The organism is Dietzia cercidiphylli (assembly GCF_039531545.1).
Classification (GTDB): Bacteria; Actinomycetota; Actinomycetes; order Mycobacteriales; family Mycobacteriaceae; genus Dietzia; species Dietzia natronolimnaea.
Map to the genome: position 1 here is coordinate 65,606 of NZ_BAAAQG010000015.1, position 55,452 is coordinate 121,057.

General features: G+C 70.8%; 55 protein-coding genes (2 of these 55 only partly in view). 17 read left to right on the plus strand and 38 right to left on the minus strand.

What is annotated here, in order from left to right; genetic code table 11:
* A protein-coding gene (locus tag ABD250_RS14345; protein WP_182658647.1) for a serine/threonine protein kinase crosses the window boundary here: on the plus strand, positions 1-522 show its 3' portion. Its footprint begins 2,070 nt before the window's first position; the window shows 522 of its 2,592 coding nt (coding positions 2,071-2,592); its start codon lies off the left edge, out of view; its stop codon occupies positions 520-522.
* Positions 523-543: 21 nt separating this feature from the next.
* On the opposite strand, the gene ABD250_RS14350 is transcribed toward ABD250_RS14345, so the two are convergent.
* From ABD250_RS14350 to fgd, 9 genes are all read right to left on the minus strand, one after another.
* The gene (locus tag ABD250_RS14350; RefSeq protein WP_344392919.1) at positions 544-1,992 is read right to left on the minus strand and encodes a thrombospondin type 3 repeat-containing protein; all 1,449 of its coding nucleotides are present in this window, start codon (positions 1,990-1,992) and stop codon (positions 544-546) included.
* A 167-nt stretch (positions 1,993-2,159) separates the two neighbouring features.
* On the minus strand, positions 2,160-3,371 hold the full coding sequence (locus tag ABD250_RS14355; protein ID WP_182659219.1) for an acetate/propionate family kinase: 1,212 nt from the start codon (positions 3,369-3,371) through the stop codon (positions 2,160-2,162).
* A complete protein-coding gene (gene pta / locus ABD250_RS14360; protein WP_194307038.1) occupies positions 3,368-5,620 on the minus strand; it encodes a phosphate acetyltransferase in 2,253 nt (750 codons plus the stop codon). The genes ABD250_RS14355 and pta overlap by 4 nt, the downstream gene beginning before the upstream one ends.
* Positions 5,621-5,825: 205 nt before the next feature.
* Entirely contained in the window at positions 5,826-7,106 is a 1,281-nt protein-coding gene (locus ABD250_RS14365) for an HNH endonuclease signature motif containing protein (RefSeq protein WP_344392923.1), read from the minus strand.
* Between the two features lie 113 nt (positions 7,107-7,219).
* Positions 7,220-8,233: an L-histidine N(alpha)-methyltransferase gene (gene egtD, locus ABD250_RS14370; RefSeq protein ID WP_182658608.1), complete on the minus strand. Its 1,014-nt coding sequence runs from the start codon at positions 8,231-8,233 to the stop codon at positions 7,220-7,222.
* Positions 8,230-9,552 (minus strand): ergothioneine biosynthesis protein EgtB, encoded by a 1,323-nt coding sequence (gene egtB / locus ABD250_RS14375; RefSeq protein ID WP_182658607.1) that lies wholly within the window; start codon positions 9,550-9,552, stop codon positions 8,230-8,232. Before egtB ends, egtD begins: the two co-directional genes overlap by 4 nt.
* A 95-nt stretch (positions 9,553-9,647) precedes the next feature.
* Entirely contained in the window at positions 9,648-10,244 is a 597-nt protein-coding gene (locus tag ABD250_RS14380; RefSeq protein ID WP_344392926.1) for a methylated-DNA--[protein]-cysteine S-methyltransferase, read from the minus strand.
* Between the two features lie 3 nt (positions 10,245-10,247).
* The gene (locus tag ABD250_RS14385) at positions 10,248-10,886 is read right to left on the minus strand and encodes a suppressor of fused domain protein (protein WP_344392928.1); all 639 of its coding nucleotides are present in this window, start codon (positions 10,884-10,886) and stop codon (positions 10,248-10,250) included.
* Entirely contained in the window at positions 10,883-11,902 is a 1,020-nt protein-coding gene (gene fgd / locus ABD250_RS14390; RefSeq protein ID WP_182639161.1) for a glucose-6-phosphate dehydrogenase (coenzyme-F420), read from the minus strand. The genes ABD250_RS14385 and fgd overlap by 4 nt, the downstream gene beginning before the upstream one ends.
* A gap of 388 nt (positions 11,903-12,290) precedes the next feature.
* On the opposite strand from fgd, the gene ABD250_RS14395 reads away from it, so the two are divergent.
* The 6 genes from ABD250_RS14395 (at position 12,291) to ABD250_RS14420 (ending at position 17,575) form a co-directional block, all read left to right on the plus strand.
* Positions 12,291-12,962: a SipW-dependent-type signal peptide-containing protein gene (locus tag ABD250_RS14395; protein ID WP_182659051.1), complete on the plus strand. Its 672-nt coding sequence runs from the start codon at positions 12,291-12,293 to the stop codon at positions 12,960-12,962.
* 156 nt (positions 12,963-13,118) lie between these two features.
* Positions 13,119-13,808 (plus strand): SipW-dependent-type signal peptide-containing protein, encoded by a 690-nt coding sequence (locus ABD250_RS14400; protein WP_338404217.1) that lies wholly within the window; start codon positions 13,119-13,121, stop codon positions 13,806-13,808.
* A 39-nt stretch (positions 13,809-13,847) separates the two neighbouring features.
* The gene (locus ABD250_RS14405; protein ID WP_182659053.1) at positions 13,848-14,513 is read left to right on the plus strand and encodes a SipW-dependent-type signal peptide-containing protein; all 666 of its coding nucleotides are present in this window, start codon (positions 13,848-13,850) and stop codon (positions 14,511-14,513) included.
* 5 nt (positions 14,514-14,518) lie between these two features.
* Positions 14,519-15,061: a signal peptidase I gene (locus ABD250_RS14410; protein WP_182659059.1), complete on the plus strand. Its 543-nt coding sequence runs from the start codon at positions 14,519-14,521 to the stop codon at positions 15,059-15,061.
* A complete protein-coding gene (locus tag ABD250_RS14415) occupies positions 15,061-16,773 on the plus strand; it encodes a hypothetical protein (RefSeq protein ID WP_182659054.1) in 1,713 nt (570 codons plus the stop codon). Before ABD250_RS14410 ends, ABD250_RS14415 begins: the two co-directional genes overlap by 1 nt.
* A gap of 172 nt (positions 16,774-16,945) precedes the next feature.
* Positions 16,946-17,575 carry a hypothetical protein gene (locus tag ABD250_RS14420; RefSeq protein ID WP_182659055.1) on the plus strand — a complete coding sequence of 210 codons (630 nt, stop codon included), beginning with the start codon at positions 16,946-16,948 and terminating at the stop codon, positions 17,573-17,575.
* A gap of 15 nt (positions 17,576-17,590) precedes the next feature.
* On the opposite strand, the gene ABD250_RS14425 is transcribed toward ABD250_RS14420, so the two are convergent.
* From ABD250_RS14425 to ABD250_RS14435, 3 genes are read right to left on the minus strand one after another with little or no spacing between them, the layout of a single operon-like run.
* The gene (locus ABD250_RS14425; protein ID WP_194307013.1) at positions 17,591-18,730 is read right to left on the minus strand and encodes a glycosyltransferase family protein; all 1,140 of its coding nucleotides are present in this window, start codon (positions 18,728-18,730) and stop codon (positions 17,591-17,593) included.
* Positions 18,731-18,735: 5 nt separating this feature from the next.
* A complete protein-coding gene (locus ABD250_RS14430; protein WP_182659056.1) occupies positions 18,736-19,944 on the minus strand; it encodes an O-succinylhomoserine sulfhydrylase in 1,209 nt (402 codons plus the stop codon).
* 49 nt (positions 19,945-19,993) lie between these two features.
* On the minus strand, positions 19,994-20,410 hold the full coding sequence (locus ABD250_RS14435; protein WP_182659057.1) for a rhodanese-like domain-containing protein: 417 nt from the start codon (positions 20,408-20,410) through the stop codon (positions 19,994-19,996).
* 79 nt (positions 20,411-20,489) lie between these two features.
* Between ABD250_RS14435 and ABD250_RS14440 the strand changes: the two genes are divergently transcribed.
* Positions 20,490-21,944: an FAD-dependent oxidoreductase gene (locus ABD250_RS14440; RefSeq protein ID WP_344392938.1), complete on the plus strand. Its 1,455-nt coding sequence runs from the start codon at positions 20,490-20,492 to the stop codon at positions 21,942-21,944.
* A gap of 25 nt (positions 21,945-21,969) precedes the next feature.
* On the opposite strand, the gene ABD250_RS14445 is transcribed toward ABD250_RS14440, so the two are convergent.
* From ABD250_RS14445 to purT, 4 genes are all read right to left on the minus strand, one after another.
* Entirely contained in the window at positions 21,970-23,355 is a 1,386-nt protein-coding gene (locus tag ABD250_RS14445; protein WP_344392940.1) for an alpha/beta hydrolase, read from the minus strand.
* Positions 23,333-23,692 carry a hypothetical protein gene (locus tag ABD250_RS14450; protein WP_344392941.1) on the minus strand — a complete coding sequence of 120 codons (360 nt, stop codon included), beginning with the start codon at positions 23,690-23,692 and terminating at the stop codon, positions 23,333-23,335. Before ABD250_RS14450 ends, ABD250_RS14445 begins: the two co-directional genes overlap by 23 nt.
* Positions 23,693-23,814: 122 nt before the next feature.
* Positions 23,815-24,381: a DUF1648 domain-containing protein gene (locus tag ABD250_RS14455; RefSeq protein ID WP_182658528.1), complete on the minus strand. Its 567-nt coding sequence runs from the start codon at positions 24,379-24,381 to the stop codon at positions 23,815-23,817.
* Positions 24,382-24,423: 42 nt separating this feature from the next.
* Positions 24,424-25,698 (minus strand): formate-dependent phosphoribosylglycinamide formyltransferase, encoded by a 1,275-nt coding sequence (gene purT, locus ABD250_RS14460; protein WP_182658529.1) that lies wholly within the window; start codon positions 25,696-25,698, stop codon positions 24,424-24,426.
* Between the two features lie 109 nt (positions 25,699-25,807).
* On the opposite strand from purT, the gene ABD250_RS14465 reads away from it, so the two are divergent.
* Positions 25,808-26,905, plus strand: a complete 1,098-nt coding sequence (locus ABD250_RS14465) for a CoA transferase (protein WP_182658530.1) — start codon at positions 25,808-25,810, stop codon at positions 26,903-26,905.
* 2 nt (positions 26,906-26,907) lie between these two features.
* Positions 26,908-27,372, plus strand: a complete 465-nt coding sequence (locus ABD250_RS14470) for a GntR family transcriptional regulator (RefSeq protein ID WP_344392944.1) — start codon at positions 26,908-26,910, stop codon at positions 27,370-27,372.
* Positions 27,373-27,538: 166 nt separating this feature from the next.
* On the opposite strand, the gene ABD250_RS14475 is transcribed toward ABD250_RS14470, so the two are convergent.
* Positions 27,539-28,492, minus strand: coding sequence for a hypothetical protein (locus ABD250_RS14475; protein WP_182610590.1), 954 nt, complete (start codon positions 28,490-28,492; stop codon positions 27,539-27,541).
* Between the two features lie 363 nt (positions 28,493-28,855).
* Here ABD250_RS14475 and ABD250_RS14480 point away from each other — a divergent pair, with 363 nt between their 5' ends.
* Positions 28,856-29,143, plus strand: a complete 288-nt coding sequence (locus ABD250_RS14480; RefSeq protein WP_179523494.1) for a hypothetical protein — start codon at positions 28,856-28,858, stop codon at positions 29,141-29,143.
* Between the two features lie 56 nt (positions 29,144-29,199).
* On the opposite strand, the gene ABD250_RS14485 is transcribed toward ABD250_RS14480, so the two are convergent.
* The 5 genes from ABD250_RS14485 to ABD250_RS14505 form a co-directional block, all read right to left on the minus strand.
* Positions 29,200-29,763: a hypothetical protein gene (locus ABD250_RS14485; RefSeq protein ID WP_182658635.1), complete on the minus strand. Its 564-nt coding sequence runs from the start codon at positions 29,761-29,763 to the stop codon at positions 29,200-29,202.
* 232 nt (positions 29,764-29,995) lie between these two features.
* A complete protein-coding gene (locus ABD250_RS14490) occupies positions 29,996-31,282 on the minus strand; it encodes an adenylosuccinate synthase (RefSeq protein ID WP_182658634.1) in 1,287 nt (428 codons plus the stop codon).
* A gap of 123 nt (positions 31,283-31,405) precedes the next feature.
* A complete protein-coding gene (locus ABD250_RS14495; protein WP_179523497.1) occupies positions 31,406-32,353 on the minus strand; it encodes a 5-oxoprolinase subunit C family protein in 948 nt (315 codons plus the stop codon).
* Positions 32,350-33,135: a 5-oxoprolinase subunit B family protein gene (locus ABD250_RS14500; RefSeq protein ID WP_344392949.1), complete on the minus strand. Its 786-nt coding sequence runs from the start codon at positions 33,133-33,135 to the stop codon at positions 32,350-32,352. The genes ABD250_RS14495 and ABD250_RS14500 overlap by 4 nt, the downstream gene beginning before the upstream one ends.
* Positions 33,136-33,151: 16 nt before the next feature.
* A complete protein-coding gene (locus ABD250_RS14505; protein ID WP_344392952.1) occupies positions 33,152-34,009 on the minus strand; it encodes a LamB/YcsF family protein in 858 nt (285 codons plus the stop codon).
* A 58-nt stretch (positions 34,010-34,067) separates the two neighbouring features.
* On the opposite strand from ABD250_RS14505, the gene ABD250_RS14510 reads away from it, so the two are divergent.
* Positions 34,068-34,724 carry a hypothetical protein gene (locus ABD250_RS14510; RefSeq protein ID WP_017837894.1) on the plus strand — a complete coding sequence of 219 codons (657 nt, stop codon included), beginning with the start codon at positions 34,068-34,070 and terminating at the stop codon, positions 34,722-34,724.
* Here the strand turns inward: ABD250_RS14510 and ABD250_RS14515 are convergent.
* Entirely contained in the window at positions 34,669-35,958 is a 1,290-nt protein-coding gene (locus ABD250_RS14515; RefSeq protein ID WP_179523499.1) for an FUSC family protein, read from the minus strand. The genes ABD250_RS14510 and ABD250_RS14515 overlap by 56 nt on opposite strands.
* A complete protein-coding gene (locus tag ABD250_RS14520; RefSeq protein ID WP_095717384.1) occupies positions 35,915-36,331 on the minus strand; it encodes a DUF3151 domain-containing protein in 417 nt (138 codons plus the stop codon). The genes ABD250_RS14515 and ABD250_RS14520 overlap by 44 nt, the downstream gene beginning before the upstream one ends.
* A gap of 230 nt (positions 36,332-36,561) precedes the next feature.
* Between ABD250_RS14520 and ABD250_RS14525 the strand changes: the two genes are divergently transcribed.
* Positions 36,562-38,241, plus strand: a complete 1,680-nt coding sequence (locus ABD250_RS14525; RefSeq protein WP_344392957.1) for an alkaline phosphatase D family protein — start codon at positions 36,562-36,564, stop codon at positions 38,239-38,241.
* Positions 38,242-38,396: 155 nt separating this feature from the next.
* Positions 38,397-38,984 carry an Rv0361 family membrane protein gene (locus ABD250_RS14530; RefSeq protein WP_179523501.1) on the plus strand — a complete coding sequence of 196 codons (588 nt, stop codon included), beginning with the start codon at positions 38,397-38,399 and terminating at the stop codon, positions 38,982-38,984.
* An 84-nt stretch (positions 38,985-39,068) separates the two neighbouring features.
* Here the strand turns inward: ABD250_RS14530 and ABD250_RS14535 are convergent, their stop codons facing one another.
* A complete protein-coding gene (locus ABD250_RS14535; RefSeq protein WP_344392960.1) occupies positions 39,069-40,637 on the minus strand; it encodes an HNH endonuclease signature motif containing protein in 1,569 nt (522 codons plus the stop codon).
* A 237-nt stretch (positions 40,638-40,874) separates the two neighbouring features.
* Positions 40,875-41,918: a class II fructose-bisphosphate aldolase gene (fbaA, locus tag ABD250_RS14540; RefSeq protein ID WP_182658776.1), complete on the minus strand. Its 1,044-nt coding sequence runs from the start codon at positions 41,916-41,918 to the stop codon at positions 40,875-40,877.
* A 191-nt stretch (positions 41,919-42,109) separates the two neighbouring features.
* Here fbaA and ABD250_RS14545 point away from each other — a divergent pair, with 191 nt between their 5' ends.
* Positions 42,110-42,745 (plus strand): DedA family protein, encoded by a 636-nt coding sequence (locus ABD250_RS14545; protein ID WP_182658779.1) that lies wholly within the window; start codon positions 42,110-42,112, stop codon positions 42,743-42,745.
* Positions 42,746-42,754: 9 nt separating this feature from the next.
* Here ABD250_RS14545 and ABD250_RS14550 read toward each other — a convergent pair whose 3' ends face one another.
* From ABD250_RS14550 to ABD250_RS14585, 8 genes are all read right to left on the minus strand, one after another.
* Positions 42,755-42,937, minus strand: a complete 183-nt coding sequence (locus tag ABD250_RS14550; RefSeq protein WP_179523504.1) for a hypothetical protein — start codon at positions 42,935-42,937, stop codon at positions 42,755-42,757.
* Positions 42,934-43,140, minus strand: coding sequence for a helix-turn-helix domain-containing protein (locus tag ABD250_RS14555; protein WP_179523505.1), 207 nt, complete (start codon positions 43,138-43,140; stop codon positions 42,934-42,936). The genes ABD250_RS14550 and ABD250_RS14555 overlap by 4 nt, the downstream gene beginning before the upstream one ends.
* Positions 43,140-43,619: a DUF2975 domain-containing protein gene (locus ABD250_RS14560; RefSeq protein ID WP_182658777.1), complete on the minus strand. Its 480-nt coding sequence runs from the start codon at positions 43,617-43,619 to the stop codon at positions 43,140-43,142. The genes ABD250_RS14555 and ABD250_RS14560 overlap by 1 nt, the downstream gene beginning before the upstream one ends.
* A 31-nt stretch (positions 43,620-43,650) precedes the next feature.
* Positions 43,651-44,355 carry a TrmH family RNA methyltransferase gene (locus tag ABD250_RS14565; protein ID WP_344392964.1) on the minus strand — a complete coding sequence of 235 codons (705 nt, stop codon included), beginning with the start codon at positions 44,353-44,355 and terminating at the stop codon, positions 43,651-43,653.
* Positions 44,352-45,185, minus strand: coding sequence for an SDR family oxidoreductase (locus tag ABD250_RS14570; protein WP_344392965.1), 834 nt, complete (start codon positions 45,183-45,185; stop codon positions 44,352-44,354). Before ABD250_RS14570 ends, ABD250_RS14565 begins: the two co-directional genes overlap by 4 nt.
* The gene (locus ABD250_RS14575) at positions 45,182-45,994 is read right to left on the minus strand and encodes a lysoplasmalogenase family protein (protein ID WP_344392967.1); all 813 of its coding nucleotides are present in this window, start codon (positions 45,992-45,994) and stop codon (positions 45,182-45,184) included. Before ABD250_RS14575 ends, ABD250_RS14570 begins: the two co-directional genes overlap by 4 nt.
* 31 nt (positions 45,995-46,025) lie before the next feature.
* Complete coding sequence (pyrE, locus tag ABD250_RS14580) at positions 46,026-46,583, minus strand: orotate phosphoribosyltransferase (RefSeq protein ID WP_182659504.1); 558 nt, start codon at positions 46,581-46,583, stop codon at positions 46,026-46,028.
* 167 nt (positions 46,584-46,750) lie between these two features.
* Positions 46,751-47,302: a hypothetical protein gene (locus ABD250_RS14585; RefSeq protein WP_182659505.1), complete on the minus strand. Its 552-nt coding sequence runs from the start codon at positions 47,300-47,302 to the stop codon at positions 46,751-46,753.
* A 159-nt stretch (positions 47,303-47,461) separates the two neighbouring features.
* Between ABD250_RS14585 and ABD250_RS14590 the strand changes: the two genes are divergently transcribed.
* Entirely contained in the window at positions 47,462-48,181 is a 720-nt protein-coding gene (locus tag ABD250_RS14590; RefSeq protein WP_182659506.1) for a hypothetical protein, read from the plus strand.
* A 68-nt stretch (positions 48,182-48,249) separates the two neighbouring features.
* On the opposite strand, the gene ABD250_RS14595 is transcribed toward ABD250_RS14590, so the two are convergent.
* From ABD250_RS14595 to clpB, 3 genes are all read right to left on the minus strand, one after another.
* Positions 48,250-50,430, minus strand: a complete 2,181-nt coding sequence (locus ABD250_RS14595) for a hypothetical protein (protein ID WP_344392970.1) — start codon at positions 50,428-50,430, stop codon at positions 48,250-48,252.
* A gap of 94 nt (positions 50,431-50,524) precedes the next feature.
* A complete protein-coding gene (locus ABD250_RS14600) occupies positions 50,525-51,409 on the minus strand; it encodes a rhodanese-like domain-containing protein (RefSeq protein ID WP_182640138.1) in 885 nt (294 codons plus the stop codon).
* A gap of 227 nt (positions 51,410-51,636) precedes the next feature.
* Positions 51,637-54,189, minus strand: a complete 2,553-nt coding sequence (clpB, locus tag ABD250_RS14605) for an ATP-dependent chaperone ClpB (RefSeq protein WP_182659068.1) — start codon at positions 54,187-54,189, stop codon at positions 51,637-51,639.
* Between the two features lie 231 nt (positions 54,190-54,420).
* On the opposite strand from clpB, the gene ABD250_RS14610 reads away from it, so the two are divergent.
* Positions 54,421-55,254 carry a hypothetical protein gene (locus ABD250_RS14610; RefSeq protein WP_182659069.1) on the plus strand — a complete coding sequence of 278 codons (834 nt, stop codon included), beginning with the start codon at positions 54,421-54,423 and terminating at the stop codon, positions 55,252-55,254.
* A 27-nt stretch (positions 55,255-55,281) separates the two neighbouring features.
* On the opposite strand, the gene ABD250_RS14615 is transcribed toward ABD250_RS14610, so the two are convergent.
* Positions 55,282-55,452 carry the 3' end of a malonic semialdehyde reductase gene (locus tag ABD250_RS14615; RefSeq protein WP_182659072.1) on the minus strand. 444 nt of this gene lie beyond the right edge of the window, so the window shows 171 of its 615 coding nt (coding positions 445-615); its start codon lies beyond the right edge, outside the window; its stop codon occupies positions 55,282-55,284.

The window sequence follows — 55,452 nt, forward strand, 5'->3', positions numbered from 1 at the left end:
CGGACCCGCTGGGCGCGCTCGAGCGAGCACTTCTACCGCACGGTGTGGTCGGTGGACCGGGCGGCGGTCAGCTCCGCGTTCGGGCTGGCGCGTCAGCTGCAGCGGCGCGGAGAGGTGTCGGCCGCGATCGAGGAACTGGACCGGGTGCCGCCCAATTCGCGCTATTCGGCGCTGGCCAACCTCACGGCGATCCTGCTGCTGTGCCAGGGGCGGCCCCTGCAGGAGACCGAAGAATCCCACCTGCGGGAGGCCGCGCGCCGGGTCACCAACCTGTCCGCCGGCGAGCACCGGGCGTTCCAGATCCGGCTGACAGTGCTCACCACCGCGCTCGCCTGGATCCAGCTTCCCGGCAACGAGCCCTCGCCCTCACCGTTGATGCGCGGGGTGCCCTTCACCGAGTTCGGACTGAGGACGGGTGCCGAAACCGTGCTGCGGACCCTCGCGCGGTCCACCGAGACGCGTCAGCAGCGCTTCCGCCTGGTGGACCAGGCCAACAGCATCCGGCCGAGGACGATGTTCTGACCCGTCCCGGGGACCGGATGCTCAGTCCTCGGGGGCGCTACGCCGCCGGGAGGCCCACAGGATCAGGGTCACCCCGGCCGCGGCGGCGGTGAGCGCCCACAACAGCAGGTCGGTCGCGCCCACACCCGTCTCCGCCAGGGATCCGCGGACCTGCGAGTTGGCGCGTGCCCACTCCGACGACGGCGCGCCCTCGCGCGGCGTCACCGAGTTCACCGGGATCTGCCCGGGGCCGTCGGCGCCGTCGGGTCCGGCGGGCGAGGGCGTGGACCGCGGCGGCGAGGGGGGCGCAGAGCTGGGGGCAGAGGTCGCAGGAGTTGACGTGACGGGAGCGGCCGGGACGGAACCGGATCCGGCCGACCCGCCGCTGGAACCGCCGGCGGACCCGTTCCAGGGCCAGCCGGGCAACCCGCCCTGCGACCCGCCCAGTGACCCGCCGATCGAGCCCCCCAGGGACCCGAGCCCCGGCCCCAGGATGAGCCCGATCACCCCGACGATCACCACCGGCCAGATGACGTCCGGTAGGTCCGCGGACCCGCCGCCCGACGCGGGCCGGATCATCAGGCGACGGACGGAGGTGTACGTCGCACCGTCGGGCAGGGTGACGGTGAACTCGACGTCATAGGTCCCGGCCCTCGACGGGGTGCCCACCAGGACGCCGTCCTCGAGCCGCAGGCCCGGCGGCAGAGTCGAGGCGTCCACCGCGAGCACGGCCCCCTCGGGCGTGCGCGGCAGGAACGGTTCGGGCCCGAAGGATCGCCCGACCGTGCCGTCGGGAAGTCGGTTGACCGGGTCGGTCGGGTCGGTGCCGAGCTGGTCCTCGACGAGATCCGGCAGGCCGTCACCGTCGGTGTCCACGACCCCGATGTCGGTGAACGACACCCAGATCATCGGACTGACGCTCTGGCGTTGCGCGTAGTTCTCCACGTCGCGGGGCACCGATACCTCGTCGACGACCCTCGCCGTCTGGCCGGGTGCGAGATCGAGTGCCGCGACCGTGGTGCCGCGGGCCGGGGAATCGGCTGACCGGGGGGTGTCGGCGCCGTAGAGGGTCACGGTCCGCGAATCGGAGCCGACGGCGCCGGTGATGGTGCTGCTGACGTCGAATTCGGCCGCGCCCGAGACCAGATAGTCGCCGACCCCCACGGCGTACCGCCCGGTTCGGCCCGTGTCGGTGGCATTGCGGACGTGGTAGGTCCGGTCGATCGACTCTCCCGGCGACATCGAGCACGGGTCCACCTCGGGGGTCCCGCCGATCGCGCCCTCCGGGTCGGAGAGCGCGGGCCCGCCGGCGAGGTCGCACCCCCACGATCCCAGGACGAGGTCAGGTGCATCCGTCCAGGTGGAGCCGTCGAGCGAGAATTCCAGGTCGGTGTGCGCGTCCAGTGGCGCGGCGGTGATGGCGCGGGCGACGGATGCCCCGCCGAGCACCAGGGTGACCGCCGTCGCGAGAGCCACCGGGATCAACCCCACCGTCCGACGACCTCGCGACCGGCCGGGCCGCGTATCGCGGGCGGGCTCGGTGACACGCGGAGATCGTGGGTGCTTCGGCATCGACCAGCTTCGTCAGGACCGGGCTGAGGCCCGGGGGGTGGCCCCCACTGTAAGCGTAAGGACGTTCTTAGGTAAAGGTGTCCCTGTCACTCCCCCAGCCCCAGGACCCTGTCGCACGCCCGGGCGATCGCCAGCTCCTCGTCGGTCGGCACCACCAGAACCGTGACCCGGCTGCCAGGCGTCGAGATGACGCGTTCCCCTGAACCGTTCTCGTTGGCCTCCGGGTCGATCTCCACCCCCCAGCCACCGAGAGTGGACAGGGCGTCCGCACGCAGGCGGGCGACGTTCTCGCCCACTCCCGCGGTGAACGTGATGGCCCCGACGTCGCCGAGAACCGCCCAGTAGCCGCCGATGTAGCGACGCAGTCGATGGATCACCACCTCGTAGGCGAGCACGGCGTCGTCGTCGCCGGCATCGACCCGTGCGAGCAGTTCCCGGAAGTCGCGGGCGCCCGCCAACCCCTCCAGCCCCGACCTGCGGTTGAGCAGGGTGGAGACGTCCTCGGGCGACATGCCCCGGTCGCGGATGAGGTGGATGATCAGACCGGGGTCGAGGTCGCCGGGACGCGTGCCCATGACCAGGCCCTCGAGCGGAGTCAGGCCCATGGAGGTGTCGACCGCCCGCCCGCCGGCGATCGCCGAGGCCGACGCCCCGTTGCCGAGGTGCAGCACGATCTGATCGAGCTCGTCGTACGGCCGACCCAGGATCTCGGCGGTGCGGCGAGAGACGAACTCGTGGCTGGTGCCGTGGAAGCCGTATCGGCGCAGGTCCCATCTGCTCGCCACCGCGCGGTCGATCGCGTAGGTGTGAGCCGCGGCGGGCAGGGTGTGGAAGAACCCGGTGTCGAACACCGCCACGTGCGGCAGGCCGGGCAGCAGCTCGCGGGCCACGCGGATCCCGCGCAGGTTGGCGGGGTTGTGCAGCGGCGCCAGCAGATCGAGCTTCTCGATACCCGCCTCCACCTCGGGTGTGACCTTGACCGGATCGTGGAAGTCCGGCCCGCCGTGGACCACCCGGTGACCGATCGCCTCGACCCCCAGGTCGGTGGGGTGGGCGCCGAGCTCGCCCGCGAGCTCCAGCACCCGGCTGAGCGCCACGGTGTGGTCTGGGACCGCCGCCTCCACGCTGCGCTCCCCACCCGGCGAACCGGCCAGGTCACCGCGCCGCACGGTCAGCGTTCCGACGGGCTCGCCGATGCGCTCGACCAACGCCCACGCCAGCTCGGAGTCAAGCGCGGTGTCGAGGATCTGCAGCTTGAGCGAGGAGGAGCCGGAGTTGATGACGAGGACGCGGGTCACGACTCGCCCTCGCGGGCGCCGGCGGTCCCCTGAGCCTCAACTGCTGAACCCTGCGCCCGAACGCCTGAACCCTGCGCCCGAACGCCTGCACCCTGCGCCTGAACGCCTGCACCCTGCGCCTGAACGGCGGTGATGGCGACCGTGTTGACGATGTCCTCCACCAGCGCGCCGCGGGAGAGGTCGTTGATGGGCTTGCGGAGCCCCTGCAGTACCGGCCCGATCGCGACGGCGCCGGCGGTGCGCTGCACGGCCTTGTAGGTGTTGTTGCCGGTGTTGAGGTCGGGGAACACCAGGACGGTGGCCCGGCCGGCCAGCGGTGAGTCCGGCATCTTCTTGCGGGCCACCGTCGGGTCGACGGCGGCGTCGAACTGCAGCGGTCCGTCCACCACGAGGTCCGCCATCGGGTCCCCCTCCGCGGCCGCGGCGATCCGTGCGCACACGATCTCGGTGGCCTCACGCACCTTGTCGACGTCCGCTCCGCTGCCCGAGTCGCCCGTGGAGTAAGACAGCATCGCGACTCGCGGGTCCACACCGAACCGGGACGCGGTCTCGGCGGAGGACAACGCGATGTCGGCGAGCTGCTCGGCGGTCGGGGCGGGGACGACCGCGCAGTCGCCGAACGCCAGGACGTGGTCTGAGAGGCACATGAGGAACACGCTGGACACGGTCTTCACGCCCGGCCTCGTCCGGATGATCTCCAGCGCGGGTCGGATGGTGTGCGCGGTGGTGTGCGCGGCACCCGAGACCATGCCGTCGGCGAGGCCGGTGTGCACCATCATCGTGGCGAAGTAGGAGATGTCGAGCATCCGGTCGCGGGCCACGTCCAGCGTCATGCCCTTGTGCTCGCGCAGCTCCGCGTACTGCCGGGCGAACGGTTCGGCGTGCTCGCTGCTGCGTGGGTCGAGGACCTGCGCCCCGGACAGGTCGATGCCCAGTTCATCCGCGCGTCGCTGCACGGCCTCGGGGTCGCCGAGGATCGTCAGGTCGGCGACATCCCGGCGCAGCAGCCGGCCGGCGGCGTGGAGGATCCGGTCGTCGTCGCCCTCCGGCAGCACGATGTGCCGCTTGTCCGCGCGGGCGCGCTCGAGGAGCTGGTGCTCGAACATCTGCGGCGTCATGACGTCGGGGGTGTCCACACGCAGGCGGGCGAGCAGTTCCTCGGTGTCGACGTGCTTCTCCATGAGGCTCAGTGCCGTCTCGACCTTGCGCCCGGAGCCGGAGTACACGCGTCCCCGGGTCTCGGCCGCCAGGCGGGCGGTGTCGTAGGTGCCGTGGTCGGTGCACACGATCGGCAACGTCGAGCGCATGCCACGGACCAGTCGATCCATCGCCGCGTTCGGCATCAGGCTCCCGTTCCAGATCATCCCCGCCAACGAGGGGAAGCCCTCCGCGCCGTGCGCGGTGAGCACAGCGAGAACGGCGTCGGTCCGGTCAGCGGGAACGATGACGACCATGCCGTCCACCAGCCGCTCCAGGATCCGCTCACCGGTCATCCCGCCCACCATCAGTGCCATGACCTCTCGGTCCAGCAGGGCCGGGTCACCGGAGTAGAGGGTGCCGTCCACGGCCTCCACCAGCTCCCCCATCGTGGGCGCGGTGAGCAGGGCCTGGCTCGGCAGCGTCCAGGCGGGCAGGTCCAGGGGCGCGAGCTCGGCCTGGATTGCCTCCAGCGCGCTGGGGTCGCACCGGTTGACCACGATCCCCACCGGGTGGGCGTGCTCGACCCTGAGCTCCTCGAGCGTCAGCCGGGCGTTCGTGCCGATCTCCCCTGGTGTCCGGTCGGCGCCGCGGATCACCAGGAGCACGGGCGCGCCGAGGTTCACGGCGAGTGTGGCGTTGAAGTCGAACTCGGTGGGACTGGGCACGCCCGTGTAGTCGGTGCCGAGGATCACCACCACATCGCACTGCCCGGCCACCACGTGGTACCTGTCCACGATCTCCGCCAGCGCCGAGTCGCGGTCCTCGTGAACGCGGTCGTTGGTCACGCCGATGCAGTCCTCGTAGTCGAGGTCCACGGTGGTGTGCTGGAGCAGCATCTCCACGATGCGGTCGCGCGGGGGTTCGGTGTCCGTGCCGGTGCCGGCATCGGCATCGGCATCGACGACGCGCGGCGCGACGGTGACCGGGCGGAACACCCCCACCCTCTGTACGGTCCCGGCGAGAATGCGCAGGAGGCCGAGGGCGACGGTCGACTTCCCGGTGTCGCCCTCGGGGGCCGCCACGTACACAGCGGACGACGACAGGGGCATGTCGGTCACCGGGGACGGAATCGTGGGCGCGTCGGTCTCGGGCGGGAGAGTCTCGGATACGGCGGAATCGGGCACGAGGGCATTGTGACAGCGCGAGCCCGCCGGCACACCTCGTACACGCCATGCAGACCCGTCGCGCGCCCCGACGCGCGGCCGCGCCGGCGAGATGCCGGGAGGGGCTGACGCGCTGCTGCCAGGGGCCGGGTCAGACATCGGTGAGCCTGTCGACGCCGGGCGGCAGCCACCTGCAGCGACCAGGCGAGCCCTGGTCCGCGACGGTCGTCCACGCCGACGGGCCGTCGCCGACGAACGCGTGATGCACGGGACAGCCCAACGCGCCGTTGGCGACAGTCGTGGGTCCGCCTCGCGACCACTCCCTCACGTGGTGGAACTGGCTCCCCCTGGCCGGTGCGGCGCAACCCGGGAACGTGCAGCCTCCGTGCGCGGCGTGGAGGACCAGGCGCTGGATGGCGGAGGCCAGGCGCCGGTCGGGGTGGGCGTCGACGTCGATCCGGTGCAGTTCCTCGCGGCCGTCGCGCAGTAGCGAGACGAACCACGGCAGCGACCCGGCCATCGAGACGGCCTGGCGGACGCTGAGCTGGGTGCCGGAGTCGGTCTCCACGAGTGCGGCGGGTTCCTCGAGTTGCTCAGGCGTCACGCGCACCACGATGGTGGCGATTCCCTTGGGCCGGGCGGGGTCGACGGTCGACCCGAGCGCCCACTGGTGCACGAGCGCGTCGTGCGCCCGCTGCTCCGGGGTGCGCTCGTCCGACCCGGGCTCACATGCCACGGCCCCGCCGGGTCCGCCGAAGTCGCACAGCGCACGCTCGACGAGCGCCCGGGCGCGAGGAGTCAGAGTCATGGTCAGCGTGCTGGTGCCGTCGGTGCGGACCGCGCCGAGCCGGGCGGAGCGCCGCCGCTCCTGGTGTTCCTCGCGGTCCTTACCGCGGTCGGGACACAGGGCGGCCACCCGGCGGGCGGCTTCCGCCCGCAACTCCGCCGGGGCGACCATGCGCGCGAGCTCTGTGAGTCCCTCGGCGAATCGGGTCTTTGCCGCCCCGCCCATCGTGCCGGGTAGTCCGGAGACAGCCCTGGAGATGATCCGCTCGTGCTCGGCGGTGATCTCTCCGACCGCCGCCGCCCGCCCGGCCGGGGTGGCCTGCCTCCCGCCCGCCTCGATCCGCCCGTGTACGACGCCTCTGGCCAGGCCAAGCTTCTCCGCCAGCATCGCGGCGACTCCCCCGGCGGAACGACCCTTCTGTCTGTGCAGGCCCGCCAGTTCGGCAGTGGCGCGCGCTCCGGCGGCCTCCAGCCGGCGGGCCACGATCTCGGCGCGTCCCACGGCGTCGACCAGCACGTCCGCGTCTTGATCCGACCAGTCGACCTGGCAGAGGCTTTCCACGGAGGCCTCGAGGAACGCGAGAACGTCGGCCAGCGTGGCCGTCTCCGACCCCTGCTCCGGCGCGTCCCACACTCCCTGTTCCATGGCTCAAAGTATAGAACACACGTACGACACCGAACGGGAGTCGACGAGGGACCGCCGGTCCAGGATTCGCGAGAGATGGTCGGTGCCGGCGAGGAACCGCCGGGTCGGAACTCCTAGTCGACGACGACGAGGGCCAGCCCGAAATCGCCCGCCGCATCGGTCCACACCGCCTGACCGCCGAAGCCGTGTCCCGCGAGTTCGTCGACGAGTGCGTGGGGCTCGAACTTCCGGGCGATCTCGGTGCGGATCCCCTCACCGGCGGCCAGCGTGCGCTCCCGCCCGAGGGTCGGGAAGTCGATCCGCACGTCGCGCACCGCGCGCAGCCACATCTCGATCCGGCTCTCCCGGGCGTTCCACACGGCCTCGTGCCGGAAGTCGCGGCAGTCGAGGCCCGTGCACTCGACGGTCCGCGCGATCACGTCGAGCATGTTGAGGTTGAACTCGGCGGTGACCCCGGCGGCGTCGTCGTAGGCCGCGACCAGCCGGTCCGGACTCTTGACCAGGTCGAATCCCACGGCCAGCCGGTCACCCGGGGCCATGATCCCGCGCATCATGCGGAAGAACCCGGCGCGCTGCGACTCGCTGAAGTTGCCGACGGTGCCGCCGAGGAACAGCACCAGCCGTCCGCCCGGCTCACCCGGCAGCGGGCCGTCGAGAGCGGTGATGTCGCCGATGACCGGGTCGATCCGCAGACCCGGATACTCCTGCTCGAGCGCGCGGGCGGTCTCGAAGAGCATCTCGGTGCTGATGTCCAGGGGCACGAATCCCGCATCCGCGCTCCCGGCCGCCAAGACGTCGAGCAGCACCCGGGTCTTCTCGCAGGTCCCGGCCCCGAGCTCGACCACCGTCGAGGCCTCGCCCACGATGTCGCCGGCCCGGGCCCGCAGGATCTCGGCCTCGGCCCGGGTGGGGTAGTACTCCGCCACGCGGGTGATCTGGTCGAACAGCAGGCTGCCCTTCTCGTCGTAGAACCAGCGCGGGGGCAGGGTGGGCGGGTCGGAGAAGAAGCCTTCGAGCAGGTCCGACTCCAGCGCGGCGGTGTCGGGGTCGGTGGACTCCGTCGTCGTCGTCGTCGTGGTGGTCGTCGTCGTGGTCGTCGTCGTGGTCGGGTTCTCGGTGTCGGTCATCGGGCGAGCCTCAGTCCCGTCGCCGCCCACCGGGATGAGGCGGGGAAGAAGTTCCGGTAGGTGGGTCGCGTGTGGCCCGCCGGGGTGAGGGCGCTGCCACCACGTAGGACGTGCTGGTCGGACATGAACTTGCCGTTGTACTCGCCGGCGGCGCCCTCCTCGGTGACGAACCCCGGGTAGGGCAGGTAGGCGCTGGCGGTCCATTCCCAGACGCCGCCGATCGTCCGATCCGTGGCGGGTTGCGGGTGGCAGCGGTCGGGGTCGAGCTCGTCGCGGATCTCCCAGCCGGCGGTGGCGACCTCCCACTCGAACTCGGTGGGCAGGCGGGCCCCGGCCCACCGGGCGTACGCGTCGGCCTCGTAGAAGGACACGTGGCACACGGGTTCGGCGTCCACGACCGGACGGCGACCCGAGAGGGTGAAGGTGGTCCACTCGCCGTCGGCGGCGGGAGCCCCTGCGGTGCCCGCGGACGCGCTCACGCCGACACCGTCCTCGCGCCTCCAGTACCCGGGTGCGTCCCAGCCCTCGTCCTGCACGGCGGCCCACCCGTCGGAGAGCCACAGCTCGGGGCGGGCGTACCCTCCGTCGGCCATGAACTCCTTCCAGTCGGCCACCGTGACCTGGCGGGTCGCCACCTGTCCGTCGGGGATCCACACCCGGTGACGCGGGCGCTCGTTGTCGTAGGAGAAGCCGTCGGCGGGATCCAGCGCGCCGACCTGCGCGACCCCCTCGACGACGACGAGCCAGTCCGTCTCCCCCGGCGCCGCGGCGACCGGGTCCGCGGACCTGTGCACGTAGACGGGGTCGGTCGGATTGTGCGAGAACAGGTGTTTGGCATCCATGAGCATCAGTTCCTGATGCTGCTGCTCGTGGTGGCGGCCCAACTCGAGCAGCTCCAGCCCACGGTCGTCGACCCGGCCCGCCTCGAGCGCGGCCACCACCGCGTCGTCGACGCGTGCCCGGAAGTCGCCGATCTCCGCCACCGACGGGCGGGTGATGAGCCCGCGCTGGGGTCGGGGCTGCCGCGGGCCGACGGCCTCGTAGTAGGAGTTGAACAGGAACCGGAAGACCGGCTCGGGTGAGGAATAGCCCGGCAGCCGACCCAGCACGAACTCCTCGAAGAACCACGTGGTGTGCGCCCGGTGCCAGGCCGCGGGGCTGGCGGCGGTCATCGACTGCGGGACCTGGTCCTCGGCGCTGAGACGGGAGGCCAGCAGGTCGGTGAGCCGGCGGACGTGCAGGTACTTCTCGACCGCGGCCCCGGCGCTGCGCCCCGGAACCGTCTGTGGCCCTTCGGTGGTGACATCTCCGACAGTCATGGGATCTCCCCCGGGTTCGTGGTCGGCGGTCGGACTGCCGCCAGACTAACCACGGGGTGGTTCGGTGCCCACCGCTGTTCGGATGACCCGGCCTGCTAGATCGCACCGCCGGGGAACGGCACCGGGGCCGCGGCCGTGAGGTTGCGCCGCTCGTGCTCGAGGAGCCGGAGGCGGCACTCGGGGCAGTTGCCCATCCCGCCGTCGGCGCGGATCACCCGGTGCACCGGGATGACGAACGGCACCGGCACGAGGGTGCACAACCGCCCCACCCGGCGGGCGTTGCGGGGCCGGCCCGCGTCCACGCTGACCTGCCCGTAGGTCGAGGTCTCCCCGTACGGGATGTGCTGGATCTCGCGGTAGGCCTCGCGGGAGAACGCGTCGTGCACTCCGGCGGCGGCCCAGTCCACCGGAACGGTGAACTCACGCAACCGGCCCGCACAGTAGGCCTCGAGCTGCTCCGCCACCCGGTCGAGGTGCTCAGCGGCCGCGCCGGGCTCGGACCTGTTCACCTCGTCGTCGTCGGACGGTTCCACGGCCAGCCACGACGCGACGTCCCCGTCCACGCCACTCGGGTCCGGCCCCACCTGGTCCAGGCGCGCCAGGCCTCGCGGGGTGGCCTCGACGATCATCCGGCCGGCGGCCGTGTCGAGTACCCGGACGGACCTACCGGCGGTCCCGCGGGGCGACGTCACGCCTCACACCACGCTCGGCCGGTCCGGGTTGGTCACATCGGCGCCGGCGGAGTCGAGGAGCTCGAACAGCGCGTCGGCGCCGTCGCGGGCGACCGCCGACATCTCGGCGGAGGTGATGGGCACGGCCTGGAGCCGGGTGAGCAGTGGCCCGGTGCCGTCCGGGCCGCCGGTCTCGTCGACCACCTGCAGGTCGGGCCACAGGAACGGCGGGGTGAGGACCAGGTGTTCGCAGCGTCGGCCGGAGTCGACGAGCCCCACCGCGCCCGGGATCACCGCGCCCGGCGCCACATGGATGGACCCGGTCGCCACGGCCAGCGCGCACGCGTCCAGGACGTCGGCCATGGCGCGGTGTCCGGTGCGGCCGACGGTGACGAACTCACTGCGGATCTGCCGCCCGTCGGGCGTGGTGACGTTGGTGGGGAGCTCCCGGGCGCCGACGGTGGCGTAGGTGGTGAACCCGGGCGCGGGGACGTTGTCGACGACGACGATGTCGCAGTGCCACTCCGTGGTCTGACCCTCCTCATCGGCTTCCGTCTCGTGCGGGTAGCGCAGGACTCGTACCGAGTCGACCACGTCGAGGAGGCCCTCGAGGCCGGAGAGATCAGCCTTGTCCGGGCCCGGGACGGTGCTCGCGCCGCTCACGCCAGGTCACGCAACCGCGGCTCGAGGTCGGTCTTGAACAGGTCCAGGAACCGCTTCTGGTCGTGGCCCGGCGCGTGGAACACCAGGTGGTTCAAACCGGCGTCGACGTACTGCTTGACCTGCGCCACCGCGTCGTCGGGGTCCGAGGCGACGATCCAGCGCTTCGCGACCTGCTCGATGGGCAGCTCGTCGGCCAGGCGCTCCATCTCCCGCGGCGAGTCCACCGAGTGCTTCTGCTCGGGGGTCAACGACAGCGGCGCCCAGAAGCGGCAGTTCTCCAGTGCCGCGGCCGGGTCGGGGTCGTAGCTGATCTTGATCTCGATCATCCGGTCGATCCGGGAGGAGTCACGGTCGTTGATCCCGGCACCCTCCTCCACCGCCGGCAGGAGCTTGTCGGTGTAGAGCTCCATGCCCTTGCCCGAGGTGCAGATGAAGCCGTCGCCCACCCGGCCGGCGTACTTGGCCACCACGGGTCCACCGGCGGCGATGTAGACCGGCACGCCACCCTCGGGCACGTCGTAGAGGAACGCGTCCTTGGTGGTGTAGAAATCGCCGTCGAAGTTGGTGGTCTCGCCGGTCCACAGCTCGCGCATGAGCCGGACCGACTCGCGCAGGCGGGCGAACCGCTCCTTGAACTCGGGCCACTGCCCCTGGTGGCCCGTGGCGATCTCGTTGAGCGCCTCGCCGGTGCCCACGCCGAGGAAGATGCGGTCCGGGTAGAGGCACGCCATGGTGGCGAAGGCCTGCGCGAGCACCGCCGGGTTGTAGCGGAACGTGGGAGTGAGCACGGAGGTGCCCAGCTGCAGCCGCTCGGTGCGCTCCCCCACGGCCGTCATCCACGCCAGGGAGAACGGGGCGTGGCCGCCGTCGTGGCGCCACGGCTGGAAGTGGTCCGAGACCGTGGCCGAGTCCATACCCGCCTGCTCCGCCAGGACCGCGTACTCGACCAGGTCGCGCGGGCCGAACTGCTCGGCCGAGGCCTTGTAACCGAGCTTCAGGGCGGAGGTGGGGGGCATCGACGACTCCTCGTGGGTTGTGTGAGTGACTTCACCGACGCGGTGGTCGGGGCACTGCAGCCGAGTATGCCAGCGCCGTCGCGCCGGAGGTCCGGACTTGACAGCCGTGGGGTCTCAGCCTAGCGACCTCGCAATATGCTGACAGAAAACTGAGAAAACTTAGGCTTGCTCATTAAAACCGACCCGCGGCGGCGCCGCTGCGAACCGCTCGGTCTACCACACTGCTGAGATAAGAATCCGTCAACGGCATTCCATTGTGAATAAATATGTGCAATCCTCATGCGGGACCTTCGCGGTCCGAAGTCGATCAGCGTTCGAATCCGTACGGGGCCGACACTCCACATCAGTTCTGGGCCCATCCGGTGGCCCCCATGGAAAGGCGCGTCTCTTGAACGCCAACGAACCCCTCACCCCCGACGCCCAGCTCAAGCAGCAGGAGCGCAGCCGCAAGCGCAAGGCGATCCTCGCCGGCGGCGTGGTCCTCGGCCTCGGTGCCGCTGTCACCCTGGCCGCGTGGTCGGATGATGTGTTCGCGAACGGTACGTTCGGCACCGGCACGTTCGAACTCCAGGGCAATGTCTACGGCGCCCCTGAGTCGACGTACGAGAACTACGACACGTCCCCCGGTGACGCACTCACCTTCGTGCTTACGCCGAACAACATGGCGCCCGGCGACACCGTCTACGCCCCGATTTCCATCGCCACGTCGGACCAAACCTCGACCGAGGCTCTCGTCTCCTTGACTGGCGCTACCGCCCCCGCAGATCCGAATGCTGCTCGCCTGTTCAACAATCTCACCTTTGAGATCAATACGATCGCGGAGGGCGGCATCTGCAACCCGGCCGTCTTCGGCGCCGGCACAGAATTACTCGGACCGGGCGCGCTCACACGAGACCTAGCAGACGCATTCACCGTGGCCGCCAATCAGGACACCGAGCAGCACCTCTGCTTTGCGGTAACGCTGCCGGACAACGAAACGACCGGCGCGGTCGACATGCAGGGCTTGTCGACCGGCCCGGTCGTCTGGCAGTTCACCGGCGAGTCCGTCACAACCAACTGATCGGCTTGGAGTCCCGTCACAGTCTTGAACCATGGAGTGTCGAGCCGTCTGTCAGCCACTCCCGGTTCAGGTAGCACGTGACTTTCCAACGCTGCTCTGAGTGGGGCGACTCTTACCGCCCCACTCAGTTCGTTTCACACCTTGGAAGGCCCCTCTGTGACCGATCCCGATTCCACTTCCCGCGCGGCTGACCACCGTCGTCGCCTTAGGGCACTTCTAGCGGGCGGTCTCGTGTGCGGGCTCGGCGCCGCCATGACGCTCGCTGCTTGGTCCGACGACATCTGGGTCAACGGTCAGTTCCGGGCCGGCCAGTTTAACGTCCAGGGAAGCGCGAGCACCACCTCGACTCACACGTGGGGCGAGTACTCGACGCAGGGGAATAGTGCGCCGCTCGCTTTCTCGTCAGTGGTACCCACGATTGTCTCGCCGGGGACCAGCTACTACGCACCGTTCAGCCTGGCAATAGACTCGACCAAGGCCGACTTCAACGGACAGGTCCGAGTCTCTGAGTACCTCGGGACGGGCGATCCGGCGCTTCGCTCCAAGCTCACGTGGAGCGCCACTGTCGTCCCCGGTCCCGGCAACTGCACTGAGGCCGGGTACCTCGCCGGCACCGCGCTCGTGCCCAGTGCTCAGGGCCCGGCCACGGACACGCTTCAGCCGGTCTCCCCTGCTTCCGGCACTGTGACTTTGGACAAGACGCTGAACACCACTGCCACCACTCCCAAGACAGTGTGCTTCAAAGTCACAGTGGCGTCCCAGGGTTCGGGCGACGATCCATCGACCAACCCGTACGGCACCGGGTCCGCGGGTCTCGTCTGGCACTTCACCGCGACTTCCGTATAAGTACTTGTCGCCAATTCGCAGTTCGGAGGGAGGAGCGGGATGAGCACACATCATCGTTGGTGGCGCCAGACCCGTGTCCTCGCCGCAGCGGGCCTCGTGCTGGGCTTAGGCTCGCTGGCTACCGTCGCTACTTTCCAGGACAGCACGTGGGCGAACGGCCAGTTCGCCTCGATTCGCGGCGGGATCGAAGGATCGACGACCTCGACTAACGGGGTTAACGGGACGTGGAGCAACCATTTCACCTCCGGCAGTGCCGCGGTGATGGAGATGAACCCATCCACCGGCCTGGTTCCCGGCGCGACGGTGTACTCCAAGTTCGCCCTGCGGACGAGTTCTGGCGTGACGAATCCGGCCACGGTCACCATGGGGACCGGCATTGTGACTCTGAACGGCAGTTCGACCCCGACAATGGTCGACGCGGTTCGAGTCCGTGCGTACATGTCGCCCAACCACACCTGCAACTCCACCACAGTGACCCAAACCGGGGGAGTCTCCTATCTGCGGGGCACCGCCATGACCTACACCACCGCAGGAGCGGTGATCACCGGGCCCACGATCACTCTCCTGGCAGGGACGGACACCACCGCCGGCCCGGGCCGCACCGTCTGCTTTGAATTCAGCCTCGCCAACAACGCGACCGCCGACGCGGCGAACGGCGCCGACTTCTCGGTCACGTGGCCCTTCACCACGATCATCGGAACGTGACCACGATGACCCACACCACACTCGGCCCTCGACACGCGGCACCGACGACCCCACGCAGCCCCCGCATCGGGAAGTGGATAGGCGAGCGAATTCTCGATCTGCTCGCCCTCGGTGGGGTCATCTGCATCATCGCTGTGGTCGCCGCGTTCGCGTTCAACATCTCGCTCATCATGTTCAAAACCGGCTCGATGAGCCCGACCATCCCGACGGGTTCCCTGGCACTCGTCCGCGAGATCCAGGCCTCGCAGGCGGAGGTCGGGGACGTCCTCACCATCGACCGCCCGGGGCAGCTACCCGTCACACACCGCGTCGTGTCGACTGCCCATGTCGGTGGCGGTGAGTATTCCATCGAGATGAAGGGCGATGCCAATGACAACAAGGACCCCGCCCCTTATCAGGTCACTCAAGCACGAGTGGTGATCTATTCGGTCCCCGAGCTCGGCTACCTCGTCTCCAAGGTGTCTGATCCCCGCGTCATGGCGGGCATGACCATCGCCATGACACTGCTCGTCACCTGGTCATTCTGGCCACGGAAGAGGAAGACCTGATGTCCGTCCACACCCGTTTCCGCGCCGTCGGCCTCGCAACCCTGGCCGCCGTCACCGCCCTGTCCGTGGTGTCGGCAAGCACGGGTGACGGCCTCGTCGCGCAGACTGAAGCCGCCTACACAGACAGCGAATTCGCCAAGGCGGGCGTTGCCGCTAAGTGGCCACTTGCATACACACGCGTGGTTGGCGGTAGCGCCTACTCTTCGACCACCATCAATGGTCAGGGCGACAACGACCCCTACTCGAAATCCTTCGAGTACGAGCAGGGACTGACCGGGAACACCGCGATCGGGCAACCCGGTGACCCCCAGTGGAAATCCTATTGGAGAGGGCCGATGCTTCTGGACGATGGCGCCTCAATGAACAACTACGGCCCCTTGGATCCGGATAAAGCTCTCAACAATCAACAGGGAAACGTAGCGAACAACAGGTGGCAATCGCCTTACCCCGTCAACTTTGTGAGGCCTGGTGGTTTCAGATGCCAGTTTATTAACTCCTCATTTGCGGACTCCGCAACCTCCTTGAACCAATGCGAGACGGCAGCGAATTCGTACGCAGCCGCCAGCCTCAACACGAGGGCGTTTGGTTTCGGAATTCGCATTAACATTGGTTCACCTCAGACAATCAACGCTGTCGACATCAAGACCTCCGCCCGGTGCAGTGTGTCAACTCAGACAAACGGCAAACTCGCAGAGGCTGGTACCCCCTCGGGAAGGATTGATATTGGCGTCGAGAGCATCAATATCGATGACCGTCTTGCATATTCGCAAGATTTCCATACCCTTTGGCAAGGGAACCCCGGGCCGCACTCACTTTCAGACTTCATGAGAGTCCAGTGGGGAGGCACCCAACCCACTTACTTTCGACATATGCCGGTCATTACCTTGCGAGAAAGTCAGGACCCGCCCCACGCATTCTCTGAAGTAGGGTTGTATATTGAGAGTTGGACCGCTAGGAATTTGAACTGGAGCCAGCAGGACTACCTAGCTGCGAAAATGTACTTTGTGCTTTCCCGTTCCGAATGCGGGGTGAAGCGAGTCACGGACAACGCTCTGCCCGCCAAGAGCGCGGTGTTCCCACTCAATGGAATGCCCGGAGGAAACTCTCGCACTGCATACAACGGATCAAGCTATACCCCAGACTATTGGGGCGGCGGGTTCACGGTCACCTCACAGCCAGCAAGTCGGAGGGCCCTCGACGCCGATCCGGAGGCTCCCATCACTACATCGCTCCCTGAGGCAACCACGGTGACGTCCCCGTTGGAGGACCCCACGGCGTCGGAGATCACGACCTCAGCGCCACCAGACCCGTCGGCATCCAACCCCGCCGAGCCTGCCGGAACCAGCATCGTGACGTCCACCAAGCGCGAGTCCACCACGACGACGAACGACACCACCACCGCGCAGACCACCACAACGTCCGCATCCCCAACAACCGCCATGCCCACCGACCCCGGCACCCTCTCGGCGTCCGCGGACACGACGACGGTAGGAACCGTCGAGGTGGACGGCGATGACCTCGACGTCGTCGTCAAGGGCGACAAGGTCCCAACCGGGACCCGCACCGCCCTGACCGCGCTGGACACCTGGATCAACGAGGGCATCCGCCCCAGCGGGGACTGGAGGACTCTCACCTCGAGCGACCCGGACTCGGACGGGTGGCGCTGGGCCACCGTCAACCAGAAAACCGGGACGGTCGTCTACATCCGCTGACACCCGCTGCAACACGCAGGAACTGTCGTGAGATTCGTCACTCGCCGCAGGAAATGTAACGATTCGGCCACCGGCGACCATACTCTGGATGAAGCGGCGATCATGGCGGGCCAGCCCGTGCCGGAGCCCCCTCCTCCGGACCGGTCGCCGAGTAATGGCTTTCGGAGGAGCTATGCGGATTCGACACGCGGCCACCGCGCTGGTCGCCCTCGGTTCCGCTTCCGCCTGTGCACTCGGCACCACCCTGGTCATGCAGGACCGCGAGGACGATGCCCGCGAGTCGGCGCTACGAAGCTCCTCCTGGTCAGTGCAGGCATCCACCGACTTCGGCACCACCTGGACCGCTCCCATCTCCACCTACGGCGGGCACTTCCCCGTCCGCGTGGACACCGCCGCGCTCCGCAACCGTTCCGCGTACCAGCCCCTGACCCTGCGGACGAGCGTCGATTCCCGCTCGGAGGCCCACGTGGTGATCGGCAGGGGCGCGCTGGTGGAGGGCGACCCCACGACCGCCGCCGACGTCCGGATCCGGGCCGTCACCACCAACGGAGGCGCCTGCGCCGCGCCCACGTTCAGCAGCGGCACCCCCAGCATCCTGGCCGGTGACGCGACACTGCCGGAGCCGGTGGACGCCGCCACCGTCGACGAACCACTGGTGTTGCCGGCCGCCACCCGCACGACCCCGGGAGCACCCGTCACCGTGTGCCTCGAGCTGAGCATGGACTCGGCGTCCCCGGCGCCCGACTCGGTGCTGATGCTCGCCTGGCCCATCGAGATCACCCGCGCGGACGCCGGAACCTGACACGCGCGGCCCGGTTCAGGAACCCTCCTGGATCGCCTCACGCCGTCGCGCGGCCATCCGGTACGCCTGCTCGTGCGCGGCCATGACCTTCCCCGGATCCGCGCCCTCGACGCGCGGCGGCGGCGACCGGGGTTCGTCGATGGCCGTGCGCACCGCCCATGTCAACGTGCCGGGGTCGCGGGGGTCGTACACCTCACCCGAGTGCTCGTCCGGGTCGCAGCGGTCGAACCACTGCTCGCGGAGGAAGCCCACTGCCGGGAGCACGGGCGTCACCCCCAGGTCCCGGCACAGCTCCAGCCAGGTGGAATGCGTGGCGAAACGATACGGCAGCACACACACGTCCAGGGCGGCGAACTCGGCGAGCACGGGCCCCAGGTCGCGGGCCTCGTAGCGGATCAGCCGCACGGATTCCCACCCGCCTTCCGCCGCGAGCTCGGCCACCAGGTGGTGCCCGCCGCTCTCCCGGTCCTCACCACACGCGTCACGCCACGCCTGCGCCTCCACGACGATCCGCAGGTGCGCGTTCCGCCGGCCGGTCGCCACCGGCGCCAGCAGGTCGAGGAGCTCGGGCCCCTCGATGTTCTCGCCCATCCGTTCCAGCAGCACACCCACGACGGTGTCCCCGGGTGCCCGGAGGTGCTTGGACGCGCGGATGGCCGACGAGATCTCGGCCTCGTCGAGCAGCCGGGGATGCGGCACCACCATCGCCTCCACGCCCCACCGCACCCACAGCTCCCGCGCCGCGACCTCGGTCAGGGTGAGTACCTGCACAGCCGCGCCGACCAGAGTGCCGGTGTACCCCCGGTGTGGCTCGGAGTCCTCGTGGGAGGGGTAGACGATGTCGTGCACGGTCAGCACCATCGGGACCCCGGCGTGGGACAGGTGCTCGATGACGTCCCGGGCGCTCTCCGGATCCAGGTAGTCGTAGCCGAAATGCACGTGGGCCACGTCCACGTGATCGAGGTCGCGGTCGGGGGCCGGGCCGTCGTCCTTCACGTACGTGCCCGGGTGGGATTCACCGTTGACCACGCCCGGGCGCATCGGGACCATCTCGAGGCGGCCCGACGACGCCAACCCCGTGATCCGGCGGACGGCCGGGTGCGCGGCGGGCAGCACCGCCACCCTCGTCCGGGACGCGCCGCCATGTGACCGCATAAAACTTAGTTTAGACCCCTACGCAAGTCCTCGATGAGGTCTCCGGCGAATTCCAACCCCACCGAGAGGCGGATTACGTTGTCGGTAATGCCCACCGCGGCGCGCGCCTCCGGCTCCATGGACGCATGGGTGGTGGTCGCGGGATGGGTCACCAGGGACTTGGCGTCACCGAGGTTGTTGGAGATGTCGATGACCCTCAGCGCGTTGAGGAGTGAGAAGCAACGCTGCTTGCCCCGGTCCACCTCGTCGTCGTCGAACTTCAGGCCGAACGTCACGACCGATCCGCCGCCCGACATCTGCTCGGTGGCCAGGTCGTACTGCGGGTGCGAGGGCAGCATCGAGTACCGCACCCAGTCCACCGCGTCGTGCGACTCGAGGAACTGCGCCACCTCCAGCGCGTTGGCGGACATGCGCTCGACCCGCAGGCTCATGGTCTCCAGGCCCTTGAGCAGCACCCAGGCGTTGAACGCGCTCATGCCGAACCCGGCATGACGCATCAGGTTCTGCACGGGTCCGGAGATGTACTCCTCCGGCCCCAGCACGGCCCCGCCCAGAACGCGGCCCTGGCCGTCGATGTGCTTGGTGGTGGAGTAGACCACGATGTCCGCGCCCAGCTCGAGCGGCTTCTGGTGCAGGACGGTGGCGAAGACGTTGTCCACCACCACCTGCGCGCCGGCCGCGTGCGCCAGCTCGCAGACCGCGCGCACGTCCACCAGCTCCTGCATGGGGTTGGAGGGGGTCTCGAAGAACACGGCGTCGGTCGGCTCGCTGAGCGCCTCGCGCCACTGGTCCAGGTCGGAGCCGTCCACGAACACCGTCTCCACGCCCCAGCGCGGCAGGATCTCGTTGCAGATCACGAAGCACGAGCCGAACAGCGCTCGGGAGGCCACCAGCCGGGAGCCGTTGCCCAGCAGCGCGGCCAGCGAGACGAACACCGCCGACATGCCGGAGCTGGTGGCGAAGCACGCCTCGGCGCCCTCGATCTGCCGCAGGCGCTCCTGGAACATCGCCACGGTCGGGTTGCCGTAGCGGGAGTACACGAACCGCTGGAGGTCCCCGTTGAACGACGCCTCGGCCGCCTCCGCCGAGGAGTAGACGTAGCCGGAGTTGAGGAACATCGGCTCGGCGGTCTCCTCGAAACCGGTGCGCATCTGCCCGGCCCGCACCCCCAGGGTGTCGGGGTGGAGTCCGTCGGGGAGCTCGTTGTTTCTCATCCGCTGCTTTCTGAGTGTCGTCGGTGGTGCGGTGGCGGGCCGGGCCGGGTCAGGACTGTCGCCAGGGCAGTCCCGCGACCTTCCACCCGTTGACCGAACCGCGGTGGCCCGCCGCGTCCGGGTCGCCCTCGAATCCCTCGGCCACGTTGTAGGCGGGGCCCAGACCGGCGGCGGTGGCGGCGCTCGCGGCGGCGGCCGACCTGTGCCCGCTGCGGCACAGGAACAGGACCGGCGTGTCCGCGTCCACGCCCGCCTGGCCGAGTTGCTCCAGGAAGCGGTGGTTGGGCTCGCCCGCCGAGGTCATCCACTCGATTCCCACCGCGCGCCTGCCCAACTGGGACAGGTCGGCGCCGCCGACCCACTGCCACTCGGCGCTCGTGCGCACGTCCACCAGGACGGCAGAGGGGTCGGAGGCGAGAAGATCCCATGCCTGCTGCGGCCCGAGGTCCCCGGCGTAATCGCTCATGGGCCCTGATTATGCTCCCCCCGCCACGAGTCCGCCCGGTCGAGGTCCGCCGGGCGCGCCCCCGTGCCATGATCGGGCCATGTCCCCCACCCCCTCCGCCGCCCCCGTCCGAGTGGCCGTCGTCGGTTCCGGACCGGCGGGCGTCTACGCCTGCGAGGCCCTCCTGGCGTGGGCTGACCAGCACGGCAGGGACATCGTCGTGGACTGCATCGACAAGCTGCCCGTGCCCTACGGCCTACTGCGCCACGGGGTCGCCCCGGACCACCCTCGCATCAAGGGCATCGCCCGCACCCTGGAGTCGATCGTCACCGACCCGCGGATCCGCTTCCTCGGCAACGTCGAGTTCGGACGCGACCTCACCCTGGACGACGTCCCCCGGCTCTACCACGCCGTCATCCTGGCCACCGGCGCCCTCGCCGACCGCGAACTGGGCATCCCCGGCGAACACCTCGAGGGCTCCTTCGGGGCCGCGCAGTTCGTCACCTGGTACGACGGCCACCCGGACGCCGACCGCAACTGGGCCCTGACCGCCGAACGCGCCGCCGTGGTGGGCGTGGGCAACGTCGCGCTCGACATCGCGCGGATGCTGGTGCGCACGCCCGAGCAGCTCGAGGCCACCGACATCCCCGAGCACGTCCGCGAGGGCTTCGGCACCAGCGCCACCCGCGTCGTCACCGTGACCGGCCGCCGCGGCCCGGCCTACGCCAAGTTCACCCCCCTGGAGCTGCGGGAGATGGACAAGGTGGAGGGTGTCACCATCGTGGTGGACCCGGCCGACCTGGAGTACGACGACGAGGCGCGCGACCACCTGGAACACGATCGCCGGGCCGGGCAGGTCTGCGATCAGCTGGCCAAGTGGGCATCCGCGCAGGCGGAGGCGGGTCACGAGTCCGCCGACGCGGCCGAGGAGGCCGCGCTCGCCGCCGGCGGGCGCGTGGTGCGTTTCCGCTTCCACCGCAGTCCCGTCGAGATCCTCGGCCCCGACGGGTTCGTGACCGGCCTCCGGCTGGAGCGCACCGAGCCGGACGGGACCCGGGTGCGCCCCACCGGCGAGTTCGAGGAGCTCGCCGTCGACGCCGTCTACCGCGCTGTCGGATACCGCTCCGACGCGCTGGAGGGCGTGCCCTTCGACGACCGGACCGCCACCATCCCCAACGACGGCGGCCGGGTGCTCACCGAACCCGGCGGGGAGCCCGTGCAGGGGCTGTTCGTCGCCGGGTGGGTCAAGCGCGGGCCCACCGGCGTGATCGGCACCAACCGCCACTGCGCGGTGGACACGGTGCACGCCCTCACCGACGACATCGAGGCCGGCACCCTCTTCGACCCCGCCGACACCGACCCGCAGGCCGTCCGCGACCTGCTCGCCGAGCGGGGCGTGTCCGTGATCGACGGGACCGGGTGGGCGGCGATCGACTCCCGCGAGCGTGCCCTGGGCCAGGAGGCGGGCCGCGAGCGCACCAAGCTCGGGGGGCGGGAGGAGATGCTCGTTGCGGCCCGCGTGCGCGCGGACTCCCCCGACACCGACACCCCCTAGAGGCGGGCCTCTGGCGATCCGGCGGTCACTCGCGGCCCGCCACGAGCCTGCCGATCTCCGCCAGCGACACGGTCCCGCGGTCGAAGTAGGCCGAGTGCGCGCCCCGGGTCGATGCGGGTCCGGATCCCGGCTCGGTCACGTCCACCCTGAGCCCCCCGAACTCCTCCGTCCCCGGCCGCGCACCCAACACCCCGGTGGACGACCACCACGGCACCGGATCCCACCGCGAGGCCACGCCCACCACCTCCTGCTCCCCGGCCGGTCGCGCGGTCCCGCCCTCGTCGACCCACTGGTCCGCCACCGAGTCGACGGTCGCGCCGGGACTGCCCACGTGGATCATCCGGTCCGCGGCCAGTCCGCGCGGGTCCGCCGCAGCGGAACCCAGGACCGCCGAGCCGTAGCTGTAACCCACCGCGGTGTGCGGGGAGTCCACGCCGTCCATGCTCTCGACCGCGTCCAGGCCCGCCGCGAAGGTCCGCAGGTCCTGGGCATGCGCACGCGCGGGCGCCGCCGAGAACCCGGCCGCGGCGAGGTCCCCCGGGGCGTCGTAGCCCTGCCACGACACGGAGACGCACGACCCGGTGGCCGGGTCCGCACCCGCGTCGCACACCGCCCCCGCGCGCTCGGAGGTGCGATCGATCGACTCGACCGACGAGCCCGTGCCGGGGATCAGCGTGACCACGCTGTCAGCGCCGTCGGGATCCCCGCTCGCCACCACGGCGCGACCGTCCGGGTGCAGTGCCAGCAGGTGCCGATCGGGGTCCTCGGCGAGGTGCTCGCCCAGTGCGACGAGCCCGGGGGTCGTCCCCCACTCCGCGAGCCTGCGCAGTCGCGTCCGGTTGATCGCGTCCCGCGTGGCGGAGGACAACCCGGCCACCGACCCCAGCTCCGGGTGGTCGCGGGCGAGTCGTTCCCTCTCCGCCGGACCGAGGGAGTGCCACAGCCCGGCCACGGCGCGGGGATCGTCGTCGGTCGTTCCGGACAGGTCGAGGCAGGCCACGGTCGCGGCGTCCGAGTAACCGGCGAGGGAGTCGGCCGCGTCGCGCAGTCGTACCGCCAGGGCCAGATCGGCATCCCGAACCTCCGTGACGTCGCCCCCGCCCGGGCGCTCGCGCTCGTCGTCCGCCCAGTTGATCAGGGCCCTCGACAGTCTCGAGCCCTCCACCCGCAGCACGTCCGCCAGGTAGAGGCAGGCTCCGGAGACCATCCTGGCCTCGGCGGCGGCGTCCCCCACGCGCCCGCGGGCCCGCGCCCCCGCGTGGCCGGACCAGCCGCCGGCCCCTCCGAGCCTGCGGCCCACCGAGTCCAGGTCCGCTGCCGTGTCGGCGATCTCCCGCCCCACCGCCGCGGCCCGGGATTCGGCGTGGTCGAGGGCCACGACCAGCGCCTCAGCCCCCTGCGCCGGCGACACCCCGGGCCACCTCCTCGTCGACCCCGACCAGCAGCTCGGCCGCGCTCTCCATGCGACCGGCGATCTGTTCTGTCTCCTGGACCCCGTCCCGAGCCCTGCGCACCAGCAACGCCGCGCACTCCGCCAGGGCCGCCCCGCTGAGCACCCCACCGGGCGGCCCGGCCCCCGTCCCGCCCGCCGCGGCAGCCGCCTGCTCGAGCGCCGCGGCCAGCGATCCCGCCTGGTCGGCCGCACGCACCCCGGCCTCACGAACCCGGGCCGCCTCGGCCACCACCGCGACCCGCTCGAACGCCACCAGCGCCGCGGCCACAGGTCCCGACCCGCTCGATCCCGCCATCAGTCCCGCCCCCTCCGGGCCCGACAGTCCGGGCCGCTCGGGGATCCACGCTAGGGGCGCGGCCGCGCCGGATCCGGCCCGCGAGAGGGGTCGGTGGATAGATCGGACGACCATCCACAGGCTCAGTCCAGGTCGGGTTGCTCGGCGTACCGGTTGCCGGCGTACATGCGCACCATCACCGCGACGAGCCCGACGCCGAACACCGCCATCCCGCCGAACAGGAACTCCTCCGGTATACGCTGTCCCGGCGCATCGACGGCGATCACGATCCCCACCTGCATCGCCACCAGGAGCGCGAGTGTGACCACCACGATCAGCCACAGGTCCTCACGAACCAGCCGCTCGAACCTGCGCAGCCTCGGCGCTGTGGCCGTCCACCACTCCTTGTTGGGGCCGTTGATGAACTCGGGCGCCCGGAGAACGAGCAGGGACGTGAGCGGGATCAACACAAACACCGTGAGCGGCAGCAGCGAGGAGAACGCCAGAGCGCCGGCCTTGCTGGACCAGCCGTCCGGCTCACCGCCCGAGCCGAAGTGAATAGGGACGCGCTCCGGCAGGACCACCACCTGCCAGGCCAGCACCGCCAGCCAGACCACAACGGTGGCCACGACCAGAATCAGGATCCAGGGGCTCGTCGGTTCCTTCGGGAGCCCGCGGGCCTCGTCGGCAACCGAATTCGTCGTCGTCATCTACCGGAGGCCTCCCGACCCTGCGGGGGTGCGGCGCACGTCCTACCTCACCACCGTCACACGCGAGGCGGCCTCGCGGGCCCGCTCGCGCGCGGTCTCCACGTCCTCGGCGGTGGCCACGGCCACGCCCATGCGGCGGAACTCGCTGGCCGAGGGCTTACCGAACAGTCGCAGATCCGACTCCGGCACCGCGAGCGCGCGGGCCACACCCTCGAACCCGACCCCCTCGGCCGTCCCGCCTGCGGAGCCGTCCTGGCCGGCGCCGCCGATACCGGACCCGCCGTAGATCACCGCCGACGCGCCCGGGCTGGACATGGTGGTGACCACCGGCAGGCCCAGGACGGCCCGCGCGTGCATGTCGAACTCACTGAGCACCTGACTGCGCAGCGTCACCAGGCCGGTGTCGTGCGGCCGCGGGCTGACCTCGGAGAAGTAGACGTCCACGCCCTGCACGAACAGCTCCACCCCGAACACCCCGACCCCGCCGAGCGCGCCCGTCACCCGCGCTGCCACCGAGCGCGCCGAGTCGTAGGCGTCCTGCGTCATGGCCTGCGGCTGCCACGATTCGACGTAGTCGCCGCGCTCCTGCCGGTGACCGATCGGCTCGCAGAAGTCGGTCCGGATCGCGCCGGTGGCCGGGTCCACGCTGCGGACGGTGAGCAGGGTGATCTCGTACTCGAAGTCCACGAACGACTCCACGATCACGCGCGCCCCCGTCACCCGCGCACCGGACTGGGCGTAGGTCCACGCCGCCTCCACGTCCTCGGGGCCGTGGAGGGAGGACTGTCCCTTTCCCGACGACGACATCGTGGGCTTGACCAGGCACGGGAACCCGATCTGAGCGCACGCCTCCTGCAGCTCCTCCAGCGAGGAGGCGAACGCGTAGCGGCTCGTGGGCAGACCCAGCTCCTCGGCCGCCAGGCGGCGGATGCCCTCGCGGTCCATGGTCAGCTGCACTGCGCGGGCGGTGGGCACGACACGGGCCAGCCCGTCCTGCTCGATCTGCGCCAGCGCGGCGGTGGCGATGGCCTCGATCTCCGGCAGGATCACCTGCGGCTTCTCGAGTTCCACCACCCGGCGCACCTCGCCCGAGTCGGTCATGTCGATCGTGTGGCTGCGGTGGGCGACCTGGTGGGCGGGGGCGCCCGCGTAGCGGTCCACCGCGATCACCTCGACCCCCAGGCGCTGCAGCGCGATCGTCACCTCCTTGCCCAGCTCGCCGGAGCCCAGCAGCATCACTCGGGTCGCGTCCGGGGTGCCCGGCGTGCCGAAGCGGTCGACGACTGGCGGGGCGAGGGGATCGTGCGCTGCGGTCATGGCGCCCACGCTAGTAGACCTCCGTCGCCGGCCTCTATCGCGTGCTCCCCCGCTCCCGCGGACCGGCAGAAGATAACGTGTGTGCAACGCCACACGAAAGGGCACACCTGTGACCACTGCCTCCTCCGGCCCCCTGGCCGGCATCCGCGTCGTCGAACTCAACGGAATCGGCCCCGGCCCCCACGCGTGCATGATGCTCGCCGACCTGGGCGCCGACGTCGTGACCGTCATGCGCCCCGGTGAGCTCGCCAGGTCCGCCGACGGCTGGGCGCACATCACCCGGCGGGGCCGGACCGTGGTGGAGGCCGACCTCAAGAGCGAGGACGGGCTGGCGCAGGTCCGGGGCCTGATCGCCAAGTCCGACGTGCTGGTCGAGGGCTTCCGCCCCGGGGTCACCGAGCGCATGGGCCTCGGCCCCGACGAGTGCCTCGAGTCCAATCCGCGGTTGGTCTACGCCCGGATGACCGGTTGGGGCCAGCACGGCCCGCTCGCGCACACCGCCGGCCACGACCTCAACTACATCTCGCTCACCGGGCACCTCAACGCCACCGCCCGCAAGGGCGAGCGCCCGGTTCCGCCGCTCAACCTGGTCGGCGACTTCGGAGGCGGGTCGATGTTCCTCATCCAGGGCATCCTCGCCGCGATCATCGAGCGCGCCACCTCAGGCAAGGGTCAGGTCATCGACACCGCCATGACCGACGGCGCCTCCGTGCTGGGCCAGTTCCAGTGGGCCATGCGCGCCCGCGACCAGTGGTCGGACGTCGCCGGGACCAACATGCTCGACACCGGGTTCCCGTTCTACGACGTGTACACCTGCTCGGACGGCAAGTTCATGGCCGTGGGCTGCCTCGAGCCGCAGTTCTACGCGGAGTTCGCGCGACTGATGGGCATCGACGGCGAGGACATGCCCGGGCAGTTCGACATGGACCGCTGGGACGAGCTGCGCGAGATCATCGCCGGGAAGTTCGCCGGGAAGCCCCGCGACGAGTGGGCCGAGCTGTTCTACGGCACCGACGCCTGCACGACCCCGGTGCTGACCTACACCGAGGCGCTGTCCCATCCCCACATGACGGCGAGGGAGACCTTCGTCGAGGTCGCCGGGGACATGGGGCCGGCGCCCGCGCCGCGCTTCTCGCGCACCCCGGCGCCTGCCGTCCCGGCCGCGCCGCCGCATGAGGTGACTCCGGTCGAGCAGGTCTGGGCCTGACCATGAGCGGGTCGGGGCCGGGAGCCACTCCTCACTCGCCGGGCAGTGGCTCCCGCACGCCGGGTTCAGGCTCCCGCACGCCGGGTTCGGGCTCCCGGGTGGCCGGGATGACCCTGGCCGTGGACCCCGCCTCGGCGGAGCCGCCGTTCCGCCAACTCAAGGGGCAGATAGTCGAGGGCGTCCGGCGTGGGGTGCTCACCGCAGGGACTCGGCTGCCCGCCGTGCGCACGCTCGCGGAGGAGGTCGGCGTCTCCAGCGCCACCGCCGCCAAGGTCTACCGCGAACTCGAGGAGTCGGGGGTACTGGAGGGCCGCGGCCGCTCGGGGACGTTCGTCTCGGCGGCCGATCTGCCCGGCGCGGTACTGGCCCGGGCCGCGGAGGAGTTCGCCGAACGTGCAGCGGGCTCGGGATTCGACGCCGAGGAGGCCGTGGCAGCTCTCCGCAACGCGTTCCGCCAATTGCCCTAGAGATCGCGACCCCGCCTGTCGCCACCCGCCTGTCGCCACCCGCCGGCCATCCCCGATCCGGCGGCCACCTCGATCCGGCGGCCACCCCGATCCGGCGCGATCCTGGATGCATCGGCCGAGTGGGCCCGTCCCAGAACGTGACCGGGATTCAGTGAATGCGACCGGGTCACACGGAATGCTCCCAGCCCTGCTTCTCGAAGGCCCCGCGAACGAATCTGGTGAGCGTCCGCGGGGTGTGCAGCAGACCTTGTGTCACCCGCCTCACCTCCCATCCCAGTGACGCCAGCCGCAGCATCGCCACGGAATCGCCGTCTCGACGGGCCCGGGTCAGATGCTCGTTGCCGTCGTACTGCAACCCGACCTTCCACCGGCGGTTACCCAGGTCGAGTCGCGACACCAGCGCGCCGGACTCATCTCGCACCTCGACCTGCGACTCGAACACCGGCAGATCAGTCGCCCCCATGATCAACCGCAGTTCGGACTCCTTGGGCGACTCGGCCAACGGATCCACGGCGGGCAGCAACCCCAGCACACGACGGACCCCGGTCTGACCTGCCATGGCGAACGCCGCCGCCGCGATCGCATCCGGATCAGTGCCGCCTGTGCGACACATGGAATCGAGCGCCGCGACCGCCCGGACATCAGACGCCATATGCCGGGCGAGGTCGATTGCGGTCCTGGCGGGGGTCGTCACGGCCATCCCCTGCCACAGCAGATGGTCGGGAGTGGCGGTCCACTTGCGGACGACGATCCCGGGCGGGGCCCTGCGCCAGGTCGGCCTCCAGAGCTGGACCTCGTCGCGAACTAGCTCCTCCCCGAAGTACGCCTCCCCGGCCAGGTGCCCGGCGGCGCCCCCGCAGATCACCGAGCGTGGGCCACCCCATAGCCAGGCCGCGCGGATCTTCTGCGCCGGGTCGAGTTCGGCTGACGCTCGCACGTAGACCCTCGGGTGCAGTCGACGGAAGCGGGTGCGCAGATCCTGTCTTGTGAGGATCCCCGCAGCCAGTGCGCTGTTGACCAGGAACGGCTCGCCACCGTAGACGGCTCTGACGAAGGCCGCCTCACGCCTCGGCGGTCGCGCAGGGTCTGAGCGCGCAGGGTCTGAGTGTGTCGGTGGCATGACCGCATGGTGCTACGCGGGGGCTCGGTTATCGGGGCGTAATCGGCCCGCTGTGGACGAAGCGGACGACCATCCACAGCCTGAACGCGGTCACAGCGACCGCGTCGATGGAAGCTCCCGATCAGGAGCGACTACGAGCGAACCGCGAGAACTCATCTCGATTCGAACATCTTCGGCGAGTTCTGGAACGGACTCACCCGGCCGATACCTTCGAGAACGCGCCGAATCGCCGGGCCGGGCGCTCGGGGTCGGGGCCGGGCGCTCGGGGTCGGGGCCGGGCGCTCGGGGTCGGGCGCTCGAGACTGTTCCGCGAACGGCGAGACAGCAGGTAATGCGGGACGGCCCTGAAGCGATAATGCGGACATGATCATGACCCGAACGGCCACCGCTGCCGCCGCTCTCGCTCTGACCGCCGCCACCACCGTGGCCGTGGCCCCCGCTTACGCCGCTCCTGCACCCGCGCAGCAGGGCCACGTGGCCTACGTCGCGCAGGCTTCCGGGTCCGCGGACGGTGGCTCGCTCGACAACCCCATCGTCGGAGCCGGCCTGCTCATCCTCGCGGGAGTCGGAGTCTCCATAGCTCTGGCTGTCGGCGCGGGCGTGGCCGGCGGGGCGTTTCCGTTACCGCAGATCCCGGGACTGCCGAGCTGACGGAATCGACCTGCCGGGATCGACCGACGAGTCGAGGTGACCGCGGCCCGGACAAGTTATCTGGTGTCGGGAGATCCGCTCGAGCCGAGCACCGCGGACCCAAGCGTGAGCGCCCCGAGGTCCAGCGACCCTCCCCCATCGGACTCGTACGTGAACTCGTACACGTAGAGATACTCGTGGGCACACAGCGCCATGACGCCTGCGGCGAAGTCCTCGACGGCGGACAACTCGACCTGCCAAGTGCCGGATTCGCCACCCGAGAGTTCAAGCAGGTCAGCGCGGACGGTCCCGGCGGTGGTCGCGGCGACAAGCGCGTCGGCGTACCCCTCGGGCCCGTCCAGTCCGCCCCCGGCTGCGAGATTTTCCTCGAGGCTGCGGATCAGTGCGGCCGGACCCACGAGCAGTTCGCACTCGACGTCCAGGTCGGTGTTGTTGACCAGCGAGCCGGCAGCGCCATCCGCGTCAGTCGAGTCGAGCGACAGTGTGAGGGCCCGCGGGGCGACCGAACCGGCGGTGGCCGAACCCGTGTCGACTGACTGTCCCCGGGCGATCCCGGCGCCTCCACACACAGCGGCGGCCCCGAGGGCGACTGTGGCAGCTACGGATACGACTCGGTTCACGCGCACGAGAGTGTCCTTCCGCCCGCGATAGACAGGCGAGGGATGGATCCCGTGGGATGACCGCTCTGAGCGGCCCGCCTCTCCCGCTGGCAATTGAGCCCGGACTGAGGTGAATACAACCACGCATTCGGCGCGCCGTGGGGATTCGGACGTCGAACCCCGCCAATCGTCACTCTGGGCGAGCCAGCCGATGTGAGGACAGCGGGCGCCAGCACCTCAGCACTTGCCCCCCTCAGCTCAGGATGTCGCGCCGCACCACGTTCTGGTCGCGGCCCGGGCCCACCCCGATGTACGACATGTGGCAACCGGCCAGCTCCTCGAGCCGTAGCACGTAGGCGCGGGCCTCCGGCGGCAGATCGCTGAACTCGCGCGCCCCGGTGATGTCGACCTCCCAGCCGGGCATGGTCTCGTAGATCGGCGTGGCGTGGTGGAAGTCGGTCTGCGACATGGGCATCTCGTCGTGCCGGACGCCGTCGACGTCGTAGGCCACGCAGATGGGGATCTCGCCGATGCCGGTGAGCACGTCGAGCTTGGTGAGGAAGTAGTCGGTGAACCCGTTGACCCGGGCGGCGTAGCGCGCGATCACGGCGTCGTACCACCCGCAGCGCCGGGTGCGGCCGGTGTTGACGCCCACCTCGCCGCCGGTGACCTGCAGGTATTCGCCCCACTTGTCAAAGAGCTCGGTCGGGAACGGCCCGGCGCCCACTCGCGTGGTGTACGCCTTGACGATGCCCAGCGAGTGGGTGATCTTGGTCGGCCCGACGCCCGACCCCACGCAGGCGCCGCCGGCGGTGGGGTTGGACGAGGTGACGAACGGGTAGGTGCCGTGGTCGACGTCCAGCATGGTGGCCTGGCCACCCTCCATCAGCACGGACTCGCCGCGCTCCAGGGCCTGGTTGAGCATGAGGGTGGTGTCGCTGACCATGGGTCGAAGCCGGTCGGCGTAGGAGAGGAAGTACTCCACCATCTCGTCGACCTCGACCGCGCGGCGGTTGTAGATCTTCACGAAGATCTGGTTCTTGAGGTGCAGCGCGCCCTCGATCTTCTGCCGCAGGATGGACTCGTCGAAGACGTCCTGCACGCGGATCCCCACCCGCGAGACCTTGTCGGCGTAGGTGGGGCCGATGCCGCGGCCGGTGGTACCGATGGCCTTCTTGCCCAGGAACCGCTCGGTCACCTTGTCCAGCGCCTGGTGGTACGGGGCCACCAGGTGGGCGTCGGCGGAGATGCGCAGCCGCGAGGTGTCGGCGCCGCGGGCCTCGAGGCCGTCGATCTCCTCGAACAACGCCTCGAGGTTGACCACCACGCCGTTGCCGATCACGGGCACGGCGGTGGGCGAGAGGATCCCGGCGGGGAGGAGTTTGAGCTCGTACTTCTCTCCGCCCACCACCACGGTGTGGCCGGCGTTGTTCCCGCCGTTGGGCTTGACCACGTACTCGACGCGGCCGCCCAGGATGTCGGTGGCCTTCCCCTTGCCCTCGTCGCCCCACTGGGCGCCGATCAGGACGATCGCTGGCATGGTCTGCTTTCACCTCGAAGAGAGTCGTCTTTCGGTGAGGGACGAAAACCGGCCCGCAGGCAGTGATTTCCGCGCACACCAACGGTCCAGGGTACTTGGTTCCGCCTGGCACACCCTAGTCGGTCACTCCGACACCCTCCGGAAGCTCACCGGCGCTCCCGGCAGGAGTTGGGACAGTGCGTCCGACGACCGCGAGGTCAACACCCCGATCACCGGGTACCCGCCCGTGACGGGGTGGTCGGGTCCGAACACGACCGGTGAACCGTCGGCCGGGACCTGCACCGCGCCGCGCACCATGCCCTCGCTGGGGATCTCGCGGGTGCTCGACCGGGGCACGGGTCCGGCCGGATCGATGCGCACCCCCACCCGGTCCGCGTGCCCGCTGACGTGCCCGGTCTCCGCCAGGACGCGCCAGGCCCCCGGCGGGAACAGGTCGTCGCGCGGGCCGGGGATCACGTCGAGGACGACGGGGTCCGGCCCACCTCCCCGGCCGCCGGGTCCCGCGCCCACCCGCGGACCGGTGCCCCCGCGCGGACCCATGACACCGCGGGGATCTCCTCCCGCCGCGTGCCAGTGATCCGCCCAGGGGCCCACCACGGCGTCGCCCACCGCCAGCACGTCGCCGGCCACGAGGGGCGGCGGCCCGAGCCCGGAGAGTGTGTCCCGCGAGCGACTGCCCAGGACCGGCGGGACCTCGATCCCGCCGCGCACTCCCAGGTAGGTGCGGACCCCGGTGTCGGGTCGGCCGATCTCGAGAGTCGAGCCGGCGTCCAGCCTCAACACCTCGCCCGTGGCGGCGGTCCGTCGGGAACCGGAGGAGGTGGTGACGACGACGAGGCCCCGCGCCCCCGTCACCGCGACCACGGCCGGGGAGTCCGTCATGAGCACCAACCCGCCCAGCAGCAGCTCGAGCACCGCTGCCCCGGGGTCCGTCCCGAGACAGCGCAGGGCGAGCGCGGCGGCGGCCCGGTCGGCGGCGCCCGAGCCGGTGACCCCCAGCGCGGCGTGGCCCGGCCTGCCCAGGTCCTGGACCAGCGCCGCCGGGCCTGCCCGCAGGATCATGAGGCTCATCGCGGGACGTCCCGTGGGCCGGCTGCCCTGAACCGGACGCGGTCGCCGGGCGCCAGAAGTGCCGGGTCCGGCCGGTCAGAATCCCAGAGCAGGGCGTCAGTGGTCCCGATCAGTCGCCAGCCGCCGGGTGAGGCCCCCGGGTAGACCGCGCAGAAGCGGTCGGCCATGCCCACCGACCCCGCCGGGACCCTCGGACGTGGGGACCCGAGCCGCGGCACTGACGGCAGCGGTTCGGCTACGCCGCCGTGACCACGAGGACCGGGGCCGCCGCCGATCAACTCCCGCTCGTCGACGAGATAGAAGAAGCCGGGCGCGAACCCCCCGAAGGCGGCCCGCCAGGTGATCGAGGTGTGCTGGCGTACAAAGGTCTCGGTCGAGACCCCGACGAGATCCGCGACGTCGGCCAGGTCGGGGCCGTCGTAGCGGACATCGAGGACCACCTCGCGGACCTCGACGTCCGACCCCGCCACCCCGGCACGCTCCACCCCGGCACGCCCAGCCCCGGGACGCTCGGCCTGAGGTTGCTCGGCCCCGGGATACTCGGCCTGAGGTTGCTCGGCCCGGGGGTCCCCGGCGAGCAGCTCTTCGAGTCCGCGGCGCAGCGCGGGCAGCGCCGAGGCGTCCCGCGCGGTCACCAGCACCGTGCGGGCCCCGGCCACCACGTCCACGGCCTCAGGGTGCAGCCGCTCCACCAACCCGGCCACTCCCATGGCCTCGGCCAGATCAGCACAGTCCAGCAACAGCGCGGCCTCTCCGCAGCGGCGGATCCTCGTCGTCGTCATCCGGGGCCCGTCCCCCCTACCGGCCCGGTCGCCGGGGAACGGGCCGGCCGACCGGCTGCGCGAACGGCGCCACCTCCACCCCGGCCACCTCGAGCGCGTGGCGGACGCGACGCGCCAACCCGAGCGCACCGGGGGTGTCCCCGTGCACACAGACCGACTGCGCGGTCACCACGACCTGAGTCCCGTCGTCGGCGCTGATCTCCCGCCCACTCGCCATGGCCACCACGCGGGCGGCGACCTCGTCCGCGTCGGTGAGCACCGCGCCGGGCCGTCCGCGGGGGACCAGCGTCCCGTCGGCGCGGTACCCGCGGTCCGCGAACGCCTCGGTCACGGCGGGGATCCCCACCGACCCGGCGTGCGAGAGCACCACCGACCCCGGCAGCCCCAGGATGGGCAGCGGCTCCTCACCGGCGAGCTCGGCGTAGCGGAGGACGGCGTCCACAACACCGGCCGCCTGCTCCGAATCGTGGACGATACGGTTGTAGAGGGCGCCGTGGGGCTTGACGTACCGCACCCGAGTCCCGCGGCGACGGGCTGCCATGTCCATCTCCACCAGCTGGAAGTGCACGTGGTCGGCCACCTCGGCGCGCGAGAGCTCCATCTCGGTCCGCCCGAAGTTCGCCGCGTCCCTATAGGACGGGTGCGCACCCAGCGCCACGCCCCGTTCGGCGGCGGCCGCGGCGGTCGCGGACATGGTGGGTCGGTTGCCCGCATGGAAACCGCACGCGACGTTGGCGGAGGTCACCACGTCCAGCAGCGCCGCGTCAGCGGGATCCGGCCCGGATCGCGCGGCCAGCGACCGCGACCACCGCGGCGTGCCCCGGCGGGCCTCCCCGAGGTCGCAGTTGAGGTCGATGCGGTGCACTCTGTCCATCCTGCCGTCATCGTGGCCCGGGTTCGACCCTGCGCGCCGGTGAGTCCATGATGGATGCATGATCGTCATCCGCTGCGGCTCGGCGCCGGTACCGACCGTCCTGGGCGAGCACCCGCGCGTGGAGTGCAGTGAGGTGCCCACCAAGGACGATGTGAACCGCGCGCTGTACGAGATCGGACATCGACGCCGGGTGGTGGTGTGCGGCACCGACGCCGGCCTGGCCGCGCTGCTCACGCGACTGCTGCGGACGGAGAACCTGGACATGGAGGTCGCGTACGTCGCCGAGGACCCCACTCCGGCCACCCGCGCCTACGACCTGCCCACCGGTTCGGCCGCCGCCAAGCTCGGGGTCCGGGGCGAGGCCAGGGAGGTACCGCTGATCCGGGACGAGACCGGAACGGTACTGGTGGGCGAGGCCACCGTCACCGGACCGGGCGGCGCCCACCTGGTGGGCGAGGCGTACGCCGACGACGAGCGGATCTTCTCCGGGGAGATCGACACCCTCACTGTCCGCCCGACCCCGCAGCTTCCCGGTGTCCGCGCCACAGCGGCACGGCCGCGCAGGGTGCTGAGACGCTCCTGGCTGCCGGCCCGCGCCGTTCAACTGGGGACGGAGGCGGGGGTGATCACCCGTGACGGGGTCACCGGTCGGCGGGCGGTCAAGAGGACCTCTTTCTATCGTCATACCGAGCCATGGAGGCTCGTGTCGCCCTGAGCGGGGGCATGACGGTGGCCGGACGGTCGGGGGACTCGGGCCACTCCTCCAGCAGTTCCGGCTCCACCGCGGGCGTGCGCACCGTGGGGGGCAGCGTGGCCAGCGCCGAGATCTTGCTCAGCCCCGCCACCTGCATCATGTCCACGAGGATCGAGCGGATCTGGGCCAGCATCACGGTCTCCGTCAGGCCGGAGCCCGGAACGAGCTCACGCTTGGCCCGCGCCGCCACCGCCCGCAGGGTCCGGTGCACCTCGGCGTCGGTGGGCGCGTCGGGATCCGCCGCCACCCGCCGGGTGAGCAACTCCAGCGCCTCGCCCAGCCCCGCGATCAGCGAGCTCAGGGCCGGCGGGACGTCCACCTGGTCGTCGACCGCCACGATCGCCCGCCGGGCCAGGACGCGGATGTTGCGGATGCCGTTGTCCAGCGGGTTGAGCACGCTCGTCAGCACGATCTCCTCCGGACGGCGCCGACGGTAGAACGGCGAGATCCGGACCAGTTCGCGGGCACCCGCGAGTTGCTCGGCGATCTCGTCGACCGCCGGTTGGGTGTCGCGGGCCTCCTGCAGGGCGGAGCGGATGAGGTCCGAGTCCCTGTGTTCCAGCCCCTCGGCGACCTCCGCCAGCACCGACGAGGCCACGCCCAGCAGCGAGGCCGCCTCGCGTCGGGCGCGGCGCAGCGGATGGACCGGCATCAGCGCCATGGCCACCAGTGCCACCACCCCGCCGACCGCCGCGTCGACCATCCGCTCGTAGCCGCCCGCGCTGCCCGGGGGCAGGAGTGTGGCCACGAGGATCGCCGACGACGCGGCCTGCGTCCCCACGAGCGCCCCGCGGTCGAGGAACACCGCCGCGGACATGGCCAGCACCACCACCGCGGCGATCTGCCACGGGCCGGAACCGATCTGGGCGATCAACAGGTCGCCCAGACCCACGCCCACCACGACGCCGATCACCAGCTCGATGCCGCGGCGGATCCGGCGCCCCATGCCGGTGCCCAGTGCCAGGGCGGCGGCGATGGGCGCGAAGAACGGCGCGGGGTGGCCGAGTACGTCGTGCGCGAGGAACCAGGCGATCCCCGCGGCGAGGCCGCACTGCAGGATCGGGAGGAACGCGTACGCCAGCCGTCGGGTCCGCGTCCTCAGCGGGACCGGGAGCGCGCCGTAGACGCCCTGCGTTCGGGCGTCCAGTCGGTCACGCCAGGCCGAGAGGCGCGGCGGCGTGCGGGTCCGACTCATTGACCAGGTCCAGACAACGGATGTACTCCTCCTCCTCGCCGATCGACTGCGCGGCGCGGGCCAGGGCGGCCACACACCGCAGGAAGCCGCGGTTGGGCTCGTGGTCGAACGGCACCGGGCCGAAGCCCTTCCAGCCGTGACGACGCAGTTGGTCCAGGCCCCGGTGGTAGCCGGTGCGGGCGAAGGCGTAGGCGCTGATCACGTCGCCGCCGTCGAGGGCGCGCTCGGCGAGCTCCGCCCACGCGATCGACGCGGTGGGGTGTGAGGCCGCCACCGAGCGGGGATCCTCCCCAGCGGCGATGGCGTCCTCCGCCTCCGGGTCGCCGGTGAGACGGGTGGGCGGGGGGCCGAGGAGATCTCCGAACTGGGTCATGCCCCCATTGTCCACGAACCTACGACAACCGACCGGGGTCCGACCCCCGCCGCTGTTCTCGGGGCGACACCCGATGCGCCACCCGGGCCACCCCGAGCGGTCCGCGGAGGGATCCCGGCGCCATCCGGTCCTGGCGGCTCCCGGCCCGGATCGCCCGCCCCGGTGAACTCTCCGTGACCGATCAGTGGGTTTTCTTACGCACGCGCCCGCGGGTGGGGTGAACTGGACGCATGCATTCTGCCGCCCATCCCGGTGCCTCGACCTCCCCCACCGGCCTCGACCGACGGACCGTCCTCAAGGCGGGTGCCCTGGCCGGAGCCGCGGCGGGTACCAGCGCCCTGGCGGGCCGGTCCGCGGTCGCGGGTGCCGACGTGGGCGTCTTCCGGCACGGCGTCGCGTCCGGCGACCCGATGCCCGATCGCGTCATCCTGTGGACCCGCGTCACCCCCGCACCGGACGCGGTCCCGGGATCCGGCCGCGGGGCGCCGGTCGCCGTCAGCTGGGAGATCTCGCTCGACCCCGGTTTCTCCCAGGTCGTCCGATCACGGTCCGTGGTGACCGACGCCGGCCGCGACCACACCGTCAAGTTCGACTGCACCGGCCTGGCCCCCGACCGCTGGTACCACTACCGCTTCCGTGCCCTCGGTCAGACCTCGCACACCGGCCGCACCCGCACCGCGCCCGCCCACGGCGCGCTCCCCGCCTCCGGCCGCTGGCGCATCGGGGTGGTCTCCTGCTCCAACTGGGAGGCGGGCTACTTCTCCGGCTACCGCCACCTCGAGGCGCGCGGGGATCTCGACGCGATCGTCGAACTGGGCGACTACATCTACGAGTACGGCCGAGGTGAGTACACCGGCAAGTTCGGCGCGGTCCGGCCCCACGATCCCCCGCACGACATCGTGACGCTGGCCGACTACCGGATCCGCCTGGCCCAGTACCGCACCGACCCGGATCTGCAGTCCCTGCACGCGCACGTGCCGTGGATCGTCACGTGGGACGACCACGAGCTCGCGAACGACAACTGGTCCGACGGCGCCGAGAACCACCACCCGCACCAGGGGCCGTTCTCCGACCGCAAGGCCGCCAGCTCCCAGGCCTACTTCGAGTGGATGCCCGTGCGCCCCGAGTCCCTCCGCGACGGCGGTCACCTCTACCGGCGGTTGCGCTGGGGTTCGCTCGCCGAGATCAGCATGCTCGACCTGCGCTCCTACCGCACGGAGGGACCGGACCGCTTCGACGGTCACGCGATCGATGTCACCGGCACCATGACCGGCGCCGCCCAGTTCGACTGGCTGGCCCGCGGGCTGAGTTCGTCGACCGCCCGGTGGAACGTCATCGGCAACTCGGTGATGATCACGCCCGTGCTCCTGCCCCCGCTCGAGCCACAGACCACGGCCGCGCTCACCGAGCTGCTGGGCGTCCCGCGTGAGGGCATCACCTACAACCCCGACCAGTGGGACGGCTACGCGGGCGAGCGCCGCCGGTTGATGGAGGTGATCCGCGCCGCCGGCACCCGCAACACCGTCTTCCTCACCGGCGACATCCACACCTCGTGGGCCAACGAGGTGCCGTTCGAGCCGGCGAACTACCCGGGCGCGGGTGTCGGCGCGATCGAGTTCGTCACCCCGTCGATCACCAGCAACAACATCGACGACATGGTGAACCTCCCCGAGGGCAACCCGTTGTCCCAGACCGCGCAGGGGGCCCTCACTCAGGTCAACCGACACGTGCGTTGGGTGGACCTGGACCGCCACGGCTTCACGGTGGTCGAGTTCACGACCGACTTCGCCCACGCCGACTACTGGGCGCTGGTCGCGCGCGAGGACCCCGCCAGCGGCGCCTACCCCATCGCCAGCTGGCGGGTCCGGCACGGCACCGATCAGCTGGAGCCGGCCGGCCTGCTGCCCTGATCCGGCTCGCCAGGAACCACGCGGGGCTGCCCGGGGCGGCGCATGAGCGCGTGCCACCGCGGGGCGGCACTCACACCCGACTCACAACGTCGTGGACTACGGTGGCGTGTCGATGCGCCCCGCCCGGGGGCACGACGCGGTACCGGGAGTGATGGATGACGACGACGAGCCAGCAGCCACCCGAAGACGGGCCCGATCCCGGGGATCACACGGGCGGGCGTTCAGCAGACGCTGCCCGCGGCGGCGCACGTACCGGCGATGGCCGGCGAGGCGGACTCCGTGTGGCGCTCGTGGCGGCGGCCGTCGTCGTAACCGCGGTGGCCGCCGCACTCGTGTGGCTCGTCGCGGCCGGGCCGATGTCGTCCTCGGATCGCGCGGAGCGCGCGGTCGAGCAGACTCTCCGCGACATGACCGCCTCGGACTCGTTCGCCGAGTTCAACAGCCATCTCTGCGCCGAGAACCGGGTGCCGCAGGACCTGGTCGACAACATCACCGCCTCCGGCGAGCAGACCGGCACCGACCTCGACGCGATGCTGCGCGAGTCCATCGCGGGTTCGTTCCCGCAGGATCTCGAGGTCACCGGGGTCGAGATCGAGGGCGATGTCGCCACCGCCACCGTGGAGTCGGAATCCGACGAGTCCGCGCCGGAGCAGGTACGGATGCTCAATGAGGACGGCGCCTGGAAGGTGTGCGAGCCCGGCGTGGGAATGGGTGCGGTGCCTCAGGGCGATCAGCCCGGCTGAGTTCCCGCCGGCTGATCGCCCTGAGTCTGATCGCCCTGAGACACGAGGGCACGCCACGCGCCGCACACACGAGCCGTGCAGGAGTCAGGCGGGGTGGGTGCGGTGGGCGCCTGGTGGGTTGGTGAGGTGGCCGTCGTCGGTGATGAGGCGCTCGAGGTGTTGGCGCCATCGGTGGTCGAGGATCCGGTCGCGCGCTTGGGCCAGTGGGCCGTGTGGGGTGGTGCGGTGTTCGTGTCCGGTTTCGGTGATGATGGTCAGTTCACCGAGTGGGCCGGGCCGGTAGGCGCAGTGGCCGAAGGTCTTCTCGCGGTGGTGCTTGCGGCACAGGCAGATCAGGTTCCACTCGGCGGTGGGTCCGCCCAGTTCCGGGCGCAGGTGGTCGAAGGCGATGACGTGGTCGATCTCGCAGTCGTGGGCGTCGACGGTGCAGCCGGGGTGGCGGCAGGTGCCGTCGCGCAGCCGGATCCTCTCGGCCAGCGCCGGGGTGATGAAGTACTTGAGCACCGCATCCGGTGTGTCCTGAACGCCCGGTTGCGGGTCGATCAAGTCGAACCGCACCTTGGCGTCGCCGCCGGAGAGCAGTTCCTCGCACAGCCAGTCGAAGCTGGCGTAGGCGCCGTTGACGAACTGCACCCGGTTGGGCAGGCCCTGCGCGATGCTGTCGATGACCGAGATCCGGATGGGCTTGTCGGTGCCCCACGACGCACCCGGCCGCGGCCCGCCCGGCGGCGGACCGCCCGGCCGCGAAGCTCCTGGCCGCGGACCGCCCGTGCCGGCGGTCGCGCCATCTGTGTTGTCGGCACGGTGGGTGTCCTCGGGGTCGTGCAGGGCGGTGCCGATGTCGTCGGTGTTCGGGTCCCCCAGGGCGCTCAGGGCATCGGCGCGCAGTTGGTCGCGGGTGCGGGGATGGCCCGAATCGCAGGCGGCGCGGGCGGCGGCGTCGATGCGGCGGCGGAGTTTCTCGGCGTCCCCGCTGGGCAGGTGGGCCCACATGCTGGTCATGCCGTCGCGGCCGGGGCGGAACCGGACGGTGCGCTGCTCGACCGCGGCGTCGACCGCGTCCTGGGCGGCCCGGGAGTCGTGACGTTCCCTTGATGCGTCGACCGCGGTGTCCAACGCTGCGCGACTGGGCCGGTGGCCGCCGTCCAGGTCCCGGCACAGGGCTCCGATGACCTCTGATTCCACTGCCGCGATGATCTCATCGGGGATGTCGGCCAGCCGGCAGGCGGTGTCGATGGCCAGTTGCTCAGGGAACAGTCCCCGATCGACGGCCTTGCGCAGCAGCGGAAGGCGGGTGTGGATCTGCACCCCGGCGGTCACCAGACGACCGGCATGCCACCCGGTCAGCGACATCGCCGCCGCCAGGTGATCACGCGCCCGATCAGCCGGATCCAGGCGGGCGTAGGCAGGACGAGAATCGGCGGGGCCGGAATCGCCAGGCTCCCGGCCGGGGCCTGACCCCCGCGCCTCCCGATCGAGCCGGCCCATCGCCTCCACGAGGTGATGCGCGGCCTGCAGGCGGGTGGCCGCGGCGAGGTTCTGCGCCAGAGTGGCCGACCGCGCCACCTCGCTCAACGCCTCGGCGCCCAGCGTGTCGAGAGCCTCCGGCACGGCGCGAAGCGCCCCGAATGCCGCCGAACTCGTCGTCGTCATCATCGGATCCACCACCGCACCCCCCTCCGCCAATCAGACTCGCCACCATTCGAACGTGTGATCCATCTTATCGCCCGGGGCGGAACAGCACAAGTGTTCGATCCAGAATTGCCGGGCATGGCGCCCAGACCACCCGGTGATCACACGACAGCGGCGCCTCTCCACTGGAGGAGAGACGCCGCTGGTGGCACCGACCCCGTCGGGTCGCCGTGAGTGTGATCAGGCCGAAGCCGCTGGTCAGGTAGAGGCGCCCTTGGACTTGCCGGCCGACTTGAGGTCGTTGCACGCCTCGACGACCCGCTCGGACATCCCCTGCTCGGCCTTCTTGAGGTACGAGCGCGGGTCGTAGACCTTCTTGTTGCCGACCTCGCCGTCGATCTTCAGGACTCCGTCGTAGTTGGCGAACATCTGACCGGCGATCGGGCGGGTGAACGCGTACTGCGTGTCGGTGTCGACGTTCATCTTGATGACGCCGTAGCTCAGCGCCTCCTCGATCTCGCTCTTGGCCGAGCCCGAGCCGCCGTGGAAGACGAAGTCGAACGGCAGGTCGCCCTGGTTCAGCCCGAGCTTCTCCACCGCGACCTCCTGGCCCATCTTGAGCACCTCGGGACGCAGCACGACATTGCCCGGCTTGTAGACGCCGTGGACGTTGCCGAATGTCGCGGCGAGCAGGTAGCGCTGCCCGGTGTTGCCGGCCCCGAGCGCGTCGATGGTCGCCTCGAAGTCCTCACGGGAGGTGTAGAGCTTCTCGTTGATCTCGTTCTCGACACCGTCCTCCTCGCCGCCCACGACGCCGATCTCGATCTCGAGGATCTGGTTGGCGCTGGCCGTCTTCTCGAGGAGCTCCTTGGCGATCTCGAGGTTGCGGTCGAGCGGGGTGGCCGAGCCGTCCCACATGTGCGACTGGAACAGCGGGTTTCGTCCGGCGTCGACGCGCTCCTGGGAGATCTGGATGAGCGGGCGCACGAAGGTGTCGAGCTTGTCCTCGGGGCAGTGGTCGGTGTGCAGCGCGACCAACACGTCGTACTTCTCGGCCACGATGTGCGCGAACTCGGCAAGTGCGACCGCGCCCGTCACCATGTCCTTGACGTTCAGGCCGGAACCGAACTCCGCTCCACCGGTGGAGAACTGGATGATCCCGTCCGAGCCCGCATCGGCGAATCCCTTGATGGCCGCATTGATGGTCTCGGAGGAGGTGCAGTTGATCGCGGGGTAGGCGAAACCCTCCTGGCGAGCCCGGTCGAGCATGTCCTTGTACTGCTCCGGGGTGGCGATAGGCATTGACGATCCTCCAGATTTCGGCACTGTGACTCATCCCATCCTACGAGGTACCGCGAGGTGGCGGGCCCCGGAGGACCAGCGGGGGCACGCCTTCAGCGGTTTCCCAGCAGAGCGGGTCTACGATTCCCGAGGTGAACACGCACCTGGTGGCCGAACAGGCCCAGCACGTCCTGGCGCTCGGTCCCGGATTCATGGACCCGGAGTTCTGGCTGTCCGGCGACGGACCGTTCGGCAACGCGATACTCCCGGCTCTCCTCGCCGTGGTCTTCATCGAGTCCGGTCTGCTGTTCCCGTTCCTCCCGGGCGACTCACTGTTGTTCACCGCGGGACTGCTCACCCAGCAGGACAACCCCTTCGCACCACTGTGGGTGGTGCTGGTGGCCGCCCCGATCGCGGCGTTCCTCGGCGACCAGGTGGGCTACTTCATCGGCAACCGGTGGGGCCACCACCTGCGGGAGCGGCCGGACGGGCGGATCTTCAAGCAGGTCTACATCCGCGAGGCCCACGAGTTCTTCGACAAGTGGGGGCCGGCCACGATCATCCTGTGCCGCTTCGTGCCGATCGTCCGCACCTACGCGCCGCTGGTGGCGGGCATGGCCGGGATGCGCTACCGCGTGTTCGTGCTGTTCAACATGGTGGGTGCGGTGTTGTGGGCCGCGGGGGTGACCGCACTCGGCGCATGGTTGGGGCAATTCGCGCTGATCAAGGAGCACATCGACCTGATCCTCATCGGGATCGTGTTGGTCTCGGTCACACCGATGGCCATCACCGCCGGGCCGAAGCTCGTCGACCGCATCCGCAACGGACCCTCCGCGCCGGCGGTCTGAGCCGGGTCTCTACCGTGGTCGTCCGCCCCGCCAACGGAGGGCGGCGACCGTCGCCCCGACCACCAGGACCACACCGATCCCCTGTAGTCCCGGGGAGTCGTCCGCCCCGCCGAGGACGATCGCCACTCCCCCGAGGCCCACCACGCTCAGCACCCCGACGAGGACCAGGGCGAACCCCGCTGCGCTCCTCATTCCTCCACCCATTCCAGCAGGTCCCCGGGCTGACACTCCAGCACGCGACACATGGCCTCGAGCGTGCTGAACCGCACCGCCTTGGCACGCCCGTTCTTCAGCACCGCGACGTTCGCCGGCGTGAGTCCCACCCGCTCCGCGAACTCACCCACGCTCATCTTGCGCCTGGCGAGCTCCACGTCGATCCGCACGACGATCGGCATCACACCACCGTGTCCATCTCGGACCGCAACGAGGTGGCCTGCCGGAGGAGTGCCCGCATGACGACCATGAGCAGCGCCGCGACGGTGATGATGACGACGACGAGGAAGAGCAGCAGCGGCAGTCCGGGATCGTTCGCGTTGACGCCCACGAGCACCAGGACGAGCACGAGCATCCCCCAGGCCGCGACGATCGCCCCGAGGATCACGTCGACCCAGATCAGTGACGCGTCGGTGAAGATGCGGTCGTCCTTGACCAGCGTGAGCAGCTTCCAGGTGGCCACCACCACGACCTGGATGCACAGCACCCAGTAGATCGACACCGCCGTCAGTGGCCACCGCAGGTGTGCGTCGCCCGGCGATGTCTCAGCCATGTGCGCGAACTGCCTGGGCAACGACATGGTCTGCAGCAGGAGCAGTACCGCGAACAGCACCACCAGGGACACCCGCAGCGGCAGGACCGCTCGTCTTTCGATCTCCATCTCACGACTATGGATGATTACCTATCGAAAATCAATAGCTATCTCCTCGGCCGTTCGCAGCGTGCTCGCGGACCCACGCGTGCATCGCGATCCCCGCGGCCACGCCCGCGTTGATGGACCGGGTGGAGCCGAACTGGGCGATCGACACGGTCTTCGCCGCCCGTCGTCGCGCGTCGGCGCTGACCCCGGGACCTTCCTGACCGAACAGCAGCACACACTCGCGCGGGAGCCGGGCGGTCTCGAGCGGCTCGGCGCCGGGGAGGTTGTCGACGGCGACGACCGGCACCCCCTCCGACTCGGCCCAGTCCATCAGCGCTGCCACGTCCTCGTGGTGGCGCAGGTGCTGGTAGCGGTCGGTGACCATCGCCCCGCGGCGGTTCCAGCGACGTCGCCCCACGATGTGCACCTCCGCCGCGAGGAAGGCGTTGGCCGTGCGGACGACGGTGCCGATGTTGGCGTCGTGACCGAAGTTCTCGATGGCCACGTGGAAGGGGTGCCGCCGGGTGTCGAGGTCGGCGACGATCGCTTCTCGCCGCCAGTACCGGTAGCGGTCGACCACGTTGCGGCGGTCGCCCGAGTCGAGCAGGTCCGGATCCCAGCGGTCGCCCGTGGGCCGCGGCTCACCGGGGCGCTCGAGCTCCCACGGTCCGACGCCCACGAGCCCATCGCCCCACTCGGTCGGCCCGGCGGCGGGATCCGCCGTCGCCACCTCGCGGTCGGCAGCGGGGCCGCTCACGAGGTGAGTCGTCGATTGACCAGCCTGATGACCCGCCCCGGCCCGATCTGGGACGCCAGGTACATCGCGGTGGCCTGCGTACCCACCGGCCGGTGGACCTCGCGACCGAGGGCGCCGCGGATCCGACCCAGCACCCCGGACGGGGTGCGCCGCGTCTGCTCGGCCAGCCCGAGGATCTCGCCGGCCACGTCGGCCTCGGTCAGGCGGACGCCCATGTTCCGCATCCCGGCGGTGTCGACGCCCTCGAGCATGCCGGTACCCACGTAGAGCGGCCACACCGAGCACACCCGGATGCCCTTCGGACCCCATTCGAGGTCCAGCGCCTCGGTGAGGCCGCGGACGGCGAACTTGGTGGCCGAGTACACGGCCATCTCGGCCTGGCCGTAGATCGCCGAGGCCGAACAGAGGTTGACCACGGTCGGGGCCGGGGCCTTCTCCAGGTATCCGAACGCCGCCCGGCAGCCGTACATCACGCCCTTGACGTTGACGTCCACCAGCGCGGAGTCCCGCTCGTAGCTCGCATCCGTGAACGGCATCCCGTACAGCAGCCCGGCATTGTTGACCAGGACGTCCAGCGCGCCGCCGGAGCGGGCGGTCAACTCCGCCAGGGCGGACTCCCAGGCGGCCGGGTCGGTGACGTCCAGCGCGCCGGTCACCACGCGGTCGTCCCCCCGCGCCCACTCGCACGGTTCCAGGTCGAAGGCACCCACGAAATAGCCGGCGTCGGCGAACCGGCGCGCGGTGGCCTCGCCGATCCCGCGACCGGCGCCGGTGATCAGGACCGTGCGGATCCCGGTACCGCCCGGTGAACCGGGGCCCGCAGCACTCATGCCGACCGCCCGGCCGTGCGGGCCGCGGCCGCCGTGCCCGTCAGCAACAGCAGCGCGGCGGTGGCGTAGGTGTCGATCACGCCGACGTCCAGGCCCCGCGCGAGCGCCGATCCGCCCTCGGTCTTGCGCCTGAGCAGGATCAACGCATCGCTGAGCAGGAACACCGGCCCCGCCACGGCCAACACCGAGGCGCCGGGCCCGGACCGACGATCGACCGAGGTGGCCAGCGCCGACAGGGCCGCCAGCAGCCCCCCGTACGCGGCCAGTGGGGCGTTGGCCCGGTCCTCGGACAGCAGGATCGCACCGGCGGCGCCGGCCACCACCCCGTGGACCGCCGACTGGACCGGCTTGAACCTCAGACCCGACCGGAGCATCAGCCCGCCGAGCGCGAGATGCCCCACCCCGAACGCCGCCGCGCCCGAGACCAGGCGCGCCTTCGACCGGCTCGCATGTCCACCGCCGAGCATGAGGATCACGTCGCCGGTGGTGTACGCAGCGCCGGTGACCGAGAGCAGTGCGGTGTCGACGGGGCCGAGGCCACCACTACCCGCCCCCGCGCCTCCCTGGGCGCCCTCACGCAGAGCGATGGTCAGCGCCGCCGGGACGATGAGCGGCTTGCAGAGCTTCTCCAGCGGGCCGAATCCGGTCGCCTTGGCCACCTCCGTGCCCGCGGCCGCAGCGAGGAACGCGGGCCCCTCCGGGCGGGAGGTGTCCATGAGCGAGAGCACCCGCTCCCGCAGCGCCTGCGCCAGGACGGTGGGGAAAGCCCTCGCCGTCGTCCTATCGGACGCCGTCCCCTCGGTCGTCATGCGTCTCGTCGTCGTCCACTCGGCGGTCATGTCACTCCAGTCCCAGGTCGGTCAGACCGAGCAGGGCGCGGTACTCCACGCCCTCGGCCCGGATCACGTCATCGGCGCCGGTGGCGCGGTCGACGACGGTCGCCACGCCCACCACCTCGGCGCCGGCCTCGCGCAGGGCGGCCACCGCGGTGAGCGGGGAGTTGCCGGTGGTCGTGGTGTCCTCGACGACGAGGACCCGCTTCCCCACGATGTCCGGCCCCTCGATCCGGCGCTGCATCCCGTGCTTCTTGGCCTCTTTGCGGACGACGAACGCGTCGATCGGCCGGCCCCGCGCGTGCATGATCGCCGTGGCGACCGGGTCGGCGCCGAGGGTCAGTCCGCCGACCGCCTCGAAGTCCCAGTCGTCGGTCAGTTCACGCAGCAGACGGCCGATGAGCGGCGACGCCTCGTGGTGCAGGGTCGCGCGTCGCAGGTCCACGTAGTAGTCGGCCTCGCGGCCCGAGGAGAGGGTGACTCGGCCGTGGACGACGGCGAGCTCGGCGACCAGCTCGGCCAGGCGCGCTTTGGCGGTCGAGTCGACGGTGGCGGGGACGGACATCGGGCTCCTCTGATCGGCCGCGACGGTGGCTGCGGCGACGGTATCGGTACCGGGGTCGACTCTAGACGCGCGCCACGACAGAACACGACAGAAGGAGGACGGGCCGGTCGCGTGATGCGACCGGCCCGTCCTCCTTCAGCTCGAGGCCACGCTCAAGCCAGTGACGATCAGGGGTCCAGGGGGTCCCCGTTGTCCTCAGCCGGCGGCTCCTCCTCGACCGGTGGCTCCGGATCGACGGGGTCCGTACCACTGCTGCCCAGCGAGCCGAGAGACCCGGTCGCGAGGCTGCCGCTGTCCTCGGGGATGACGACCGGCGGGGGCCACCCCTCCTCGAAGGCAGACCACGCGTAGAGCTGGCCGGTGCCCTGCGCGGCGGCGGAGTTGGTGCCCTGCGCGCACATCGTGAAGTAACCGACCAGATCCGAACCGCGGGGCTGGGTGGCCGGCGGCCCGAGTGCGATCGTCCGGGTGACGGTCTGCCCGTTGGTCACCGCGAACGAACCGGTCGTGCCGTACAGCCCCTCGACCTTGGCCCTGGTGTTCTGCTCGGTGATCTGCGAGCGCAGCTGGACGGCTTCGCTCGCCATGTCCCCGAGGCTGCCCTGCGGGAAGAACTTGGTGAGCGGCCACAGCGGCATGGTGATCGTCGACCCCGACGCCGTGATGCTGACCATCTCGGCCCTGACGTTCTGGTAGCGCGAGTAGTACAGCGCCGACATCTCCACGACGGGCGCCGTCGAGACCGTACCGCCGGGCCGCGCACCCGCGACCGTGTCCTGGTTCGGTGCCTCGCAGAAGACGGGACGGGCAACACCATCAACTCGGGCCTGCAGAAGAACAACAACCAGTCGTTCCAGCTGCCCGAGGTCACCTTCAGCATGCGTGCGCCGAACACGCCGAGTCAGCAGATCGTCTTCGGCCTTGCCGGGGCGGGGGCCACCGCCGCCACGGATGCGGCGTCGACGCAGTTCCAGTACACCCGAGGGACCACTGCGGGCGGCACCGGCACCACCGGCGCCCAGGTCGAGTGCGCTGTGAGCGCCAATGCCGCCGCGCTCACCACCACCACGATCACCAACGCCCCGTGGGTTCCGTTCGAGTGGAACACCAACCTGAACGTCCAGGCCCAGCCCGGCACCCTCGACGAGGATTCGCTCGCGGTCAACGTGGTCACCTCGTTCGTTCGGCCCGCGAACAACTTCCCCGAGGGAACGATGGTCTCGATCCTCCGTGACGGTGTCGAGGTCGGGGAGGTCGCCATGCCGGCGTCCGGCACCACTGTCTCGTTCCCGGACGACATTCCGCGTACGGCCGACACCCAGGTGTACCGCTACACGGCCGTGGTGAACAACACCGACGCGCTCGGCGACACGTGGGTCGGCGCGACCGCGACCTCGTCGCCCGTCATCGTCACCGGGACCAACCCCGGTGCCGGCGGCGGGGGCGGTACCGGTTCGCTGGATCCCGGTTCCGTGGTCAACCCGATCGACGGCGCCATCGGCGGCTCGCTCACCTCGAGCCTGTCCGACTCGGCCGGATACGACGTCGCCCCGCTGTCGAGCCCGACCGTCACCGGTCTCCTGAGCTCCGCCAGCTGACACACCCCACATCAGCGAGAGGACCCGTCCGCGCATCCGGCGCGGGCGGGTCCTCTCGTTGCGGAAGGTCAGTCCCGGATATCCGGCGGCAGCTGGAGGCGGGTGGTCTGCTCGACGTCCGGTTCCACGCCCGGGCGCTCACGACCGGAGCCCGTGCCGGTCGAGGCCGCAGCCGACGGCTCCGCGTCCGACGCCTCCTCGTCCGGCTCCGCACGGCGATGTTTGCCGCGTCCGGCCCGTGGGGGCGCGGGTGTCACCTCGGGCCGGAGCCACACGGGGGTCTGGTCGTCCACCGGCTGCGCGTCCGATGGCTGGGCGTGGCGCCCACCGGCACCCGAGTCGAGATCGGAGCCGCCGTCGATGCGGGCCGCGTCGAACCGCTCCACCTCGGTGCGGATCTCGTCCTCGTCGTCCTCCGACCCGAGCGGTTTGATCCCCGACCCTCCCGTGGCCACGCCCGCGGCCAGCGGCGGGACCGAGGCGTCCTCGGGATAGGCCTGACCGGCACCGCGTGTCGGCCGGGACAGGGGCGGGCGCGCGGGCAGGTGGTCCGCGGCCACGTCTCCGCGGGCCGGCAGCGGCCCCGAGGGCTCCATGATCTCGGCGAAGGGGTCGGGTTCCTCGGCCACGGTGTCCTCCGCGACGCCGTCCCCGAGGTCGGAACCGGCGGCCTCCACCGGAGCCTCCCCGGCCGTCGGTACCGGGTCCGACCCCGGCTCGGCATCGGGGTCTCCGCGGTCGGCCACCACGGGGACGTCGGCGAGATCGCGCGCACCCCTGCGCTCGGGCACCAGCCGCAGGTGCCCGGCGCGCCGGGGTTCGGGCTGCGGGGGCTCGGGCTGCGGAGGTTCGGGCTGCTCGTCCGGGTCCTCGACATCCCCGCGCTGGTCATCCCGGCCCTCGGCGGCGATGGGCTGTGCGGGGACCGCGACCGGCGTCTGCCCGGTGATGTCGTCCGCAACGTCCGAAACGTCCGGAACAGAGCTCGTCACCGATGTGGCCGCCGATGCGGTCGTCCCGTGCGTTCCGGTCCCGATCTCGCCGTCCATGCCCACAGTGGGGTCCGCCTCCGGGCCGGCCGCCGCCCCGGGCGAGCCCGGGTCGATCTCGAGGGGCAGGGCGCGGGCCCGGCCACCGATGGGCGGGAACGGGGCCAGCACATCGGCCACGGAATGCAGGGCCACCACGACGTCGTCCCACGTGGACGGGTCGTCGACGCCGTCAATGGTCGCCGCCACCCACTCACCCTCGGCCCAGATGCGGCGCACGTCGACCGGGACGTCACCGACCGCGCTGGTCAGACGATCGCGGTCGATCAGATCGAGTCGGCCGTAGTCGGAACTCCGGGCCTCCAGCGACGCCACCTCGCCCGCGTCGTGGAACCCGGGCTCGGCGTCGACATCGGCGCGGCTCAGGTCCAGGACCACGTCCGAGGCCGTGTCCCGGCGTAGGGCCAGGACCGTCCGCCCGCCGGTGACGCCCATGATCGCCCGCCGCCCCCGGAACATCCCGTGCGAGACCGTGCCGAGCGCGCTGAGACCCCCCGCGAAATCGCCGTGCCGGAACTCCGGCGCCGGGGTGGGGGTGGGTTCGAACTCGCGGTCCTCCAGCCACCGCACCACGGGCGAATCGGCGAGCGGGTCGACGGCGGGCAGCACCTCCTGCTCGGGCAGACGCCCGTTCTGCCGGCGCGCCGGGAGGAATCCCCGGACCCGATCGAGCAGACGCGGCGCCGACTGTGCGGTGGGCTCGGCCGTCGGCTCAGCGGCGGGTTCGGCCGTGGGTTCAGTGGCGGACCCGGCGCCGGGCTCGGCCGCGTGGTCACCGGCGTCCGTTTCGGGGCGCGCTCCCTCGGGCCCGCCCGCCTCAGGCTCCACCGGGCTCGCAGGCGGGGACGCGGACTCGTGTGCTGCAGCGACCGGTTCCACTGCGACCGGTTCCTCTGCGTCCGGTTCCGCCGGTCCCGGTTCCGCGCTACCCGGGCCTGACGCGCGCTGGAACGGCGCCAGCTGCGGAGTCCCGGAACCGCCCGCGTGCTCGTCCGGGGACTCGTCGACCTCACCCGCAGGCGGGGCGACGGGCGGGGCCTCGTCGTCGTCGGACAGGGCCCCCGCCCCCGCCGACCCGGAGCCGACCTCCGGCGGGGTCCCACGCGACGCGGCGCCCCCGCGTTGTCTGGCGTCCAGACGCAGGAGGATGAGCGCCGCGGCGAGCAGCACGAGGGCCAGGAGGAACCAGAACACGACCATGTCCACAGAGGGTAGTCAGCGCTGGTGGGGTTACCCGCCAGGCACCGCGGCGCTGCGTGACCTGGACGGGCCCGGGAGCCGGCGGAGGCGCGGGCTAGCGGGGGTCCTCCCCCAGGGCGATCGGCCGCCGACGATCCGCCGACCACTGCGACCACGACCCCGGGAACAACCTCCCCGCCTCGATCCCGGCCACCTCCATCGCCGCGAGCGCATGGCAGGCGTGGATGCCGGAACCGCAGTAGACCACGGTGTCCTTCCCGCTGGTCACGCCCACGTCGGCGAACATCTGACGGATGCGCTCGGCGGGAAGGAACCGACCGCTCTCGTCGAGGAACGACGAGGTGGGCAGATTGACGGCGCCCGGGATGTGGCCGGCCCGCGAATCCATCGGCTCGGTGTGGCCGGCATAGCGCTCGGCCGCGCGGACATCGATCAGGACGCCCTCCTCGGGGCTTGCCTGCGTCTCGTCGATGTCGGCCGTGCGCATGTGATCGAGCCTGAAGGTGAAGTCGCCGCGTTCGACCGGGTTGCCCGGCCCCACCGCCAGGTCCTCGCCCTCGGCGATCCACGCCTTGAGACCGCCGTCGAGGAGGTAGACGTCCTCCTTGCCGGCCCAGCGCATCAGCCACCAGGCGCGCGCCGCGGAGGTGTTACCGGAGTCGTCGTAGATCACCACGCGACTGTCGTTGTGCACGCCGGCACGGCGCAGGGCGTCCTCGAGATCATCGGGCGAGGGCAGCGGGTGGCGGCCCTCGCGGACGTTGCGCTGGCCCGCGAGCTCGGTGGGCAGATCGACGTACTGCGCACCGGGGATGTGGCCCGAGTAGTAGTGCTCGCGCCCGCGGGCGTCGCCGAGCCGCCAGCGCACGTCGAGGATCACGGGGGTGGGAAGGCTCGCCACGTCGCTGATCAACTCGCGCGCCGTGACGAGGAGGGGACTGACCTGGGTGTCGGATGCGGGTGCGGTGGCTCTGGTCACGGGTCCATGGTAGTCGCGATGACGACGAGGCGGATCCCCTCATCGGGGACTGATCCGTCACTCCGCGGGCGCGGGGGCGGGCGAGGAGGTGTGGGCGGTGCGGGACGTGGGCGGTCACCCGGGCACGAGTTGGCGGACAGGATTCGCGTCGGGGCCGTTCCCGATCGCATCTCCTGTCCGCCAACTCGTACCCGCCGGCTCGTTCCCGCCAGCTCAGGCGACGGGCGTCAGCTCAGCGTGAGCGACTCGCCGTCCTCCGCCAGCGAGACCCGCACGGTGTCGCCGTCGCGGATGTCGCCGCCGAGCAGGGCCCGGGCCAGCTTGTCGCCGATCGCCTGCTGCACCAGCCTGCGCAGCGGGCGGGCGCCGTAGGCAGGGTCGTACCCGCGCCGCGCCAGCCACCCCTTAGCCGCGTCGTCGACCTCGAGGGTCAGTCGCCGACCCTTGAGCCGCCGTGCGAGCTCGTCGATCTGGATGTCGACGATCGACTCGAGCTGCTCCTCGCTGAGCGAGTCGAACATCACCACGTCGTCGAGCCGGTTGATGAACTCCGGCTTGAAGGCGCGCTTGACCGCGTCCATCGTCTGCTCCCGCGATCCACCCGCCCCCAGGTTGGAGGTGAGCACGAGGATCGTGTTGCGGAAGTCCACGGTCCGGCCCTGGCCGTCGGTGAGCCGGCCGTCGTCGAGCACCTGCAGCAGGATGTCGAAGACGTCCGGGTGCGCCTTCTCGACCTCGTCGAGCAGGACGATCGTGTACGGACGCCGCCGCACGGCCTCGGTGAGCTGCCCGCCGGCCTCGTAGCCGACGTACCCCGGAGGGGCACCCACCAGCCGCGAGACGCTGTGCTTCTCCGAGTACTCGCTCATGTCGATCCGGACCATGGCCCGCTCGTCGTCGAACAGGAACTCGGCGAGCGCCTTGGCCAGCTCCGTCTTGCCGACACCCGTGGGGCCGAGGAAGAGGAAGGAGCCGGTGGGCCGGTCGGGGTCGGCGACCCCGGCCCGCGACCGTCGCACCGCGTCGGACACGGCCCGGACCGCCTCGCCCTGGCCGACGACACGACGCGCGATCTCGTCCTCCATGCGCAGGAGCTTCTCGGTCTCGCCCTGAAGCATCTTGCCCACGGGGATCCCGGTCCAGGCGGAGACGACCTCGGCGACGTCCTCCGGGCCGACCTCCTCCTTGAGCATCGCGTTGGTGGCGGCGTCGTTCTCCTCCGCCTGGGCGAGCTGCTTCTCCAGCTCGGGCAGCCGTCCGTAACGGATCTCGGCGACCCGTGCGTAGTCGCCGTCCCGCTCGGCCTTCTCGGACTCGGTGCGCAGCGCGTCGAGCTCCTCCTTGACCTTCTGCACACCCTGGATGGCGGTCTTCTCGTTCTGCCACCGGGCGGTCAGCTCGGCGAGCTTCTCCTTGGAGTCGGCGAGCTCGGACTGGAGCGCGACGAGCCGATCCTTGGACGCCGCATCGGTCTCCTTCTGCAGTGCCACCTCCTCGATCTCGAGTCGGCGCACGATCCGCTCGGCGGCGTCGATCTCCTCCGGTCGGGAGTCGATCTCCATCTTGAGCCGGCTCGCGGCCTCGTCGACCAGGTCGATCGCCTTGTCGGGGAGGAACCGCTGGGTGATGTAGCGATCCGACAGCGCGGCCGCGGAGACCAGCGCGGAGTCGGTGATCCGCACGCCGTGGTGCACCTCGTAGCGCTCCTTGAGCCCGCGCAGGATGCCGACCGTGTCCTCGACGCTCGGCTCCCCCACGTAGACCTGCTGGAAGCGGCGCTCGAGGGCGGCGTCCTTCTCGATGTACTTGCGGTACTCGTCGAGCGTGGTGGCACCGACCAGGCGCAGCTCCCCGCGGGCGAGCATCGGCTTGATCATGTTGCCGGCGTCCATCGACCCCTCGCCGGTCGCGCCGGCGCCGACGATGGTGTGGACCTCGTCGATGAAGGTGATGATCTGCCCCTCGGACGCCGTGATCTCGTCGAGCACGGCCTTGAGGCGCTCCTCGAACTCACCGCGGTACTTGGCGCCCGCGACCATCGAACCCAGGTCGAGCGAGAGCAGGGTCTTGCCCCGGAGCGACTCGGGGACGTCGCCGTCCACGATCCGCCGGGCCAGCCCCTCGACGATGGCGGTCTTGCCCACGCCGGGCTCGCCGATGAGCACCGGGTTGTTCTTGGTGCGGCGGCTCAGCACCTGCACCACGCGCCGGATCTCCGAGTCGCGCCCGATGACCGGGTCGATCTTGCCCTCACGAGCCCGGGCCGTGAGGTCCGTGGAGTACTTCTCGAGCGCCTGGTACTGGTCCTCGGGGTTCTCGGTGGTCACGCGCGTGTTGCCGCGGACCGTGGCGAACGCCTGCTTGAGCGCGTCCTCGGTGGCCCCGAGCTCGCCCAGGAGCTTGGCGGCGTCGCCCCCGGTGTGCCCCGCGGCGATGCCGACCAGGACGTGCTCGGTGGAGACGTAGTCGTCGCCCATCTCGGACGCGAGGGTCTGGGAGAAACTGATGACGGCGAGGGCGTCGCGGTTGAAGTTGGGGGCGGCCAGCCCCGAGCCCGACGCGCTGGGGTAACTCGCGGTGAGGGCCTTGGCCTGCGTGAGCGCCAGTTGCGGGTCCACCCCACATGCCTGGAGCAGGGGCGTGGCGATCCCGTCCTGCTGTTCGAGCAGCGCCACGAGGAGGTGGCCCGGACGGACATCCGGGTTCCCTGCCGCCGAGGCGGATTGGACGGCGGCCGACAGAGCCGCCTGGGTCTTGGTCGTGGGGTTGAACTGGCTCATCGACCGGTCCTTTCTTCGACGTGTTCTTGAGCGTACTCGGGTCAATACCGGCCCACATCAGGACCGGACAGTCCGTACAACTGCCGAACAGTTGAGTCTATTCCGCTCAAGTCAAAGAATCCGGTGTGAACGCCGCCACCACGTGAGTAAATTCTTAGCGGTACCGCGAGGCCCCTCCCTCGCATCGACCCAGGACAGGCCCCCGTTGACCCCCTCACCCCACCCCGCGCCGTGAACTGGCAGCGATCTGTTCATCCCGCCGTCAGCTTCTCCGCCTACCTGCTGGCGATCGTCGTACCGCTCGTCTTGGCGCTGGCGGTCGTCGGATCCTCGCCGGCCCTCCTGGCGATGGTCCCCGAAGAGCACCGCGGCACCGTCGCCTCCTTCGGCGAGGGCGCAGCCCGCGTGTCAGGCGGGGACGGCGGCCTGTTCAGGCCGGCCCACGCGGATGCCGCCAACTCCACGGTCCCGGGCACGGCCGTCCCGCTCCGGGGCGAGTGGTCGCCTCGCCGCGCCGCGGACATCCAGCCCCCTGCCGGGCTGATCGCGGGGGTCGACTACGCGGTCGAGGCCACCGAGGACGGGTACCTCGCACATTGGCCGTGCGAACACGAGATCCCCGTGCGCTCCTACGACGCGCCCCCGGGCAGCGAGTCCGACCTCGCGTGGGCGGTCGAGACCCTCGCCTTCGCCAGCGGCCTCCCCCTCAGGTATGCGGGGCCCGGTGCCGAGGGAGAGCGCGAAGGCGACGGCGCCATCTCCGTGACGTACGGCGACCACCCCATGTTCCACACCCATGGCGCGGCCGGGGTCGGCGGCGCGGCTGTCTGGCCCCGCGGCCTGATCCTCCGGGGGTCGGTGACCCTGCAACCGGAACAGATCACCCCGGTTCCCGGGGACGCCTGGAGTAGGAGCCTGACTCTGCACGAGCTCATGCACGCGGTGGGTATCGACCATGCGGGCGAGTTCCGCACCGAGATCATGACGAGCAGACGGATCAGTGACACGCAGACGATCCTGGGCCACGGCGACCAGTTCGCGCTACGACTCGTCGGCTGCCTGTGACGCGCGGAGTACCTGCGACGACCCCCCTCAGAGGGTCGTGACGACCTCGTCGTAGTCGAGTCGCGGCAGCCGGTCGAGCCAGGCGTTCTCCGCCGGCGTGCCGATGTTGATCGCGACAAGGACGCGGTGGCGCCCGTCGGGGAAGAACTCCGCGGCGATCCCCTCGGCGTCGAACCCGGTCATCGGGCCGGCGGCGAG

What these genes read in the sequence shown, in the direction of transcription:
- ABD250_RS14590 (WP_182659506.1), top strand. Translation starts at nt 47,462, where the DNA reads ATGCGTGCGCCGAACACGCCGAGTCAGCAGATCGTCTTCGGCCTTGCC.
- fbaA (WP_182658776.1), bottom strand. Translation starts at nt 41,918, where the DNA reads ATGCCTATCGCCACCCCGGAGCAGTACAAGGACATGCTCGACCGGGCT.
- ABD250_RS14410 (WP_182659059.1), top strand. Translation starts at nt 14,519, where the DNA reads ATGACCCACACCACACTCGGCCCTCGACACGCGGCACCGACGACCCCA.
- fgd (WP_182639161.1), bottom strand. Translation starts at nt 11,902, where the DNA reads ATGCCCCCCACCTCCGCCCTGAAGCTCGGTTACAAGGCCTCGGCCGAG.
- egtB (WP_182658607.1), bottom strand. Translation starts at nt 9,552, where the DNA reads ATGACTGTCGGAGATGTCACCACCGAAGGGCCACAGACGGTTCCGGGG.
- ABD250_RS14560 (WP_182658777.1), bottom strand. Translation starts at nt 43,619, where the DNA reads ATGGAGATCGAAAGACGAGCGGTCCTGCCGCTGCGGGTGTCCCTGGTG.
- ABD250_RS14505 (WP_344392952.1), bottom strand. Translation starts at nt 34,009, where the DNA reads ATGGACAGAGTGCACCGCATCGACCTCAACTGCGACCTCGGGGAGGCC.
- clpB (WP_182659068.1), bottom strand. Translation starts at nt 54,189, where the DNA reads ATGAGCCAGTTCAACCCCACGACCAAGACCCAGGCGGCTCTGTCGGCC.
- ABD250_RS14420 (WP_182659055.1), top strand. Translation starts at nt 16,946, where the DNA reads ATGCGGATTCGACACGCGGCCACCGCGCTGGTCGCCCTCGGTTCCGCT.
- ABD250_RS14515 (WP_179523499.1), bottom strand. Translation starts at nt 35,958, where the DNA reads ATGAGTCGGACCCGCACGCCGCCGCGCCTCTCGGCCTGGCGTGACCGA.
- ABD250_RS14425 (WP_194307013.1), bottom strand. Translation starts at nt 18,730, where the DNA reads ATGCGGTCACATGGCGGCGCGTCCCGGACGAGGGTGGCGGTGCTGCCC.
- ABD250_RS14545 (WP_182658779.1), top strand. Translation starts at nt 42,110, where the DNA reads ATGGACCCGGAGTTCTGGCTGTCCGGCGACGGACCGTTCGGCAACGCG.
- ABD250_RS14575 (WP_344392967.1), bottom strand. Translation starts at nt 45,994, where the DNA reads ATGACGACCGAGGGGACGGCGTCCGATAGGACGACGGCGAGGGCTTTC.
- ABD250_RS14440 (WP_344392938.1), top strand. Translation starts at nt 20,490, where the DNA reads ATGTCCCCCACCCCCTCCGCCGCCCCCGTCCGAGTGGCCGTCGTCGGT.
- pyrE (WP_182659504.1), bottom strand. Translation starts at nt 46,583, where the DNA reads ATGTCCGTCCCCGCCACCGTCGACTCGACCGCCAAAGCGCGCCTGGCC.
- ABD250_RS14415 (WP_182659054.1), top strand. Translation starts at nt 15,061, where the DNA reads ATGTCCGTCCACACCCGTTTCCGCGCCGTCGGCCTCGCAACCCTGGCC.
- ABD250_RS14490 (WP_182658634.1), bottom strand. Translation starts at nt 31,282, where the DNA reads ATGCCAGCGATCGTCCTGATCGGCGCCCAGTGGGGCGACGAGGGCAAG.
- ABD250_RS14435 (WP_182659057.1), bottom strand. Translation starts at nt 20,410, where the DNA reads ATGAGCGATTACGCCGGGGACCTCGGGCCGCAGCAGGCATGGGATCTT.
- ABD250_RS14475 (WP_182610590.1), bottom strand. Translation starts at nt 28,492, where the DNA reads ATGCCACCGACACACTCAGACCCTGCGCGCTCAGACCCTGCGCGACCG.
- ABD250_RS14530 (WP_179523501.1), top strand. Translation starts at nt 38,397, where the DNA reads ATGACGACGACGAGCCAGCAGCCACCCGAAGACGGGCCCGATCCCGGG.
- ABD250_RS14365 (WP_344392923.1), bottom strand. Translation starts at nt 7,106, where the DNA reads ATGGAACAGGGAGTGTGGGACGCGCCGGAGCAGGGGTCGGAGACGGCC.
- ABD250_RS14495 (WP_179523497.1), bottom strand. Translation starts at nt 32,353, where the DNA reads ATGAGCCTCATGATCCTGCGGGCAGGCCCGGCGGCGCTGGTCCAGGAC.
- ABD250_RS14405 (WP_182659053.1), top strand. Translation starts at nt 13,848, where the DNA reads ATGAGCACACATCATCGTTGGTGGCGCCAGACCCGTGTCCTCGCCGCA.
- egtD (WP_182658608.1), bottom strand. Translation starts at nt 8,233, where the DNA reads ATGACCGACACCGAGAACCCGACCACGACGACGACCACGACGACGACC.
- ABD250_RS14455 (WP_182658528.1), bottom strand. Translation starts at nt 24,381, where the DNA reads ATGACGACGACGAATTCGGTTGCCGACGAGGCCCGCGGGCTCCCGAAG.
- ABD250_RS14480 (WP_179523494.1), top strand. Translation starts at nt 28,856, where the DNA reads ATGATCATGACCCGAACGGCCACCGCTGCCGCCGCTCTCGCTCTGACC.
- ABD250_RS14535 (WP_344392960.1), bottom strand. Translation starts at nt 40,637, where the DNA reads ATGACGACGACGAGTTCGGCGGCATTCGGGGCGCTTCGCGCCGTGCCG.
- ABD250_RS14570 (WP_344392965.1), bottom strand. Translation starts at nt 45,185, where the DNA reads ATGAGTGCTGCGGGCCCCGGTTCACCGGGCGGTACCGGGATCCGCACG.
- ABD250_RS14450 (WP_344392941.1), bottom strand. Translation starts at nt 23,692, where the DNA reads ATGGCGGGATCGAGCGGGTCGGGACCTGTGGCCGCGGCGCTGGTGGCG.
- ABD250_RS14520 (WP_095717384.1), bottom strand. Translation starts at nt 36,331, where the DNA reads ATGACCCAGTTCGGAGATCTCCTCGGCCCCCCGCCCACCCGTCTCACC.
- ABD250_RS14430 (WP_182659056.1), bottom strand. Translation starts at nt 19,944, where the DNA reads ATGAGAAACAACGAGCTCCCCGACGGACTCCACCCCGACACCCTGGGG.
- ABD250_RS14525 (WP_344392957.1), top strand. Translation starts at nt 36,562, where the DNA reads ATGCATTCTGCCGCCCATCCCGGTGCCTCGACCTCCCCCACCGGCCTC.
- ABD250_RS14585 (WP_182659505.1), bottom strand. Translation starts at nt 47,302, where the DNA reads ATGTCGGCGCTGTACTACTCGCGCTACCAGAACGTCAGGGCCGAGATG.
- ABD250_RS14500 (WP_344392949.1), bottom strand. Translation starts at nt 33,135, where the DNA reads ATGACGACGACGAGGATCCGCCGCTGCGGAGAGGCCGCGCTGTTGCTG.
- ABD250_RS14595 (WP_344392970.1), bottom strand. Translation starts at nt 50,430, where the DNA reads ATGGTCGTGTTCTGGTTCCTCCTGGCCCTCGTGCTGCTCGCCGCGGCG.
- ABD250_RS14510 (WP_017837894.1), top strand. Translation starts at nt 34,068, where the DNA reads ATGATCGTCATCCGCTGCGGCTCGGCGCCGGTACCGACCGTCCTGGGC.
- pta (WP_194307038.1), bottom strand. Translation starts at nt 5,620, where the DNA reads ATGCCCCTGTCGTCGTCCGCTGTGTACGTGGCGGCCCCCGAGGGCGAC.
- ABD250_RS14470 (WP_344392944.1), top strand. Translation starts at nt 26,908, where the DNA reads ATGAGCGGGTCGGGGCCGGGAGCCACTCCTCACTCGCCGGGCAGTGGC.
- ABD250_RS14555 (WP_179523505.1), bottom strand. Translation starts at nt 43,140, where the DNA reads ATGCCGATCGTCGTGCGGATCGACGTGGAGCTCGCCAGGCGCAAGATG.
- ABD250_RS14550 (WP_179523504.1), bottom strand. Translation starts at nt 42,937, where the DNA reads ATGAGGAGCGCAGCGGGGTTCGCCCTGGTCCTCGTCGGGGTGCTGAGC.
- purT (WP_182658529.1), bottom strand. Translation starts at nt 25,698, where the DNA reads ATGACCGCAGCGCACGATCCCCTCGCCCCGCCAGTCGTCGACCGCTTC.